Annotated in this window: 39 protein-coding genes (2 of these 39 cut by a window edge); 20 read left to right on the top strand and 19 right to left on the bottom strand. The window is 68.9% G+C overall.

Annotation, left to right across the window (positions count from 1 at the left end; genetic code table 11):
- The 5 genes from G4D86_RS52750 to G4D86_RS10850 all read left to right on the top strand — a co-directional run.
- A protein-coding gene (locus G4D86_RS52750; protein WP_163992419.1) for a S41 family peptidase crosses the window boundary here: on the top strand, window positions 1-1,398 show its 3' portion. The gene continues 411 nt to the left of window position 1, outside the view; the window shows 1,398 of its 1,809 coding nt (coding positions 412-1,809); its start codon lies beyond the left edge, outside the window; the stop codon is at window positions 1,396-1,398.
- 18 nt (window positions 1,399-1,416) lie between these two features.
- Entirely contained in the window at window positions 1,417-2,457 is a 1,041-nt protein-coding gene (locus tag G4D86_RS10865; protein WP_163992417.1) for a hypothetical protein, read from the top strand.
- Window positions 2,458-2,785: 328 nt separating this feature from the next.
- A complete protein-coding gene (locus tag G4D86_RS10860) occupies window positions 2,786-3,523 on the top strand; it encodes an OmpA/MotB family protein (protein WP_163992415.1) in 738 nt (245 codons plus the stop codon).
- A gap of 25 nt (window positions 3,524-3,548) precedes the next feature.
- A complete protein-coding gene (locus G4D86_RS10855; RefSeq protein ID WP_163992413.1) occupies window positions 3,549-4,187 on the top strand; it encodes a hypothetical protein in 639 nt (212 codons plus the stop codon).
- Window positions 4,188-4,375: 188 nt separating this feature from the next.
- Window positions 4,376-5,785: a neprosin family prolyl endopeptidase gene (locus G4D86_RS10850; RefSeq protein WP_163992411.1), complete on the top strand. Its 1,410-nt coding sequence runs from the start codon at window positions 4,376-4,378 to the stop codon at window positions 5,783-5,785.
- Window positions 5,786-5,958: 173 nt separating this feature from the next.
- Here the strand turns inward: G4D86_RS10850 and G4D86_RS10845 are convergent, their stop codons facing one another.
- Window positions 5,959-8,193 (bottom strand): zinc-dependent metalloprotease, encoded by a 2,235-nt coding sequence (locus tag G4D86_RS10845; protein ID WP_163992410.1) that lies wholly within the window; start codon window positions 8,191-8,193, stop codon window positions 5,959-5,961.
- A 182-nt stretch (window positions 8,194-8,375) separates the two neighbouring features.
- Window positions 8,376-8,858 carry a hypothetical protein gene (locus tag G4D86_RS10840; RefSeq protein ID WP_163992408.1) on the bottom strand — a complete coding sequence of 161 codons (483 nt, stop codon included), beginning with the start codon at window positions 8,856-8,858 and terminating at the stop codon, window positions 8,376-8,378.
- Between the two features lie 128 nt (window positions 8,859-8,986).
- Between G4D86_RS10840 and G4D86_RS10835 the strand changes: the two genes are divergently transcribed.
- The 7 genes from G4D86_RS10835 to G4D86_RS10805 all read left to right on the top strand — a co-directional run bounded on the left by G4D86_RS10835 (window position 8,987) and on the right by G4D86_RS10805 (window position 16,318).
- Window positions 8,987-9,613 (top strand): hypothetical protein, encoded by a 627-nt coding sequence (locus tag G4D86_RS10835; RefSeq protein WP_163992406.1) that lies wholly within the window; start codon window positions 8,987-8,989, stop codon window positions 9,611-9,613.
- Window positions 9,610-10,908 carry a sigma 54-interacting transcriptional regulator gene (locus G4D86_RS10830; RefSeq protein ID WP_163992404.1) on the top strand — a complete coding sequence of 433 codons (1,299 nt, stop codon included), beginning with the start codon at window positions 9,610-9,612 and terminating at the stop codon, window positions 10,906-10,908. Before G4D86_RS10835 ends, G4D86_RS10830 begins: the two co-directional genes overlap by 4 nt.
- Before the next feature lie 17 nt (window positions 10,909-10,925).
- Window positions 10,926-11,912: a tetratricopeptide repeat protein gene (locus G4D86_RS10825; RefSeq protein ID WP_163992402.1), complete on the top strand. Its 987-nt coding sequence runs from the start codon at window positions 10,926-10,928 to the stop codon at window positions 11,910-11,912.
- A complete protein-coding gene (locus tag G4D86_RS10820; RefSeq protein ID WP_163992400.1) occupies window positions 11,906-13,429 on the top strand; it encodes a serine/threonine-protein kinase in 1,524 nt (507 codons plus the stop codon). The genes G4D86_RS10825 and G4D86_RS10820 overlap by 7 nt, the downstream gene beginning before the upstream one ends.
- A gap of 222 nt (window positions 13,430-13,651) precedes the next feature.
- Window positions 13,652-13,894: a hypothetical protein gene (locus G4D86_RS10815; protein ID WP_163992399.1), complete on the top strand. Its 243-nt coding sequence runs from the start codon at window positions 13,652-13,654 to the stop codon at window positions 13,892-13,894.
- A gap of 44 nt (window positions 13,895-13,938) precedes the next feature.
- Complete coding sequence (locus G4D86_RS54135) at window positions 13,939-15,330, top strand: M57 family metalloprotease (protein ID WP_163992397.1); 1,392 nt, start codon at window positions 13,939-13,941, stop codon at window positions 15,328-15,330.
- A gap of 349 nt (window positions 15,331-15,679) precedes the next feature.
- On the top strand, window positions 15,680-16,318 hold the full coding sequence (locus tag G4D86_RS10805) for a hypothetical protein (RefSeq protein ID WP_163992395.1): 639 nt from the start codon (window positions 15,680-15,682) through the stop codon (window positions 16,316-16,318).
- A 21-nt stretch (window positions 16,319-16,339) separates the two neighbouring features.
- On the opposite strand, the gene G4D86_RS10800 is transcribed toward G4D86_RS10805, so the two are convergent.
- The 3 genes from G4D86_RS10800 to G4D86_RS10790 all read right to left on the bottom strand — a co-directional run bounded on the left by G4D86_RS10800 (window position 16,340) and on the right by G4D86_RS10790 (window position 19,852).
- Entirely contained in the window at window positions 16,340-16,528 is a 189-nt protein-coding gene (locus G4D86_RS10800; protein WP_205519534.1) for a hypothetical protein, read from the bottom strand.
- A 215-nt stretch (window positions 16,529-16,743) separates the two neighbouring features.
- Window positions 16,744-17,775: an alpha/beta hydrolase gene (locus tag G4D86_RS10795; RefSeq protein ID WP_163992393.1), complete on the bottom strand. Its 1,032-nt coding sequence runs from the start codon at window positions 17,773-17,775 to the stop codon at window positions 16,744-16,746.
- A 229-nt stretch (window positions 17,776-18,004) separates the two neighbouring features.
- On the bottom strand, window positions 18,005-19,852 hold the full coding sequence (locus tag G4D86_RS10790; RefSeq protein ID WP_163992392.1) for an AMP-dependent synthetase/ligase: 1,848 nt from the start codon (window positions 19,850-19,852) through the stop codon (window positions 18,005-18,007).
- Window positions 19,853-19,962: 110 nt separating this feature from the next.
- Here G4D86_RS10790 and G4D86_RS10785 point away from each other — a divergent pair, with 110 nt between their 5' ends.
- Complete coding sequence (locus tag G4D86_RS10785; protein ID WP_163992390.1) at window positions 19,963-20,784, top strand: AraC family transcriptional regulator; 822 nt, start codon at window positions 19,963-19,965, stop codon at window positions 20,782-20,784.
- 72 nt (window positions 20,785-20,856) lie between these two features.
- Here G4D86_RS10785 and G4D86_RS10780 read toward each other — a convergent pair whose 3' ends face one another.
- On the bottom strand, window positions 20,857-21,315 hold the full coding sequence (locus G4D86_RS10780) for a DUF3060 domain-containing protein (RefSeq protein ID WP_163992387.1): 459 nt from the start codon (window positions 21,313-21,315) through the stop codon (window positions 20,857-20,859).
- Window positions 21,316-21,480: 165 nt separating this feature from the next.
- Entirely contained in the window at window positions 21,481-22,299 is an 819-nt protein-coding gene (locus tag G4D86_RS10775; protein ID WP_163992385.1) for a dienelactone hydrolase family protein, read from the bottom strand.
- A gap of 69 nt (window positions 22,300-22,368) precedes the next feature.
- Here G4D86_RS10775 and G4D86_RS10770 point away from each other — a divergent pair, with 69 nt between their 5' ends.
- Window positions 22,369-23,373 carry a GlxA family transcriptional regulator gene (locus G4D86_RS10770; protein ID WP_240360179.1) on the top strand — a complete coding sequence of 335 codons (1,005 nt, stop codon included), beginning with the start codon at window positions 22,369-22,371 and terminating at the stop codon, window positions 23,371-23,373.
- A 139-nt stretch (window positions 23,374-23,512) separates the two neighbouring features.
- Here G4D86_RS10770 and G4D86_RS10765 read toward each other — a convergent pair whose 3' ends face one another.
- From G4D86_RS10765 to G4D86_RS10755, 3 genes are all read right to left on the bottom strand, one after another.
- The gene (locus G4D86_RS10765) at window positions 23,513-28,576 is read right to left on the bottom strand and encodes a PKD domain-containing protein (RefSeq protein WP_163992383.1); all 5,064 of its coding nucleotides are present in this window, start codon (window positions 28,574-28,576) and stop codon (window positions 23,513-23,515) included.
- Between the two features lie 823 nt (window positions 28,577-29,399).
- A complete protein-coding gene (locus G4D86_RS10760; RefSeq protein ID WP_163992381.1) occupies window positions 29,400-31,016 on the bottom strand; it encodes a hypothetical protein in 1,617 nt (538 codons plus the stop codon).
- Window positions 31,017-31,109: 93 nt separating this feature from the next.
- On the bottom strand, window positions 31,110-32,468 hold the full coding sequence (locus G4D86_RS10755; RefSeq protein WP_163992379.1) for a hypothetical protein: 1,359 nt from the start codon (window positions 32,466-32,468) through the stop codon (window positions 31,110-31,112).
- A gap of 337 nt (window positions 32,469-32,805) precedes the next feature.
- Between G4D86_RS10755 and G4D86_RS10750 the strand changes: the two genes are divergently transcribed.
- The gene (locus G4D86_RS10750) at window positions 32,806-35,271 is read left to right on the top strand and encodes a WD40 repeat domain-containing protein (protein WP_163992377.1); all 2,466 of its coding nucleotides are present in this window, start codon (window positions 32,806-32,808) and stop codon (window positions 35,269-35,271) included.
- Window positions 35,272-35,280: 9 nt separating this feature from the next.
- On the opposite strand, the gene G4D86_RS10745 is transcribed toward G4D86_RS10750, so the two are convergent.
- Window positions 35,281-35,700 carry a cupin domain-containing protein gene (locus G4D86_RS10745; RefSeq protein ID WP_205519533.1) on the bottom strand — a complete coding sequence of 140 codons (420 nt, stop codon included), beginning with the start codon at window positions 35,698-35,700 and terminating at the stop codon, window positions 35,281-35,283.
- A 261-nt stretch (window positions 35,701-35,961) separates the two neighbouring features.
- On the opposite strand from G4D86_RS10745, the gene G4D86_RS10740 reads away from it, so the two are divergent.
- The gene (locus G4D86_RS10740) at window positions 35,962-38,076 is read left to right on the top strand and encodes a hypothetical protein (RefSeq protein ID WP_163992373.1); all 2,115 of its coding nucleotides are present in this window, start codon (window positions 35,962-35,964) and stop codon (window positions 38,074-38,076) included.
- A gap of 221 nt (window positions 38,077-38,297) precedes the next feature.
- Here G4D86_RS10740 and G4D86_RS10735 read toward each other — a convergent pair whose 3' ends face one another.
- Window positions 38,298-41,621, bottom strand: a complete 3,324-nt coding sequence (locus G4D86_RS10735) for a CHAT domain-containing tetratricopeptide repeat protein (protein WP_240360178.1) — start codon at window positions 41,619-41,621, stop codon at window positions 38,298-38,300.
- Window positions 41,622-41,660: 39 nt separating this feature from the next.
- Between G4D86_RS10735 and G4D86_RS10730 the strand changes: the two genes are divergently transcribed.
- Window positions 41,661-43,235: a hypothetical protein gene (locus G4D86_RS10730; RefSeq protein ID WP_163992371.1), complete on the top strand. Its 1,575-nt coding sequence runs from the start codon at window positions 41,661-41,663 to the stop codon at window positions 43,233-43,235.
- 175 nt (window positions 43,236-43,410) lie between these two features.
- On the top strand, window positions 43,411-45,624 hold the full coding sequence (locus G4D86_RS10725; RefSeq protein WP_163992369.1) for a M4 family metallopeptidase: 2,214 nt from the start codon (window positions 43,411-43,413) through the stop codon (window positions 45,622-45,624).
- Window positions 45,625-45,839: 215 nt separating this feature from the next.
- On the opposite strand, the gene G4D86_RS10720 is transcribed toward G4D86_RS10725, so the two are convergent.
- The 3 genes from G4D86_RS10720 to G4D86_RS10710 form a co-directional block, all read right to left on the bottom strand.
- Complete coding sequence (locus G4D86_RS10720) at window positions 45,840-47,525, bottom strand: hypothetical protein (protein ID WP_163992366.1); 1,686 nt, start codon at window positions 47,523-47,525, stop codon at window positions 45,840-45,842.
- A gap of 128 nt (window positions 47,526-47,653) precedes the next feature.
- Window positions 47,654-48,076, bottom strand: coding sequence for a hypothetical protein (locus G4D86_RS10715; protein ID WP_163992364.1), 423 nt, complete (start codon window positions 48,074-48,076; stop codon window positions 47,654-47,656).
- Complete coding sequence (locus tag G4D86_RS10710) at window positions 48,076-51,609, bottom strand: annexin (protein ID WP_163992362.1); 3,534 nt, start codon at window positions 51,607-51,609, stop codon at window positions 48,076-48,078. Before G4D86_RS10710 ends, G4D86_RS10715 begins: the two co-directional genes overlap by 1 nt.
- A 445-nt stretch (window positions 51,610-52,054) precedes the next feature.
- Between G4D86_RS10710 and G4D86_RS10705 the strand changes: the two genes are divergently transcribed.
- Window positions 52,055-52,792 carry a hypothetical protein gene (locus G4D86_RS10705; RefSeq protein ID WP_163992360.1) on the top strand — a complete coding sequence of 246 codons (738 nt, stop codon included), beginning with the start codon at window positions 52,055-52,057 and terminating at the stop codon, window positions 52,790-52,792.
- 57 nt (window positions 52,793-52,849) lie between these two features.
- Here the strand turns inward: G4D86_RS10705 and G4D86_RS10700 are convergent, their stop codons facing one another.
- The 3 genes from G4D86_RS10700 to G4D86_RS10690 all read right to left on the bottom strand — a co-directional run bounded on the left by G4D86_RS10700 (window position 52,850) and on the right by G4D86_RS10690 (window position 55,981).
- Window positions 52,850-53,110, bottom strand: a complete 261-nt coding sequence (locus G4D86_RS10700; protein ID WP_163992358.1) for a hypothetical protein — start codon at window positions 53,108-53,110, stop codon at window positions 52,850-52,852.
- 31 nt (window positions 53,111-53,141) lie between these two features.
- Window positions 53,142-53,507 (bottom strand): DUF2752 domain-containing protein, encoded by a 366-nt coding sequence (locus G4D86_RS10695; protein ID WP_163992357.1) that lies wholly within the window; start codon window positions 53,505-53,507, stop codon window positions 53,142-53,144.
- Between the two features lie 263 nt (window positions 53,508-53,770).
- Complete coding sequence (locus G4D86_RS10690; RefSeq protein WP_240360177.1) at window positions 53,771-55,981, bottom strand: M4 family metallopeptidase; 2,211 nt, start codon at window positions 55,979-55,981, stop codon at window positions 53,771-53,773.
- 226 nt (window positions 55,982-56,207) lie between these two features.
- Between G4D86_RS10690 and G4D86_RS10685 the strand changes: the two genes are divergently transcribed.
- Complete coding sequence (locus tag G4D86_RS10685) at window positions 56,208-57,125, top strand: oxygenase MpaB family protein (RefSeq protein WP_240360176.1); 918 nt, start codon at window positions 56,208-56,210, stop codon at window positions 57,123-57,125.
- Between the two features lie 80 nt (window positions 57,126-57,205).
- Here G4D86_RS10685 and G4D86_RS10680 read toward each other — a convergent pair whose 3' ends face one another.
- Window positions 57,206-57,671, bottom strand: the final stretch of a protein-coding gene (locus tag G4D86_RS10680) for a hypothetical protein (protein ID WP_163992351.1). The gene runs 665 nt beyond the window's last position; only the last 466 of its 1,131 coding nucleotides appear in the window; the start codon falls outside the window, past its right edge; the stop codon is at window positions 57,206-57,208.

Raw genomic sequence — 57,671 nt, 5'->3', positions numbered from 1 at the left:
CCTGTGGGCCTCGATGAAGAACTCCCGGCGCGAGTCGACCTGAAGGCCCCCGACGCGGCCTTCGCCCGGGCGCTGGCCCTGTCCAGGCAGAAGTCCAAGCCCAAGGGCACCACTGCCTCCGTCCAGCCCGAAGTCCTGTGGCGCCCGGACAACACATACAAGGAGACCCCGTACCCCTCGCGCGAGCTGCGCCTGCTGGCGGCCGTGCGGCTGTGGAACGTGGTGCAGCTCTTCTTCCCCTATACCCACCTGATGGACGTGGACTGGAGCCAGCAGCTCCCCCTCTTGCTGAAGCGCTTCGAGGCCGCCAGGGACGCGAAGGAGTATGCGCTCGAGGTCGCGAAGGCCTCCACGGACCTGCGCGACGGCCATGTCTCCATCAGTGGTCACCCCGCGTACCAGGAGTTCTGGGGTGGATCCTGGGCTCCCTTCGACGGGCGAGACATCGAGGGGAAGGTGGTCGTCGCCGAGATCTTGGATGCGGAGCTCGCGCAGGGGCTCTCCGTGGGGGACATCATCGAGAAGGTGGACGGCGAGCCGCTGGAGGATCGGCTCCGACGCTTCGCCTCCTTCAAGCAAAACTCCACGGAGGCGTCGACTCGCCTCCTCAACATCAACATGGCGCTCGCGGGCCCCCAGGGCCCCCAGGGCGCCGAGGCGACCTTCACGGTGCGCAACGAGAAGGGGGTGCGCGAGGTGAAGGTGAAGCGGGCCTCCCATGTGTCCCGGGAGGGACGCGCTCACGAGCCCTTCAAGCTGCTGGAGGGCGACATCAGCTACGTGAACCTCGCGCAGCTCGAGCCCGGCGAGGTGGCGGAGGTCATGAAGAAAGCCCAGGGGACCCGGGCCATCGTGTTTGATCTGCGGGGCTACCCGCGGGGGACGACAAGCGTGCTGGCGCCGTACCTCAACGTGAAGGGCGCGAAGACCGAGGCTCGCTTCGAGGTCCCCCTCGTCGCGGGTTCGGCGCTGGTGAATGGCCGTGCGGTGCTGATGCAGGACGTTCCCACCGCGGATGTGCCGGTGTACCGCGGCCGCACCGTGACGCTCATCGATGCGGGTGCCATGAGCGCGGCCGAGACCATGGGATTGATGTTGGAGGCCACCTGTGGGACGACCTTCGTTGGCAGTCCCACCGCCGGAGTGGATGGCAACATGACGTACACCTCGCTGCCCGGCGGCATCTGGATGAGCTTCACGGGCATGGACACCCGTCACGCGGATGGGAGCCAGCTCCAGCGCAAGGGGCTCACGCCCCATGTGGCCGTGCACCCGACGCTCGCGGGCCTGCGCGCGGGCAGGGATGAGGTGCTGGAGCGCGCGCTGCAGCTCCTCGAGGAGCCGGTAAAGCCCGCCGCCACCGCGGGGCCGGCGACCCGCCCGGCGCAACGCCCGTAGCTGATATGGGAGTGGGCCATGGACCTTGCATCCACCATCAAACGTTTCGAGCGCCACGATGCGCCCGCGCCCTCGCGTGACGACGGCGCGGCGCGGGAGGTGGAGCACTCCCTCGCGTACCTCGGCTCGGAGGTGGCGCTCGCCAGCCTCGCGGAGGACCCCTACTGGCCGAAGTGGGACTCGCCGTGGTGGCACCTGCTGCTCCTGCACGAGCGGGGCGCGTCGGGGCGGATTCCGCGTGCAGCCGCCGAGGCGCTCGTCGCCGCGCTCTCCCGCATTCCGCTGAAGATCTTCCCCATCCACCCCGAGGACACGCCCGCCGGGCTGGATCCCGCCCGCGATTCGTTCTGCCATTGTGCCCTGGGGTGCATCGTGCCGGTGCTGCTCGCCTGCGGCGTCGATGTGGACACCCGCCTGCCCTGGGTCCGCGACTGGTTCGCGCGCTACCAGATGGCCGATGGCGGGCTGAGCTGCGACCCGGATGCGTACCTCGTCCAGGGCGAGGTCCCCAGCTCCATGGTCGGCACCGTGGCACCGCTGGAGGCGATGCTGGCCCTGACGGCCGTGCGCACGCGCCCCGAGGACGTGGCGTTCATGGACCGCGCCGCGGGCTTCCTCGTCGGGCGTGCGCTCGTCCAGGGCTCGGACACCGTGCACAACGCGGAGGAGCGGGGGAGCGCGGCCGGGTGGCCGCAGCTGACCTTCCCGCGCTTCTACTTCCATGACGTCCTGCGCGGCCTGGCCGTGCTGGTGGAGTGGGCGCATCGGCTGCAGCGCCCGCTGCCCTGGAGCGCGATCTCGCACGTCGTCGTCGACCTCGAGGCCCGGTTCCCGGATGGGCGGGTCCGCATCGGGCGGCAGGCGTTCGCCGGCAAGACGACGCGGGTTCCGGCGGAGGACGGGAGATGGACGAAGCGCGTGCCCGCCTCCAGCTTCCCGCTGCTCGAGGCCTCGAGCAGCGTGGGCGAGGTGTCGCCCTTCCTGACGCGCTCCTGGCAGACGACGCGCGAGCGGCTCGTCGCGCTCGCGCAGGCGGGGCTGCTCCACGAGACGGCGTGAGCGCGCTCAGGGGCCCAGCCTCGTCGACGATGTTCCGCCGATGGATCTGGGCCGCGTTGCGCTGATGCCGGTGGTGGCGCCGGGTTTCCTGCCGTTCCCCCCGACGACCCGTGCTGCGGCCGGTGCTGGGCCGCGTGCCCCGGACGAAGGGAGCCTCGAGAAGCTCATGAGGTTCACCGTCAGTCCCAGACGGTGAACACGGCTCACAGCCGCGCTGAATGACTGCGCCAGCGTTGCGCCATTCCGTCCATGGCACGCACTCTGGTCCGTTTCGGCCCACACGGCTTCGATGCGAAGAGTTCCGCACTCACTCGCGCACGGAGGGGTCATGGACCTGAACCGGAAGCTGGCGTCGCTGGCCATGTTGGGACTGCTGGCGGGCTGTGGCGTGTCGAAGTCGCAGCTGGAGTCCAAGTCCCTGGAGGCGGAGAACTACCGCCGCCAGTACGGAGACGAGGCGGAGAAGGTGAAGGCGCTGGAGGCGAAGGTGGCGCAGCTCAACGAGGAGCTGGCGTCGCTGCGCAAAGAGCGGACCCGCTCGGACGAGGCGCTCGCGCAGGCCCGTGAGGAGCTGGAGAAGAAGTCCTCGCAGTACGAGCAGCTCGCGCAGAGCCTCAAGGAGGAGATCAAGGCCGGCAAGATAGAGCTGTCGGAGCTCAAGGGCCGCACCGTGGTGAAGATGAAGGACCGCATCCTGTTCTCGTCGGGCAGCGTGGCCATCAACCCCGAGGGGCAGGCGGCGCTCGCCAAGGTGGCCCAGGCGCTCAAGGACGTGCAGGGCAAGCTCGTCCGAGTGGAGGGACACACCGACGACGTGCCCACCGACCCCAAGGGGCCCTTCCCCAGCAACTGGGAGCTGTCCACCTCGCGTGCGCTCGCGGTGGTGCGGCTGCTGCAGGAGCAGGGCGTGTCCGCGGACAAGCTCTCCGCGGCGGGCTTTGGCGAGTACCGCCCCATCGCCTCCAACAAGTCGCCGCAGGGCAAGAGCCTCAACCGCCGCATCGAAATAGTGCTCGCGTCCGAGGACCAGGCGCCCGGCATCAAGAACCGCTCGGCGAGCCGCTAGGCCGGAAGACACACAGGAGACACGCATGAATCCGCGACTGTGCTGCATGGCCGCGCTGGCGGCCCTGACCCTCTCGGCCTGCGCCGCCCGGAGCTCCCGGCTCCCGTCGGTGGAGATGCGCTTCCTCGAGTCCCCCGAGAAGGGAGTGCTCCGGGAGCGGCTTCAGGAGGAGTTCGTTCTCAACACGGCGCTCATCGGCGACGCGACGCTTCGCTACCTCCGCCCCTCCGAGCTGCTCAAGGCGGCGGAGAGCGGCACGGGGCAGGGCGATCCGCAGAAGCTGATGCGTGCCGCCCGCACGCTGGCGCCCGGCGAGGGCGTGGTGCTGCTGGGTACGGTGCGCAGCGAGGCCGCGGGCGGCGGCAGCGCGAAGCTGGCCGTCTACTCGCTCGCGCTGGCGTGCGGGAAGACGGACCTGGACAGGCCGGGAGACCTGCGCGGCTGCAAGGGCTACGTGCTGCGGGTGACGCGCGCGTGGCCCGCGGAGGTGTACGCGCTCCAGGACGTCACCGTGTCGCTCATCCCCGAGGGCGGTACGGCCAAGGGTCGCATCCGCGCTCGCAGCGAGCCCGGCGCCTTCGAGGCCTGGCTGGAGGGTGAATTCTCCGCCAGCGTCGTCGAACTGGCAGGCAGTGGCGCGCAGGCCTCGGGCGCGGGGCGGTAGTCCCCGCTGATTCGTGGGCCACCCCTCCCGAGGCACCGCACCTCCTGTCACATCCGCGCCGAAGCGGGTCTTGGGTGCTGCTGCGCTCCGGACGGCATGTCTGGGACGCAGGCTGAACCTGCCTGGGCGAGATACTTCGGTAGCGCGCCGATGGTGGGTTCCCACCCGTTGTCCGCAGAGGGGAATCCATGAAGAAAGCGAAGCTGACCCGTCATCCCGAGTCAGGATGGCTGTTGCGACTGGGAGTCATCTCCTGCGTGGGCCTGGGGCTCGCGGGGTGTGCGGAAGCCGAGGCCGAGGAGGCGGCGTCCCATCCGGAGACTTCCTCCGCGAGCATCGGCCTGGTGGAGCGCGTCCGCGACGTCAAGGAGCTGGCGAGGATGAAGCGGCACCTGTCGTCGCTCTACGACGCGAAGGACGTGGTGCACCACTTCAGGAGCCGTGGCGGTGACGACATCGACTGCGTCCCGCTGCACCTGCAGCCCGCGCTGCGGCAGCCCGGCATGGAGAACCACCGCATCCAGCTTGCGCCGAGCACCCTGCCGCCGCCGGACCCCGAGGCCAAGGCCGCGGACCTCGCGTCGCCCCGGCGCGAAACGCGGCCCGCGACGCTCGAGGCCGAGGTGTCCGGCCCGGGAGATGTGGACGCCTTCGGCGCGATGCGGCGCTGCCCGGAGGGCACCGTGCCCATCGTCCAGCTCAAGCTGGAGACGCTCAAGCGCTTCGAGACGCTGGACGAGTTCCGCCGCAAGGTGCCCAACCACCTCGCCGGCCGACTTCCCGTGGACACCGGCAAGCCCCGGGGCTTCGAGGGCATCGAGCCGCCGCGCAACGGCCCCACGGCCCAGCACCAGTACGCCCACGCGCACCAGTGGGTGGACAACATGGGCGCCGAGAGCATCTTCAACATCTGGAACCCGTACACCGAGCTGAACAGCGAGTTCAGCCTGTCGCAGATGTGGGTCGTCCGCGGCTCGGGTGCTTCGCTGGAGACGGTGGAGGCCGGCTGGCAGAAGTACCGGGACCTATACGGTGACTACAACTCGCGCCTGTTCATCTACTTCACGCCGGACAACTACGGCAGCGGCGGTTGCTACAACCTGAGCTGCGGCGCGTTCGTCCAGGTCAACAACACCATCCCCATCGGCGGGACCTTCAGCAACTACAGCACGCCCGGCGGCCCTCAGTACGAGTTCAAGCTGCTCTGGTACAAGGACGGCACCTCGGGCAACTGGTGGCTGAGGTACGGCGACGTCTGGGTGGGCTACTACCCGCGCACCCGCTTCGACGCGAATGGCTTGGCGAACAACGCCGGGTCCATCGACTTCGGCGGCGAAATCATCGACAACCGGAACCTCAACCTGCACACGTCCACGGACATGGGCAGCGGCGCCTACCCGGCGTCGTGGTTCGGGTACGCGGCCTACCAGCGCCGCCTGCTCTATGTGAACACGAGCAACTTCTACACGGACCCGTCCGGGCTCACCGCGTACCGCGACGACCCGTACTGCTACGACATCTCGCTGAACAATGACCCGGGGAACTGGGGCCGCTACTTCTTCTTCGGTGGCACTGGCTTCAACGCCAACTGCATGTAGCCGCATCCTCGCGGCGGAGGCGGGTGGGCGCCCAGAGCCCCACCCGCCTCACTTCCGCCGCCCGACACTCCAGCTGGCTCTGGATGTAGTAGGTGCCGCGGACTCGGCCGGGCACGTGCGCCATCGCACTGCGAGCTGCCGTGGCAGCGGTGGGTTGCTCGAGAGCAATCTCCTCAGTTGAAGTACGGGGATGTTGCCTGGACCAGTCGGCTGACCAGGTCCTCTGCGTCCATCCGCGCCTGCCCGGAGAGCCCCGGCAGGGACGCCTCCACGACGTCACGCGCCTCGCGCAGCACGGTGAAGGCCTCGTACGTCTGGAGCTTCTTCAGGATGTCGATGGCCGTGCGGCGCGTGGCCCGGCTGCGCACGCCGTCCACGTTGAGCAGGTTGCCACGCAGTTGCGCCAGCAGCACGGGTGTGAAGAGGGAATCGGGCCGCGGGTCCGCCGACATGAAGAGGCCTCGGGTCCTGGCGTTGTCCAGGTACAGGCGCTGGAGGACTCGCCGGGACTGGGCATCCGCCCTGTCGCCGTAGCCCGGGAACGCCGCCAGGGTCTCCGGAGGAATGGGGGCGAGCAGCCCCTCCGTGGCGATGTTCCAGGCCCGCAGCTTCTCCTGGTTGGAGCGGCCCGAGCGCACGTATTGCAACACGCTATTGAGGAGCGCGTCGGCCGGAGGCGGGGCTCCCGTCTCCAGCGTCACGCGGAGCTGCTCCCGGTACGCCGTGCCATAGAAGAGCTCGAGCGGGTTCGAGGTGGTGTCCGTGCGGTTGCAGTCCACGTCCAGCCAGAGGTCATCATCCGTGCAGAACGCCTCTTCCGGCAGGTGGGAGGACAGCCCGTAGAGGTAGCGGATGGCGGACACGTCATAGGGCCCCACTCCGCCCCCCCGGTAGGCCTGGTCCGGCAGGTAGGTGTATTCCATCACCGAGGAGGAGGGGAACGTCAGGGAGCCCTTGAAGTTGTGTCGCAGGCCCAGCGTGTGGCCAATCTCATGCATCACCACGTCCGTGAAGATGCGCTCCACGCGCTCCTTGGGCGTCAGGGGCGGCAGCGTCTCCGCGAGCCCGGCAACGACGGGGATCGCAGCTCCCGCCAGTGCCTCCGAGACGTCCAGCTCGCACAGCCGCTCGGGCGTCAGGCCGTTCCACGACAGCTCGAGCCGGGGACGGGAAGCGACCCCCGCTTCCGGCATCACGGGCTCCGCCTCTCCCCCCGCCACCGCCACGTCCAGCCAGGCGATGGGGAGGTACACGTTGGCACCGAGAATCTCCCCGGTGTTCGGGTTGGAGCGGAAGTCCGCGCGCGCGGAGGTGTAGCTCGGGTCGGGGTCGAAGAAGATGGAGTTCAGGTCCAGGTCCCCCAGGGACTCGCCCTGCCGCGCCACCCGTACGGAGAGCGCCTGGAAGCCGAAGGCCTCGTTCCAATGCTCCACGCCCCGCTTCACCGCGCCGATGATGTCGTAGTCGCGATAGCGCGGGTCCTGCTGCGTCTTCACCAGCGTGTCTGAGATTACCCACGCGATGGGCTTCATCCCCGGCCGGATGTTCCACTTGATGGGCACCTCCTGGGTGAGCAGGCCACTGTTGGGGATGAGCCGCGGCTCGTTGAGGAAGTAGTGCGTGAGCGGCGGCGCGGGGGGCGTCGTGAAGCCCGCACCTTCCTGGTAGCGCTTCAACTCGAGAGCCAGCGTCGCGGTGACTCGAGGGGGGACGTAGGCCTCCGCGCTGTAGGGCTGCGCATGGCCGGTGACGAGCTTCTCGAAGGCGATGCCGGTGTCCAGCTTCCGGAAGCGCCGCGCGAAGGCCAGCTCAACCTCGAACCCGGCGTCGTAGGTGGATCCCAGGTCGTCCATTCCCATGAGGCGGTCCAGGCCCGCGGCAGGGTCGAAGAGGATGTAGTCCTCCGAGCCTGGCAGCCGGTTGAAGGTGGCATCGTCGGTGATGACGGGCCACGCCTCGATGATCTCGTCCGGCTTGAACAGCTCGCTGCGCACCTTGGTGTCATCCACGTCGAACGCATACAGCTTGCCGTTCTGCACCTGGAAGGACACCACGCGTACGCCCAGCGTCCTGACGACGTTGCCGAAGGCGTCCGCCGGGGTGTCCTGCTTCAGGAAGGCAGACATGAACCAGCGCTGGCCCAGCTCCTTCTTGCGGAGCGCGAGGTAGAACGTCCCGTTCCCCTCCGCGTTGCGCGTCTCCGGCGTCACGCCGAGTCCCAGGCGCAGGCGCTCCCACGACTCGGGGCTCAGCTCGCGAGACACCGCGACGAAGGGCCCTTCGAGCAATGGGCCGGAGCGCTCCACTGAGCGGGTCGGCCCGTCGTCACAGGCACTGGTCATCCACAGGGATAGCGTCCAAAGCATGCACAGCAGGCCGCGTGGCGCGGCCATTCCGGGTCTCGACATGGTGTTTCCCCTTCCGCACCGCGTCTGGAGGCCGTTGCGGTATGGGACGAATGCCCGTCACGCGGAGACATATCGATACAGGTGGAGACGCATGACAAATGCACGGCAGTTTCACACCGTGGCACGCCTGGCGCTCTCGAGGCTTCGCGGCTTGATCCGCCGGGTCGTTGAGGACAGCCTGCTCAGGGCTCGGGGAAGCCCTCGCGCACCCACGCGTTGGCGGCGTCCCTGTTGAACTTGAAGTTCGCGGGCACGCGATGCTTCGCGACGGTCGCGCCCGCGTCGTCGATGGCCGAGAGCAGCGCGTGGGGCTCATACTCATCGGCTACGAGCTCGAGCCGGACCTCGTACCAGCGGCCCTCCCAGGCGATGGAGAGCTTCTTGGTCATGGCCTGGTCGCGCTGTCGCGCGGAGCGGTCGAGGACCTCCGAGGCCGTTTTCACGAAGGTCGCGAACGCCGGCGCATCGAAGGGCTTGGGGTTCTTCTTGTCGCGGCCCATCACCCACGGACTGATGAGGACGGGCTCGGGGATCCCCTGCTTGCGGATTTCCACGGCCCAGCCGTCGTCCTCCTCGTTCTTGATGACCCTGGCCGTCCAGCCGTTCTTCCGCCAGAACGTGGGCTCCATCACTTCGGGCTCGGCAGGCGTGCGCTCGTCGCTCATGGCGTTCCTCATACCTTCCAATGGCCATTTCTCTGCCAGAGAAGTAGCTGTCCCCTGCGCCATTGTCGCGATGTTCTCTGACGGTATGACGCTGGCTCCATGGGGGCCAGGCCGGTAGTGTCGCGCCCGTGCTGGGACGCTTCAGGAAACGCGCCGCGCTGCTCGTGCTCGGTGTCGCCGCCGCGCCAGGCTGTATTCCCGAGCCCGTCGACGTCACCGGCAAGCGCTGTGGCCCGGACCAGTCCTGTGGGCCGGGCCTCCAGTGTCTGGCGGGGCGCTGCTCGGCGGGGGACGAGACGCCGCGGCCGGCCAACCTCGTGTCCAACTCCGGCTTCGAAGAGGGTGCGCAGGGGTGGGAAACCCCCGGCGTGCTGACTTCCGAGGCCCCGGGCTTCACCGGCGGCGTCGCGGCGCGGCTCGTGGCCCGGGAGGAGGGAGCCATCGTGACGCTGACGCCCCGCTCGCCGCCGCTCCTCGACCCGGAGGAGGGCTTCTACTGCGCCTCGGCCTGGATTCGCGGAAGCGAGGGCCGCACCGCCGTGCTCCAGCTCCTGGTGGACTCCGAGCCCGATGAGACAGGGGAGCTGCCGCTGGATGGCACGTGGCGGCAGGTCACCGCCTCCACGTACTTCTTCCCGGACATGGTGGGCTCCGTGCGGCTCGTCCTTCCGGCCGGGGTCCAGACGCCGGTGTGGGTCGATGACGTGAAGCTGTGGCGCTCGGACAGCAGCTCGCCCTGCGAGGACGCGCCATGAGCGCGTCTCCCCCGCGCACCTCGCCCATCACCGAGAAGACGGACCCCGACGGCCCGCCCAGGGTACGGCTGCTCGTCCTGGAGGGGCCGGACCGTGGCCGGTCCGCCCTGGTGGAGGGGGGCACCGTCGTGGTGGGGACGCTGCCGGACTGCCAGCTGGTCCTCACCGATGACACCGTGTCCCGCCAGCACGTGAGCCTCGAGCTGCTCGGGCCCCGCGTGCGTGTCAGGGACCTCAAGAGCCGCAACGGGACGCGCTATCTGGGTGCCCGGGTGGAGGTGGTGGAGGTCCCCCTGGGCGCCATCGTCGCGCTCGGGAAGACCCGGCTCGCCCTGCTCCCGGCGGAGGCCGCGCTCGAGCGCCTCAGCGAACAGACCGAGCTCGCGGGACTGCTCGGCCGCTCGCTCGCGATGCGCCGGCTCTTCGCCGAAGTCGAGCGCGTGGCTCCCGTGGACATCTCCGTCCTCATCCAGGGCGAGACGGGCACGGGCAAGGAGGGCATCGCGAGGGCCCTGCACGCCCTGTCCGGAAAGACGGGCGCGCTGCGCGCCTTCGACTGTGGCGCCGTCCCCGCGTCCCTGCTGCCCGGCATCCTCTTCGGCCATGCGCGCGGCGCCTTCACGGGCGCGGTGGCAGACACCCCGGGCGCCATCGAGGCCGCCCATGAGGGCACCCTCTTCCTCGACGAGGTGGCGGAGTTGCCGCTGGAAGTCCAACCCACCTTCCTGCGTGTCCTGGAGACGGGGCGCTTCTGCCGCCTGGGCGAGACGCGCGAGCGCCACGTCCGCTTTCGGCTCGTCGCCGCCACGCACCGAGACCTCACGGCCGCGATGAAGAAGGGCACCTTCCGGCCGGACCTCTACCACCGGCTGGCGAGCATCGTGCTGCACGCGCCGCCCCTGAGGGAGCGGCTGGACGACATTTCGCTGCTCGCCGAGCACTTCGCCCGGAGCCTCGGGGCCTCACTTCCGCTGTCCCCCGCGAGCCTCGCCACGCTGACCGCCTATCACTGGCCCGGCAACGTGCGGGAGCTGCGCAACGCGGTGGAGCGGACCCTCACCCTGGGCGCCGAGGCCGCGCTGCCCGAGCTCGCGCCCCCTGGCGGAGCGAAGGAGGACTTCCACGCGACACGCGAGCGCGTCCTCGGGGTCTTCGAGCGCAGCTACCTGGAGGCGCAGCTCGCACGGCACCGGGGCTCCGCCTCGGCGGCCGCGCGGGAGGCGGGCCTGGCGCGCTCCTACTTCTACCGGCTCCTCAAGACCCACGGGCTGCTCCCCGGACGCGGCAGGGGCTGAGCTAGGATGCGCGCGACATGTGGCTCGCCGTGACACTGCTGGTGGTGCTGGGACAGGCCGCGCCGGCCAATCCCTATCTGGAGCAGGCACGGGCGCGGTACGAGGCGCTTCACTTCAGCGAAGCGGTGGAGTTGCTCGAGCTCGCCGAGCAGGTGCCCTCCAGCACCCGCGCCCAGCACCTGGACATCCTCGAGCTGCGGGCCCGCTGTGAGCTGGCCGAGGGCCGGCGCCAGGAGGCCGAGGCCACCTATGAGCGGATGCTGATGCTCGACCCGCGCGCCGAGCCTCCGGCGGACCTGTCGCCCAAGATTCTCGAGACGTTCCAGGCCGTGAAGGCCCGGCTCTTTCCAGCCGGCTACGTGGCCCTCAAGCAGCTCCCCGCGGCCGAAGGCTTGGTGCGCGTGGAGGTGGTGGACCCGTGGCGGCGCGTCGACGCCGTGGTGCTGCATTGGCGCGGCTCGCGCGACGCGGACTGGCGGCCGCTGCGCGCCCGGCCCGACGCGCAGTGCTGCGTCTTCCAGCTTCCCGGCGGTGGGCCCGGCCCCGTGCGTTGGTACGTCGAGGCGCAGGGCCCGGAGGGCAACGGGCTGACCCGGCTGGGTGCTCCGGAGGCGCCGCAGGAGTGGACCCGGGGCATGGCTGCCGCGTCTGTGCCGGGCACCGAGGCCCGGGACGGTGTCGTCTCGGAGTCCCTCGTGGCTCCCGTGCCTGCTCCGGGTGCCGGACCCGGGGACGTGCAGGGGGGCGGGGGGGCCTCCACGACGCCCCGCCTCCGCAGGACGCTGGGGTGGGTGTCGCTGGGGGTGGCGGTCGCCGCGGGCGTGGGCGGCACATGGCTGCAGGTCCGGTCCGGCGAGTCGCATGACGCCGCATCGCGCGCGGAGTGGGCCGGTGACTCGCGGCGACACTCCGACCGGGCGCGCACGCAGGCCGGGTGGGCCACGGGCCTCTTCATCGGCGGCGGGGCGGCGGCGCTCGGCGGCGGCTATCTCCTCACATGGTAGCGACCGGGCTCGCCACCCGGGGGCTGCGCGTGGGCCCCTACGAGCTGCTCTCGCGCATCGCGGCGGGGGGCATGGGCGAGGTGTTCATCGCCCGGCGCACGGGCCTGGCCGGCTTCGAGAAGCGCGTGGCACTCAAGCTGCTGCTGCCCCACCTCTCCGAGGAGCCCGCGCTGGTGGAGCGCTTCCTGGAGGAGGCCCGCATCGCCGCGCGGATGGAGCACCCCCACATCATCCCGCTCTTCGACGCGGGCGAGGCGGACGGGCGCTACTACCTGGCGATGGCGCTCGTGGAGGGCGTGAGCCTGTCGCAGTTGCTGCGCGCGTGCCGGCGGGAAGGCCGGCGCCTTTCGCTTCCCGTGGTGCGGGCGGTGGCCACCGGCCTTTGCGAGGCGCTGGACTACGCACACCACCTGCGGGGGCCCGGAGGCGAGGACTTCGGTGTCGTCCACCGCGACGTCAGCCCGTCCAACGTCATGGTGTCCACACGCGGGGCCGTGCTGCTCGGCGACTTCGGCATCGCCCGGGTGCTCTCCCACGTGACGACCCGCGGCGGCCGTCCGTGGGGCAAGTTCGCGTACATGCCTCCGGAGCAGCTGGAGGCGACGGGGCCCGTGGATGCACGGGCGGATGTCTTCGCGGCGGCCGTGACGCTGTACCAGGCGCTCACGTTGAGCTCACCGTTCCAGCGCGAGACGGACCCGGCCACGATGGACGCCATCCGCCACGAGTCGCTGCCGGATGTGACGCACCTCCGGCCGGATGCCAGCGCACGCCTGCGCGACACGCTCCAGCGGGGCGCCGCTCGCGAGCGGGAGCTGCGGCTGCCGTCAGCGCGGGCGCTCCTCGACGGCTTCCTGGAGGGGCCGGTGGCCGGGCCCGCCGAGCTGGGCGCGCTCGTCGAGTCGCTGTGCGCCGCCGAGCTGGCCCTCTTCCGCCAGCCTCCGCCGTCGCGGGACGCTGGCCCTACCCGGACCGGTCCCCCCGCCGGCGAGCCGGAGGAGGTGGCGCGGCAGGGCGGTACACGCCCACCCAGGAGAAGACGGAGCCTCGTCCTGGTGGGAGGCGCGGCCGTGGTGGTTGCGGGGGTCGGGCTCTGGTGGCAGGGCGCGCGGCCAGCGGCTGCCAGCCGCACCGGGGAGGCGTCCGCCGACGGCGCCGGGCAACCAGCGGCTGTCGCTGTCCCGTCTCCGTCCCCCATGGAGCAGCCCGCCCCCGTGGAGGCCCCGAGGCGCCCGTCGTCCTCCTCTGCGCCGGTGAGGCGCGAGCCCGCACGGGCCATGGAGGCGAAGGCCCCTGCCGGTATCGGCTACCTGACCGTGGACGCGCGTCCGTGGGCGGTCATCTCCGTGGACGGGCGCGAGGTGGACCGGACGCCGCTGGCCCGCTACCCGTTGCCCGCGGGACGCCACACCATCGTCTTCCACAACCCCGTGCTGGGACGGACCGAGCAGCGCACCGTCCGAATCGAGCCGGGCGCTGTCGCCACCCTGCGAGTGGATTTCGAGCCGGCCCGCTGAGGGCTGAAGTGTCGTGCCCCCGGACAGCTGTCTCCTGGCAGGGGACAGCCTTCCCGCGCTCCTCCACGGCCTGACGCGCCAACCCCGCGAGATGAGGCGCGAGGAGCGCCGGGAGCGCACCGGCTCCGCTGAGGGCATGGGGCGTGCAACCTCCCCGGCACGCACGCACGGAAGCCGCGTGCCGCAACCCAATCATCCCCACATCCACGGAGCTGTCTCTTCATGAAGACGTTCGTTCTGGTTCTCGCCGCCTCGATGTCGCTCGCCTTCTTCGCCACCGCCTGCGGAGATGATGAATGCACCGCCGAGGAGTCCTCTGCGTGCACGAACAAGCACACCCTGTGCGTCGCCGCGTGCGGCACCGGCGAGGAGCCGGGCTACGGGGCCTGCGTCCAGAGCTGCACTGCGAAGCTCTGCGACTGCCACGAGGCCTGCGGCACCAACTGCGACGCGGACATCGACTAGTCCCCCGCAGGACACATCCCCCACAGTCAGAGAAACGAGCATCCATGTTCAAGCAAGCAGCAGTCCTCGCGGTGACCGGTGTCGCATTGCTGGTTGGCTGCGGCGGTATGGACCCGCAGATGGAGAACGAGGAGATCATCTCCAACCTCATCGAGGCCGGCTATCCGGCCAAGGACATCCACGTCATCAACGAGGCCGTGTTCGTGAGCGGCGACGCGTATGTGACGCTCCAGGCGTCCCGCGAGATGATTCAGGCTCCCGCGGGGAGCGCCGAGCATTACCGCTCGACCAACCTCGTCGGCCCTCAGGTGACGAAGATCTGCATCGACCCCTCGACCGCGTTCAACAGCTACTCCAATATGAGCCAGGGACTCGACCTGGCCATCGGAAACTACAACGCGCTCGGTCTGCGATTCACCTTCGCGCGCGGTCCGACGACCGGCTGCTCCGCGACCATCGCCGCGGGGATCTCCATCATCCGACCCGACGAAAACTGGGCGGAATTCCCTTCGTACGGCCTGCCCGGCGGGTCCATCAACATGATCCCCGCGCTGAACGACCAACCCCTCGACATCAACGAGCACATCATCACTCACGAGCTCGGCCACACCCTCGGCCTGCGCCACACGGACTACTATGATCGCAGCATCAGCTGCGAGCCGCGTTACAGCGGCGTCGAAGGGGCCGAGGACGTGGGCGTCATCCACATTCCGGGAACACCGACCACCGCTGTCTGGAACGGGTCCGTCATGAACGCCTGCCCCCACATCGACAATACCGGCGAGTTCACCAGTGCGGACATCAACGCGCTGAACATCCTCTATGGCCAGAGCGCGACCCAGAGCTGCCCGGACGTCAACGTCGCGGCCTACCAAGGGCAGACGGGGGCGCAGATTCGCTGCACCTGCTCCTCGGGGGGCGGAGGCTCGGTCTGGGGAACGAACCTCTACACCGATGACTCGAACATCTGCACCGCCGCGGTGCACGCGGGGGTGATGACCACCAGCGGCGGGGCGGTGGTCCTCGAGGTCCAGCCGGCCCAGAGCATCTTCATCGGAACCACCCGCAACGGCGTCACCACGAGCTCCTACGGCGCCTGGCCGGGGAGCTTCCGCTTCATCGGTGCGCAGGTGCCGCAGCCGCCGCCGCTCTGCTCCAGTTTCAACATCATGTCCTACCGCGGGCAGAACGGGTCGAGCATCCGGTGCAGCTGCCCGGCGGGGAGCTCCGGAGGGGCTGTGTGGGGGACGGACCTCTATACCGACGACTCGAATGTCTGCGCGGCGGCAGTGCATGCGGGGGTGATTCCCGTCACGGGCGGGCAGTTGTCCGTCACCATCCAGCCGGGACAGGGCAGCTATACCGGCTCCACCCGCAACGGCGTCACCACGTATTCCTACGGTTACTGGGCGGGGAGCTTCTCCATCAGCCCGTAGTCGCCACGGCGGCATCTGGCAGACAGGGCGCGGGGCGGTCGTGGAAGCGCCACCGCGTCCTCGTCGCGGACATGACCCTCCGGGGGCAGCAGCTCCCGGGGGGCCCTCGACTATCGCGCTCTCACGAAGTGCTCGCGTGCCTCTTCATGACGAGCTGCCCACATCGAGAGCGCCTTGACGGCGAACCGGACGCAGGGCGATATCAGCAGACCAGCGAGGTTCGATCGTGGCGACAAAGCTTGGATGGTTTGCTGTACGGACAGACGCAGATCTCATCCCCGTCTTGCAGAAGGTGCGATCGCGAGCCGCGACGGGCGACGTTCCAGAAGGGTTTCGAGTCGCGCGGTGCGTGGCGGCTGAAAAACCGGGTGCGCTCGGAACACTCAAGGGACTCTTCAAGAAGGCTCCACCCGTACCCGTGTTTACGAGCGCGGTGATGCTTGGCTGGGAGTTTCACGCGGTGTCCTCCTGGGCTCAGGCGGTTTCCCAGGAACTGAAGTGCGTGGCCGTGTCGTTCTTCGTGTTCGATGGGACCTGGAACTACTCGATCTTTGACTCCGGAGAAGAACTCGCGGCGATGGCCGTCTACTCGCTGCCCGAGCCCACCCTCTACGGTGACGTCGAGCGGGCCGCTTCGCTGTTCGGAGTCGAACCCGACCTGTTCCGACGTTATGAGACTGCGTTCAAGTCGGCAGTCATCGAGGACGGCGAAGGGGACGACGGTGAAGGGCCACCCCCTTTCCCGGGCGACAAGTATTCACCAGACGACGAGTGGGCTCACATCGACTTCGCGCGACGCCTGGGCGGCATCAGCTATCCAGATCCCGGCGAAGGGACCGAGTTTCGCTGGGACGAGGCAACGGCACCCGTCAACAACACTTCTTGGATGGGTTTGCCAGCGCGGCTTCCGATGCCAGCGGGGCCACCGCGGCCACGTGGCAAGGAGATCGACTTCGACAACTTCCCGTCGGGGGACGATCCCTTCTGATGTCTCAACCGTGTCTCAACCTCACTCGTCGCTGCCGACCTGGCGCAGGGACCTGAACGCCGCGCGGAGCTCGGAGGCGAACAGGTCCGGCACTTCCCAGGCCGCGAAGTGGCCGCCCTTGTCGACCCGGTTGTAGTAGATGAGCTTGTGATAGGCCCGCTCGGTCCAGCTTCGGGGCGCCTGATAGATTTCGCCGGGAAAGACCGTCACGGCAGTCCGCGATGGATGATCTTCGCGACCTCCGCAGGACGAAAGACCGCAGCGGCGTGCGACGTGCCCTTCCATGCCTGATGCCTGGGTGCGTTCACGCGCCCGCATCCGGCTGGACGGAGTCATGGAAGGAGGGACGCCAGGATGCTGGCGACGAGCTCGGCGTCAGTGCTGACGCTACGGATGGGGTTCGGCGCGGCCATCACGAAGTAGCGTCAGTGTTGCATGGGCGCGGTGGCTTCAGCCCCGAGCGCGGTCCGCCTCCCGGCCTGGTCCACTTCGCCGAAGACGCGCCGGAGGGTCTCCGTCGCCAGGCGGATGGCGGCACGGGGCGCCGGTGTGTCCGTGATGGGGTTCAGCATCACGAAGTCATGCATGGTCCCGAGGAACCGCGTGGCCTCCACCCTGACGCCGGCTTCCGCGAGCTTGTGGGCGTACGCCTCGCCCTCGTCTCGCAGCACGTCGTGCTCGCCCACGATGACGAGCGCCGGGGGCAGCCCCTTCAGTTCCTCCAGCGAGGCACGGAGCGGGGAGGCATGGGGCCGTGCCCGCTCCTCCACATTGGGGAGGTAGTTGTCCCAGAACCACCTCATGCCATCACGGGCGAGGAAGTAGCCGGTCGCGAACTCCTGGTAGGTGCCGGTGTCGAAGTTGGCATCGGTCACCGGGTAGAAGAGCACCTGGGAGGCGATGCGCGGCCCGCCGCGCTCCTTCGCCAGGAGGGCCACCACGGCGGCCATGTTGCCGCCCACGCTGTCACCCAGGATGGCCAGGCGCGAGGGGTCCATGCCGAGGGATTCGCCGTTCTCGGCGATCCACTTCGTGGCCGCATAGGCCTGCTCGATCTGCACCGGGAACTGGGCGTCCGGGGCGGGCGTGTAGTCGACGAACACCACGGCCGCCTGGGCGCCGTTCGCGAGCTCCCGCACCAGCCGGTCATGGGTGTCCTTGCCGCCCAGGACCCAGCCGCCGCCGTGGAAGTGCATGATGACGGGCAGGACATCCGTCTGGCCCTTTGGCCGCACGATGCGAATCGAGATGTCCTGGTTACCGGGGCCGCCGGGAATCATGCGGTCCTCGATGTCGGCGGGCAGCTTCTCGACGTCCTTACCTGCTTGGAGGTCCGAGAGCACCTTGCGTGCATCCACGGGGGACAGCTCGTAGATGGGCTTGCCTCCTTGCGCGTTGACCTGCTCGAGGAAGCGCCGCGTCCCGGGCTCGAGGTTGGGGGAAAGCTTGGGGCTCATCCCGGTTCTCCGGTGAAGTGTGCCCCAAACCTTCGGCCCTCCTACGGGTGCCGCAAGCCCGGGACGGACACACGGGCTGGCCCTCGGACTCGCGGCTCCATGCGCCTGCTCGCGCGCTACGCCCAGGCCTTGCGAACGTACAGAGCCGAACTTGAACTCGGACCATCGCGACCTTCGACATCGACGGCGGCCAGCAGCTCGTCGAGGGGTGAGCCGCCCGGACCTACGTTTAGAGCGGCGACTCCGGGGCCCCGTACATCGACTCAATCAACGCCGCGTGCTTCCGAACGACCGCGTGGCGCTTGACCTTCAGCGACGCCGTGAGTTCGCCACCATCCACCGTGAACGGACCGGGCGACACACGAAACGTCTTGATGCGCTCGAAGGACGCCAGGTTCGAATTCGTCTCCGCGACCAGGGTCTGCAGGACGTTGTTGATTCGCGGGTGCGCCGGATCCGCCGGAATACCCTCGCGTCGAGCCACCTCGGCGAGTATCTCTGCGTCGAGCGCAAACAAGGCCGTACAGTAATTCCGCCCCTCACCGATCACGACCGCCTCCTGGACGAGCGGGTGTCGCTTGAGCTGTGCCTCGATCTTCAGCGGCGCCACGTATTTCCCACCACTCGTCTTGAGCAGTTCCTTCTTCCGCCCGGTAATCCGAACGAACCCCTCCGAATCAATGGAGCCAAGATCTCCCGTCCGGAACCATCCGTCGTCATCGAAGGCTTCAGCCGTTGCATCCGGGCGGTTCAAGTAACCCCGGGAGATATTCGGCCCGCGAGCAAGGAGCTCACGATCGGGCCCCACTTTGAGCTCGCATCGCTTGAACGGTCTTCCAACGGTCCCCGGACGCACGTTCTCTTTGCGATTGACGGTCAAGCCAGGGCACGTTTCCGTCAGTCCGTAGGCTTCCAGAACGGTCAGACCCAAGGAGAGAAAGAACATCTGGACATCCACGCGAAGCGCAGCGGCTCCCGAGAGAAGCACGGAAGCGTTGTCCAAGCCCAGCCGTGCGCGCAGCTTCGCCAACACGAGGCGGTCCGCCAACCCACGCTGCGCCTCCAGCCACACCGGCAGCGAATTGCCGGCAGCGCGACGGGACGCGACTTGACGACCCACGCCCAGGGCCCATTCCAGAACCCATCGTCGCAACCCTTGCTCGCTCTCGATGGCGCTCGTGACCTTCGCCATCATCTTCTCGAAGACACGCGGAGCCGCCGGGAAGAACCCCGGGCGCGCAGCGACAAGATCCGCTGCCAGCGTGGGCACCGACGACATGACCAGAGGCGCGCCGAAGAACGGACCCGCGAACTCCACCATTCGTCCGAAGGAGTGCGCAGCGGGTAGGAAAAGAAACAAGCCGTGCCTGAGCGCGTTGTCATCCAACAGTCCCGCGTCGGCGACGTCTTCGAGCATCGCCAACATGTTGTCGTGGGTTTGAATCACCGCTTTCGGTGCTCCGGTGGTTCCCGAGGTATAGGTGAAGGTCGCGACGTGCTCGCGTCGAATCAGCGACGCTCTTCGACGCATCTCATCCTCCAACGCTGCTTGTCGGGCGCGACCCCGGGCCTCGAGGCTCTCCAGGCTTTCCCAATCGTCCGCGGGAGCAAGACCGGCCGGATGGATGACCACCACCTTCGCTCGGGCACCGAGCTCGGCCGGCGAGTAACGCCTTTCGAAGAACGTGAAGCCCTTTCGAAAGGCTCGCACTTTGTCGAGTTGACTCCCGTCGTCCACGACGATGAGCTGCGCCGCGGTGTCCACGTGCATGTAGCCCACCTCTTCCGGCAGGAGGCTCGCGTAGACGGGGACCGTCTTGAGACCGATGCTCAGGGCAGCGAAGTCGACGAGACACGATTCCATCGTGGTGTTGCCGACGATGGTGATGCACGCGCCATCGTCCACTGGACCGGCGCTCAACACCCCCGACGCGATGGCTTCGATGCGCGGGAGCAACTCCGACCAGGGGACGTCGACATAGGCATCGTCTCGTCGCACACGGAATGCGACGCGACGCGGCGACGCGCGTGCCCGGTCGAGAATCATCTGGGAAAGGGACGGGTGTTCATCGGCCATGAGGCCTCCTCTGTTCGAACGAAGCGTCATCGGTACGGGCTGGGTCAGGGGGCAGGGGAGCGGCAGGGTTCAACGCATCAAGCTACGTGCGGCGCCACGTCCACGCTTGTATGATTCTGCAGATGCAGAGCCACTTGTTGCTGGGCGGAGGAAGAGCGCTGTACGTCGGTCGCTTCCACGAGTTGCCCAGGCATCGGTTTGCCGCCAACGCCGTTCTCGTGGGTCTCGATGATGCGTTCGACCTCGTCGACGGCGACGGCCACGTCGAACACCACGAAGCCGCCTTCGTGCGTGGGTGGCAGTGGCATGCGCTCGACTTTCATGGCGGACGAGCCGCAGTGCTGTTCCTGGAGCCTGGCGCAGGACTCAGCCGTCGGGTCGACGCAGGCGCGTTGCGCGCAGCAGTCGAAACCGCCCTGGCTGCGCGAAAGGCCGAACCCTGGACCGAGCTCTTCCAGAACGCTCTGAATCTAGGGCCCTGTCCGCTGACGGTCGACGCACGCATCGCTCGCGTCGCTGCGTTTCTTTCCACACCCGACGACGAACCCTCCGATGCGGTGATGCTGGCGCAACGGGTGGGGGCCTCCACTTCCCTCGTCGAACACCGATTCAGAGAACAGGTCGGTGTCCCGGTGGGCGCATTTCGCGCCTGGCACCGGATGCAAGCGGCCACCGCGCTCGCACTCAGCGGCCGAAGCCTCACCGAAGTTGCGCACGCCGCGGGCTTCTACGATTCGGCCCATTTCTCCCGACTGTTTCGCGGGATGTTCGGCTTGCCGCCCTCGAAGGTCTTCACCCATGGCCTCACGGGCGCCGTCTTCGAAGCACGAGGCTCCGAGGCGAGTCGAGCGAGGGCGGCGGCTGGACCACCGTGCGCAACGGCCACGCTCCGCCGCGGGCGGCCGTCGCCGTCCAGCTCGCGGGCTGGCTGAAGGTGGTCTCGGCCCACCAGCCGCCCTCGGTCGACTGGAAGGACGGGAAACCCGTCGGGCCGCCGAACCGGACTACTTCTCGCGGGTGAGCGAGTTGTTCGTGCCGCGCGTCTCCTGCTTCGGCTCGCCCCGCTTCCACGTCACCTTGTTGCCCACGCCCATGACGGTGATGGCCTTGGCGGTCTCCACCTTCACCTTGTTGTTGTTGCCGGACACCACCACGTCGCCGCATTCGCCCGACAGCTGGAAGTCATGGCTGGTGCCGGCGATGTCCACTCCCTGCCCGGCATTGCAGCTGACGGCCTCCTTCCGCATGGCGCCGCTGATCTGCAGCCGGCCTTCCGCGTTCGTCTGGACCGAGGTCGCGTCCGGTCCCAGCTGGGGGGCCATGGCCTTCGCCGCCGCGTCCTGGGCCGCCGTGCCGCCGTCCTTGCCCGCCTTGTTGCTGCCCTGGGCCCCCGCCACCAGCGGGCTTCCCAGCAGGCACGCCACCAACCCCGACAGCACCAGCGAACGGCTGTTCTTCGACATGGGTGTCTCCTCAGGCTCAGGACCGCGGATGGGCGAGGTGTGCCGCGCTCCACCCGGACGGAACATCCGGTTCCCGTCGCATGTATTCACCCGCCCTGGCTACCCGACCGTTGGGGGAGGGGCCAGCCGGGCCTTCGCTGCCGTGGCTCGAGAAACCAACAGTGACTACGGCAGGAGGCGCCTTCGGAAGAACGCCAGGACCTCGTCTCTCGCGGTGGCGGTGGGCTCGCCCTCCCTGTCGACGAGGTGGACGGTCAGGACGCTGTGTGGCGTTGGGATGAAGCGGAAGAAGTCGTCGGGGCGTTGGGACTTCGGCCCCGCGGCGCTGTCAGGTAGCACGCGCGCGTGGAAGCGCTCGCCGAGCGCTCGCTGGTAGGTGGCGAAGCGTTCCGCCCGGCAGAAGGCATCGCCTTCGAAGCGATAGGCGAGGACGGTCAGGTCTTCGTCCACCAGTCGTTGCCGCACGCGCTCGAGCTCCTCGGCCGTGATGTCCACCCCCGCGGGCTCATTCAGCGGCAGTGACGGCTGCGCCAGCACCGGCGCCAGCACCGCCTTCTCCAGCATCATCGACAGCGCGAAGTTGCCGGTGAAGCACATGCCAATCGCTCCCACGCCCGGGCCGCCGCATTCCGCGTGCGCGTGCGCGGCGAGCGCCCGCAGCCACGTCGCGATGGGGCTCGACTCGTTCGCGGCGAACGCCCGGAACTCCTTGCTGATGCACGCGCGCTCGAAGATGGCTTTTCCCTCCTTCGCGGTGGGCACGGAGCCATCGCGGCCGAAGAGGCTCGGCATCCACGCGGTGAGACCGGCGGCACGCACCCAGCGGGCGAAGCGCGCGACGCGCGGGCTGATTCCAGGCATCTCCGCCATCACGATGACCGCGGGACCGGTTCCGGCCGTGTAGACCTTCCGTGTCTCGCCCAGCAGCGTGACATCGCGGTGCTGAAAGTCCTCGAGTGGGTCGTCTACTTCGAGATTGCGCATGCTCGTGTCCGCTCGGGCCGTCGGGTCCGCCCGGCTCCCTTCTATCCGCACGAGACCATCGGCCCGCCCATGGGCGCCAGTGTCGGAAAAGACTTTATTCAGGCAGATTCGGACACCATGGCCTTCACCCTCATCGTCATGGAAGGCGCCTTCGCGACGGGCGTCACGGCGACGCTCGACATGCTCCGGGCAGCGCGCGCGCTGGGGGCGGAGTCGCTGCGTTTCGAGGTCTGCTCGGTCGACGGCGGCCAGGTCCGGCTCTCCGCGGGCCTGGGCCTCGAGACGTCGCGCCTGCGCGCGCGGGCCCACGATGACCGGACGACCTGGGTCATCCCGGGCCTCGGCACGACCCACGCCGCCGCCGTGCGCGCGCGGCTCGCGCGGCCCGATGCCCTGAAGCTCTCGAAGGCGATTGCCCGTCATGTCTCGCGCGGAGGGCGCGTCGCCGCCTCGTGCACGGCCGTCTTCCTGTTGCAGCAGGCGGGCGTCCTGGCTCACCGCCGGGCCACCACCACCTGGTGGCTCGCGGGTCTGCTCGCCGAGATGGAGCGGCAATGCGCCGTTGATGCGGATGTGATGGTCTGCGCGGATGGGCCCGTCGTCACGGCCGGGGCGGCCTTCGCGCAGACCGACCTCATGCTGCACCTCCTCCGGGAGCATTGCGGCGCGCGGCTGGTGGACCTCCTCGCGCGCACCTTGCTGCTCGATGGCAGGCAGGCGCAGGCGAAGTTCGTCGCGCCGGAGTTGCTCGCGAACGGAGACGCGTTGATTGCGCGCATCACGTCGGAGCTCGAGGCCCGTTTCCCGAATCCCCCGAGTGTCTCCGAGCTCGCCTCGAAGCTCGGCATGACGGAGCGGACCTTGTCGCGCCACGTGCAGCGCGCGACGGGCCGGAGCACCCTCGCGCTCGTCCACAGCGTCAAGGTGCGGCGCGCCCAGGCGCTGCTCCAGGCGACCCACCTGAGCGTCGACGACGTCGCCGCGGAGGTGGGCTACCAGGACGCGGGCACCCTCCGGCGTTTGTTGAAGAAGCTCGGCGGGGGCTCTCCCCGGGCGCTTCGCTCGGCTCGGTGAAGCACGCCGGCTCCGACGCCGGCCACCGGGCCTGGGCGTAGTCGTCCATGGCCTGGACCCAGCGCCGTGGCGTCCGCCGCTCCTATCGATGTGGCGAATTGCAGCACGCTGGCAGGGGCCCGGTCCTTCTCGTGCGCGGTCAGTGGATCTGGATGTTGCCGCCGCTGAGGCCCCCATTCGCCGTCTGCAGGACGCCGTCGATCCAGAGCTTGAACACGTCCCCGGTGAACGGCTCGCCGTTGTCCTCCACGTAGGCGGTGAAGGCGCGTCCATCCCGGCCCACTCCCGCGAACCAGCCCTGCCGCTTGTCGGCGGAGACGCCCAGCGCCGTCAGCTCGTGGGCGTGGAACGAAGTGGTGTCGTTCTGGAACTGCAGCTCGCCTCGAGCCGGGCCGCCCTCCATGCGCGCTACGTTGAAGCCTCCACGCGCCCTGCTCGAGAAGCCCAGGTCGCCTCCGGTGATGCGTCCGTTGGACTCGGTGACGGTGAGCGTGCAGTGGGCCTCGGCCGCGGTGTAGTGCGAGTCACCCGCGAAGGAGACGGTGAACGAATAGCTGCCGGGCATCAGGCTGCCAGGGCTCCGCACGCTGGCCAGGCCCGAGGCGTCCGTGGTGGCGGAGCCGAGAACCGTGGAGCCTCCGAGGCGGAAGCCCAGGCTCCGACCACCGGGCAGTCCACCCGCCAGCCCATCCACGAAGCTCGCGCCCAGGGCCGCCGGGAAGCCGAACACCGCCGTCGTGTCCGAGCAGGTGACGGCGCCCGGCCGCTGCTGGATGCTCACGGTGGTCATGGCGGTGTTGGAGCCGCCGTCCTTGTCCGTCACGCGTAGCCGTGCCGGGTAGGTGCCCGGCGCCGCGTAGGTGTGGGCCGTGGTGAGGCCCGCCGCCATCGTGTCATCTCCCAGCGTCCAGAGCGGGGTGAAGCCCGCCTCGGTGTCCACCGGGCTCGGGTCCGTGGCCGTGCCCACGAGGTTGACGGGGGTGCCCCAGTACGCCGGCGAGTCATTGGACGCCGTCACCGTGGGGGCCACGTTCAGGATGGCCGCCTGCGCCGTGAAGGTGCTCGCGCCGCCATCGTCGTCGGTCAGGGTGACGGTCAGCCTGTAGGTGCCGCTGTCGGCATAGACGTGGGGGGCGTTGAAGGTGTTGGGAGCGCCGGGGTTCGGGAGGAACTGCACGGGGGCGGAGCCATCGCCGAAGTCCACGGTGAAGGTCACCGTGTCCGCGCCCTGCTCGTAGAACTGTCCACGGCCTGTGAACAGGAAGCCCTCGGTGATGTCGCTGTCGCTGAGGAAGGCCACCATCGTCGGCGCGACGTTGCGGACGTGAACGGGCACGGTGACGGTACCGGTTCCACCGTCATCGTCAGTGACGGTGATGGTCACCTGGTAGGTGCCGTCATCCGCGTAGAGGTGGAACGGGATGAAGTTCCGGAGCCAATTGAGGGGGCGGCGCTCCACGGGCGAGCCATCGCCGTAGTCGATCATCGCCACCAGGGTGTCCGAGAAGCTCGGATCGGTAATGAGGGCGCTCATGGAGAGATAGGCGCCCTCATCGGCCGTGCCTCCCGTCGCGGTCACCACGGGCGCCACGTTGACGACCCCTACCTGCGTGCTGCCGATGCCGACTCCCCCACCGTCGAAGACGTAGACAGTCACGGTGTAGGTGCCGCTTTCGCCGTAGATGTGGCTCAGCGAGAACGACCTGCCGTCCAGGGGCAGTTGCTCCCACTCGTAGTTGCCATCGCCGTAGTCCACATACGCCATCCAGCCGAACTCGTCCCCCGGGTCGGTGAAGGAGCCCGAGGCGGTGAACGTCGAGCCCTCGTTCAGCGGCCCACTGCCTGTCACCGTCACGGTGGGGACCACGTTCAGGACGGTGGCATACACGACGCTCCAGCCCTCCGCGCCGTCACTGTCCCGGACAATGATCTCCACCGGGTACATGCCGCTGCTGGCATAGGCGTGCTCCAGGGCGAAGGACTTGCCGTTCAGCGCCAGCGGTTGCCAGCCCGAGCCGTCGCCGTAGTCCACCCTCGCCGTCCAGGTGTCGGCGCCCGGGTCGGTGAAAGAGCCCGAGGAGCTGAACGTGGAGCCCTCGTCCACGCTGCCGCCCGTGGCGCTCACCGTGGGCGGCACGTTGTAGATGGACACCCGGCTCGTGGCGGTGCCCACGCCACCATTATCGTCCATGACGGTGAGCGTCACCGTGAACGTGCCATTGTTCGCGAACTCATGGCCCAGCGTGAGGTACTGGCCGGTGAGCTGCAGCGGCTGGGGACCCGTGCCGTCGCCGAAGTCCACCGTGGCCGTCAATGAGTCCTGTGAGCCCGGATCGCTGACGTAGCCCCAGAGCGACAGGCTGGAGCCCTCGGGGAAGACGTAATAGGGCTCTTCCAGGTACACCTGGGGCGCCACGTTGTTGACCACCACCGTGGCCGTGGCCCGGCCCTCGGCCCCCAGGCCATCCCTGACGGTGACCGTCAGGAGGTACGTGCCGCTGTCCGCGTAGGTGTGGCCGAAATAGAAGCGGTTGTCATAGTAGGGCAAGGGGATGCCCTGCACACCGGTGCCATCGCCGTAGTCCACCGTGATGGTGCAGTTGGCCCAGCAGTCGTCCAGGTCGCTGACGCTCCCGAAGGAAAAGAAGAAGGAGCCCTCGTCGATGGTGCCTCCCTCGACGCTGACGACAGGCGCCAGGTTGCGGACCACCACGGGAATCGTCACCTCGTGCTGGCCGCCATCCCCATCCCAGACCCAGAGCCTGAGTGAGTAGGTGCCAGGCCAATAATAGACATGCTGGAAGGTATGCTCCTGGCTCGAAGTCCACACCCCGTCGGAGTAGCCATCCCCATAGTCCACGGAGAGCGTCCAGGAATCCGCGCCCGGGTCGGTGAAGGTGATGGGCACGACGGCGGCCTGGCCCTCGTCCAGGGTGATGCCAGGCGGATAGGCGGTGATGACCGGTGCGACGTTGAGCACGTGCACCGCCACGTAGACAGTGTCCTCGCCACCGTCGTCGTCCGTGACGGAGATCCGCACGTAGTAGGAGTCAGACCACCAGTCGTCGCGGTCGTCGGGGTACCGGTGGCTCAGGGTGAAGGTGCCATTGTCCAGAACGAGCGGATGGGGGCCGGTGCCGTCGTCGTAGTCCACCGTGGCGGTCCAGGAATCCGCGCCAGGGTCCGTGATGGAGCCAGCGGCGGTGAACACCTGCCCCTCGTCGAGCTGCGCACTCCCCGGGGCAATCACCTGGGGCGCCTCGTTGTAGACGTACACGGTCACCGAGTCACTGTCAGAGGCGCCCAGGCTGTCGGTCACCGTGAGCTGGAAGGTGTAGACCCCGTCATCGGTGGCCATGAAGGACGGGGTGGGCGAGTCAGCGGATGACAGCGTCACCGCCGGGCCCGTGGCGCTCACCAGGGACCAGCTGTAGGTGAGCGGGTTGCCATCCGGGTCGTAGCCGCTGCCGCTCAGCGTCACCGTCTGCCCTTCGAAGCCCCCCTGGTCGGAGCCCGCGTAGGCTTGGGGCGGCCAGTTGGAACGATTCTGGACGGTGATGGTGACGGAACACCCCGCCTGCTGGCCCGTCGAGTCGGTGACCGTGAAGCGCATCGGGTACGTGGCGCCCACGTCCCATGAGCTGGGCGTCCAGAAGAAGGTGGTGCTGATGCCGCTGTATCCCCTCAGGGGGAGGGACGGCAGCAGGAACGCGCCCCAGGGGACGTTGATGGCGTTGAGCGTCAGGAGGTCCCACGTATCCGCATCCTGGGCGCCGAGGGAGAACTCGACCCGCTCCCCCGGCATGACGGTGTAGTCGGTCTGCGACGGCGGCAGGCAGGTGGGGGCCGTGCCGGTATCGCCGGTGGACTTCAGCAGGAAGTCCACCGCGCTCGAGCCGATGCGCGCGCCGTCGCGGTGCTCCTCGATGATGACCTGGACCACCCACTGCTGCCCTCCCACGGTCCCCACCGTGTTCCAGCTCACCACGCCCGTGCTGCTCACGCTCAGCCCCGGAGGGGGATTGACGATGAAGCTCTCGCTGTCGGTGGCCAGACGGAAGGTGAGCTCATCCCCGTCGGCGTCCGTGGCGGGAATCTGGAAGGCGAAGTCCGGCATGTTGGCCGGCGCTTCGATGACGGGCGGCAGGCTGCTCACCGGAGCGCTATTGGCGGGGGTGAAGCCCACCTGGGTCTGCACGCGGTAGCTGGGGCTCCAGGGGCCGGCCAGGTTGTCGAGGCCCTCGATGCGGCAGCAGCCGCTGATGCTGGCCGTGAAGGGACCGTCCCAGCCATAGGTATGGGTGATGGGGCCGGGGGGCGGAATGGCCACCCGCCGGAACTGGACGAACTGCTGGCCGGTGCCCGCGCCGAAGGCCGACGCGGCAACGTAATAGGTGCCCGCGTCCAGGGTGATGGAGATGCGGGAGGCGAGCCCGCCGCCACTGTCATCGTCGGAGGCCAGGTGGACGCCATTCGCGTCGAACAGGTAGAGGTACGAGTCCCGCAGCCCCTGCAGGACGGTACGCACCTCGATGCGGGTCCGCTCGGTGAGGGTGAAGCGGACGTAGTCCCTCTCATAGGGGACGCTGATGTTGCTGGAGTAGTCGTCTCCGAGCTGCAGGGAGTCGGTGGTGTCGATGCCGTTGTTGGGCTCGCTCTCCGTCACCGTGACGCCGGTGCCTGGCAGGACCTGTGGCTCGCTAGGGGCGAAGGCCCGGGCAGTCACCCAGCCTTCCTCCGCGTCGTAGTCGGTGACCTCGTACGTCAGCGCGTAGGTGCAGGTGCCGTCCCCGAAGCACAGGCTGGTGGAGCCGGCGTACTCCTGAAAGGTGTCTCCGGTGACGACCAGGCCGTCCGGCCCGCTGCCCCAGTAGACCCGGCGGAACGCATTGACGACCGAGAACTCCGCCGTCCGCGGCCCCACCGTGCGCCACGTCAGGTGGCCATAGCGGAAGACCGGCTCGTAGTAGAGCGTCTGGGCGACCTCGTCGCCGCTGCTGTCATACAGCCTGGCCTGCTTGTTCCCTGAATGGGCGTCAGGGATGGAGGTGCTCTGCACCTTGCCCAGCGTGTCCGCGGTCAGGGACTCCGAGGTGCTCGTCCCGTCCGGCTGGGTGATGACCAGCGCATACGTCTCCCCGCAGTTCAGGCCCTGGCCTTCGAGCTGCACCGCCGGCCGGGGCGCCTCGTCCGAGGGCGCCACGACGAGCCGGGGCTCCAGTGCGCTGTCGCATGCGCTCTGCGAGCCCGACAATGTCTTGGACCGGGTAGAAGCCTTGAGGACTTTGGGGGGTTGGGGTGGGGCTTCGCCTCCAGGTCCGTCGCACCCAAGAAACACCACGGCCAGCAACGCGGCGCTTCGCGCTACGAAAGTCACCCTTGGCATTTTGAAACTCCCCCTCAAATGGCGACGCTCACTCGGCCCGCGTGTGCTTCACCATTGCCTGGCGCTCTAACACGGCAGCAGGAATGTGTTTGAGCAATCCTGTCTTTACTGTGCGAAACCAACCTTCCAATGGAGGGAGCCATCGAGCGGGAAAATGATGCACGGAATTCGTTGAGATGAGAGGGCGGGATTGGAAGTGACTCAGGGGTCCGAAGGCACCCTGAACCAGAGCGCGAGGTCGCCGGACGCTGCGGGCGTGAGGTTCCCGAGAACAGCCGCTACGTCTGCTGGCATGGCTGTGGCCGGAGCTGTCGGGAACGGAGCTGTGGTTCTGGCTCGTCGGGTCCGCGGGGCTCGCCACGCTGCTGCTCGGCGCGTGGGCGGCGCTGTTCCAGCGCGACCTGAACGACTCCACCATTCAGCGTCGGCGCCGAAGGCGGCCTGTTCGAAGGCTGCATGCTCCAGAAGTGCAACTTCGCCGGCCGGCATCTTGAGTACCCGCACTTCGAGGACTGCGAGTTCGACACCTGCGAGCTTGCGCGAGCGGGCGCTCCGCGCGCGGAGCCGCCCCCTCCGGCAGAGGGGGCAGGGCCCCGACGCGCCCTCCATGCTGGAGACTCCGGAGTCGCTCAGCCCCGCCTCACGGCGTGGTGAAGAGGGAGCTCGCGGCCTGCGCCGAGCCCTGGGGCAGCCCTGAGAGTGATTGGAACGGGCGGTGCTTCGGGTCGTGGTCGGTGATGTCCAGGGCCGTCACCAGCACGAAGTAGATGGAGCCAGGCAGGAGCGTGCCGGGAGGCAGCCGCACCTGCGTGGTCGAGCCGGGCACGCGGAGGGTGGTCTGGTAGCGCGCGAGGTAGTAGCCCCGGTTGTTCTCGAGGCGGTAGAGGGCCACATTGTAGCCGGTGGGCGTGCCCACGTCGGGTGGCAGCCACGCGATGACGGGACTGGCGGCGCCTACCTGCCGCTGCACGTTCGCATCCAGCCCGTCGATGGTCAGCCCGCGGGGTGGAGTGATTCGCGGGACGATGGGCGCCGCCACGAGGTCGTCCAGCCGGTCATGGGTCCTCAGGGCCCGGAAGCTCATGGAGAAAGTCTGGCCGGAGCCATCCGGCACCACGTTCCGGTAGCTCATCGAATAATCCGCGGTCCCTATCCGGGCCCAGGACGAAGGGAACGGATCGCCGTAGGACAGGCGCCGCGTGAAGGTGTACGAGGCACCCGCGGGAAGCTGGAGGTTGACCAGGCCGCTCGAGTAGCTCACCCAGCCGTCCTCGGGTCGGTGCGGGGCTGCATCGACGAAGAGCAGGGGCCTCCCGGAGACCGCGGAAGGGTGCAGCTGTCTGGCGGGGACGAGGAACTCGGAGAGGCGCCACTCGACGGACAGCTCCCGGGTCGGCACCGGCTGCATCACTCCGCCGAGCGGCAGCGGTGTGACGCCATCCGGGGTGAAGTCGAAGGGCGTCAGCTCCAGGCTGCGCACCACGGTGTGGTGGGTCAGTGCGCCACCGTCCGGCAGCGTGCCCGCGTCCACGGCGCCGAGCTGATTCACATACATCGAATCCCCCTTCGCCGCCTCGAAGAGGGGGAAGGTGTCGGCCAGGTTCCAGGCCCAGGCCTGGGTGGTGGACATGCTCGTCTGTCCGTCCACGGGGTCTTCGTCGAAGAAGACCTCACCCATCACGGCGACCTGCCGCGAGAGGAACTCCAGTCTGGAGGGCTGGACCGCCTGGCTTCCGTACGTGACCCAGGGGGCGAGGTTCGACAGGTCGAGCTGCAGGGGCGACATGGTGACGCTGGTGTGGAACACGTCCGAACGGCCAATCTCATCCGAGCCGAGCTCCACGTGCCGTGAGTCCGTGAGGATGTAGTTCGAGCCCGTGCGCAGGTAATACGTGCCCTGGGGCACTCCCGCGTACTGGTAGCTGCCATCGGTGAACGTACCGTCGATGCGGGTGAACGTCCCGGCGTCGGGGATGAGCAGGTAGGGCGGGTTGGCCGACATGCCCGAGGGCTTCTCGGCGATGCCCACCAGCGTGTAGTACCGCGAGTGGCTCGTCACCCGCACCGTGTCGCCGCCGGGCGTGCCCCCATCACCGGGCTCGCACCCCGCGCTGAGCGGCTCGCCCATCCAGGTACCGCCTCCCATCTGGGGCTCCCGCGGGCCCACGGATGACGAGGCGTCGGGCTCACTTCCCGCGCAGCCCAACCACGTGACACAGACCACGGCCCACAGCGGACGAAAACGATGCGGCTTCATGGGACCTCCTCCAGGTGAGCGGCGATGCGACGCGTGGCGGCTGCACCCTGGAGGAGGACTGCCCGGGCCGCTGGGGGCCCGGGCAGGTGCTCATCACCAGTCGTAGCCGTGACTGCCGACCAGCACGACGGCCTTGCCGCTGTTCGGGTAGTACAGGACGGCGTACTCCTTGTAGCTGTGGCAGTTGTTGCAGGGGATCTCCTCCCAGGCGAACCACGCCTGGATGGGGCCACCGCCCGCGAACGCGTCGATGGCGGCCAGCAGCGGGTCGCTGCTCGAGTAGAAGAAGTAGTTGTTGTCCACCAGGCCGGCGCGGTCGGTGACCTCGCCCCAATCGGACGGCGGCACGGACTGCGTCGTCCAGTAGAGCTCGTCCACCACCGCCTGGACGGTCACTGGCGTGGCCGGGCACTCCGGGGTGCTGTACGCGTCGATGCTGCTCAGGTAGTGCGCCTGGCGCGCGGGCTCCAGGGGCGAGGAGTCAATCTCGGTCAGCGACAGCGGCTGGCCCGGGAGCACCTCGCAGGCGCTCGCGTACATGCAGGTCTGCACCTGGCGGTAGGTGCCGCACGCGCCGAAGTCCAGCGTGCCCGCGGGCTGCGCGTGGATGCAGTTGTAGACGGACAGCTGGCAGGCGGGGGACGGCCACGTGGCGTACGGGTCGTCGTTGGTGCTGATGGCCAGCCCGGTGACTCGCACCACCAGGCGCGCCGTCTCGTCCACCACGGTGCCGCTGTTCAGCGCGGCGGTGAAGGTGAGGGGAATCGTGTGCGGGTCCACGGCCTCGTGCACCGCCGGGTAGCGCCAGTCCAGCTGGAAGGTGTCCGCGTCCACGCGGGAGACCGTCGGCACGCCGTCCGGCGCGGTGACGGTGAGCGACGTGGCCGCCGAGTCCACCCGGCCGCGATACATCAGGTTGTCGGTGCCGGCGGCGTTGCGCACGTAGACCGGGTCGACGTTCTCGGAGACGGTGATGGAGGTTGGCCCGCGGAAGTCGAAGAAGCGGGGCGCGAGGATGATCTGCGCGTAGTACCGCGTCGGCGAGCCCGTGAAGGTGTCGATGGCGACCAGCAGCGGCAGCCCGGAGAGCATCGTGTTCAGCTCGTGGCCCTCCTCGAGGACCACCTCGAAGCGCCGCTCGCTGATGACGTTCGCCGTGCCGAAGGCGTCATCCGGCACGAAGCTGAAGACATCCTGGATGTAGCGGTTGGTGGTGCCGCGAATCACGAGCACGCGGCGGTTGTTGCGCGTCTCGAAGGTGCCCAGCGTCTCGAAGCTGAGCTCGTGCGTGCCCGTGGGCTCGTACGCGTAGATGCGGGTGGCCGTCGCCGCGGCGGTGGAGACTCCCGTCTCCTCCACGGGGACTGCCAGCGACTCCTCGGGGGACGTGTTGTCACAGGCGGTGGCGCCAAGGGACAGGATGCAGGCAAGCGCGAAACTACGGAACTTCATGTGGTTCCTCCAGGTGAAGGATTCCGGGGATACCACATGCTCCCGACGCAAGCCTGACGCGGCATGTCTCAGACGTGTGATGACACGCGTGCGACCCGCTGGCGCGGGGCGGTGGGCACCAGGAGGAAGTCCTCCCGGGCACCGCGCCAGCAATCCATTGCGAGACATGCCCCATGCAACTCCTCCTGATGTCGCGCGGAGGATACGGGGCGCTCGCGAAGGGGCTGTACCACCAAAGTGGTATGCCCCCGGCTTCCCGGGTGCCCCGCCCATTGAACCCGCGAGAGGGTCGCAGCGAGAATGCGCCCCCCTCGCGCCTCGCGGCGAAAGACGCTCCATGCCCCACGACCTCGCATCCCTCACCGAGCTCTCCACCCTCGAACACCTCGTGAGCACCCAGGGCGTGGAGGCACTGCTCGACGCCCTGGACTCGGCGCTCGCCCAGACGTCCGAGGAGGCCCGCGTGGTGCGCGAGGACGGCCCCACGGTGGGCCCGAAGACGCTGCGCGTCTTGCGCAAGGCTGTCGCGCTCGACGCCGACTTCCTGCGGGCGCACCCCGAGGCCCTCTTCCAGTGTCTCTACAACCGGCTGCGCTGGTACGACGCGCCCGACGCCGCAGCGCACTACTCCGGCGACGGCGCGAAGCCCTGGAGCGACCCGGAGGCGCACCTGTACGCGCTGGCGGCGCAGTGGCGCCGGCAGCGCGAAGCGGCGGGTGGTGCGCCGTGGGTGGAGTCCCTGCTGCCGCTGCGCGGCGCCCTCGAAGGCGTGGACGAGGTCCTCTGGCACGACGCCCAGGTGCTGTGCGCGGCGTTCGACCCGTCAGGGACGCGGCTGGCCACCGGCTCGTGGTCGGATGGCGACAACGTGCGCGTCTGGGACGTGGCCACCGCCCGGAGCCTCCAGGTGATGGCGGGCCACGAGGGCGAGGTGCGCGGGATTGCCTGGAGCGCGGACGGCAAGCGCCTGGCGTCGGGCTCGAGGGACCACGACGCGCGCATCTGGGACGCGGAGACGGGGGCGCAGCTGCATGCCTTCACCGGCCAGGAGGGCCAGGTGACGTCGGTGGCCTTCAGCCCGGAGGGGACGCTGCTCGCGGTGGGCAACCTCGGCTGGAGAATCCACCTCTACGACGTGGCCTCGGGCAGGAAGGTCCGCACGCTCCAGGGGCACCAGCAGTCGGTGCTGAGCGTGGCCTTCCATCCCTCGGGGCGCTGGCTGGCCTCGGGCGCCTCGGACGACACGGTGCGCGTCTGGGACGTGGAGACGGGGGCGCAGGTGGCGCGGCTGGACTCCGACACGTCCGTCGGCACGGTGGCCTTCAGCCCGGATGGCGAGTGGCTGGCCTGGGCGGCCCTGGACGGCGTCGCCGTGGCACAGACGCGGAGCTGGAAGCGGATGGAGGGCTTGAAAGGGGCGGGGCGCTACGCCCAGGTGAGCTGGCTGGGGACGTCGCGCCTGGGGCTGCTCCGGTATGACCGGCTGGAGGTGCTGGAGCCAGGCGACGGCGTCACGCTGTGGACGCGCCCCTATGCCTCGGATGGCCACGAGCGCGGCGCGGCCTTCTCGCCGGACCTGAAGCACTTCGCGCTGACGGCAGCGGACGGGGGCGTGCTCCTGAGCGAGCTCCACGCGCCCGCGCCGCCCACCCTGCTCGCCGAGCAGCACCGCGTGCGCAGCCTCTGGGGTCAGGCGGAGGGGAACATCGCCATTGCGACGCGGTTCGACGCGGCCTTCGCCATCGATGCCCGGGGCCACATGCGGGAGCTGCCCCCCGACGCAAACGAGTCCGGCCTGCAGCCTTGGCGCTTCAGTCCGGACGGCACCCTGGCCGCCTACCCCGTCCTGCGCTTCCACGAGGAGCCTCGCAGGCGGGGCGTCCAGCTGGTCGACGTGGAGCGCCTCGCGCCGGTGCGGGAGCTGTCCGCGCCACCGCTGGAGGGGCGCGATGCATCGAAGAAGCTGACGCTGGAGCTGCCCATGGCCTTCTCACCGGACGGGCAGTGGCTGGCCGCAGTCATCGAAATCGGCGTGGTGCGGGTGTGGCGCGTCGCGGACGGGAAGCTGCGGCATACCCTGCGGGGGCCGGCGACGCCCGTCTCGCTGGTGGAGTTCACGCCCGATGGGGCCTACGTCGTCTCGGGCTACGCTGAGGCCTCGCGGCTCATGCTGCACGACCTGGGCACGGGGGCGCTGGTGCTCGACACCCAGGCAATGCTGAAGCCCGCGCCCGCGTACGCGGCGGCGGCCCGCGCGCCTCGCATCGCCGTGGGCCGGGCCTCCGGCGAGCTGGAGCTCTTCGACCTGCCCGCGGGCTTCCGGCGCGTCCTCCAGCTCTCCGAGGAGCCCGTCATCGCGGTGCGGCTGTCCGACGATGGCAGCCGGGTGGCAGCGTGCAGCCTGGACGAGCGCGTGCGCCTCTTCGACGCCGGGACGGGAAGTCTCCTGTACGAAGTGCCGCATCCGGCGCTGCCGTTCTCGGTGGCCATGGAGGGGAATTGGCTGGTCACCCGCTCCGATGACCAGACCACGCGCTTCTTCGACCTCGCCACGGGGGCGCCTCGCGCCGTGATTCAGGGCAACGCGGAGCTCGAGGAGGTGACGCGTCGCAAGTACTGGGAGGTGCTGGGGGAGGGCCCCGTCGCCTTCCATCGCCGGATGGCCCCCGTGCCCATGGCGCACTTCCCGGACGTCCTGGAGGAGGACCTCATCCTGCGCGACGGGCTCGTCGTGGCCCGGGGCCGCACCCTGCGGGACTTCCTGTACGTGTTGCGGCTTCACGACGCCCCGGGCGGGGCGTAAGTCCCGGGGTCAGGGCTGCTTCTGCATCCTCGCGCCACCCGTGGCGGTATTGCGCGGATCATCCTCCGGGTTGACGTAGGTGATAGCCCACGGCCCCACCGCATGGATCTGAACCATCGTCGGCTCGCGGGTGAACACGAAGTGGCGCATGGTGGCCGGCATCACGGAGAAGCTGCCGGAGGGGAGCGCCTGGGCGTTGGACGTGTCGAACTTCTCGCCCATCCCCATGAGGAGCTCGCCGGAGATGACGGTGATGTGCTCGTCCGCCGGATGGAAGTGCGGCGGGATGCGGTAGCCGGCCGGGAACTTCACCCGGAGGGTGAATAGCTTCCCCGCAGCCGAGGGGGCACCCTCGATGACCGCCACCTGCGCGCCCGGCGGGAGTCCGGCCGGCGGCGGCCCCCAGCGCACATCCTTCGGCTTCACCATGATGTGCTGGGATACCGCACGGGGATCAGGCGAAGCGGCGTGGGCCAGGGTGGAGCCTCCCACCCCCAGCAGCAAGGCTGCGGCAAGGGCCGGTCTCATTCTTCGTACATGGGTCGGACTTCTCATTGCGCACCTCCCATGGTGGGTAGTTACTGGGAAGCCCCCACGGCACGCAGCAGGCGCGAGAACGTTCGGTGCCCAGGGACGCCAGGACGCAGCCCATGCGTCCTGACTCCCTAAAAAGGGGATGATGGCGCCCCCATGGCCGACGCTCTCCGTCCTCACATCGCGACCGCTGCTGCTGCCATCGCCGACGTCGCCGCGTTTGGCGACGGCTACGCGCTGCTGACGAGCGAAGGCATCGAGCTCCTCGACGGTGTGCTCGCGAAGCGCGGAGTGATCGCCGGCAAGAGCGACCACGTGCTCCGCGTGCTTCCCGACGAGCGCTTCCTTGTGCACGGTTCGCGAGGTTCGTGGCTGTACGAGGGCAAGGTCGGCGGAGCGCTCGAGAAGGTCGACTTCGACGGGCTCGTGTACTCCGTCGCGTTCACGGAGGGCGGGTATCTCGCGCTCGGAACGAAGGCGATCCTCGTCGATCGCGCGGGCGTGCGAACCGTCGTGCCGTTCGAGGAGCGGCTGGATCACGGTGGTGTCGCATGGAAGGGCGGTGTGGCGATTGCGGGATACGGCGGGCTCGCGATCCTCGACGCAGAGGCCGCGGTGATCGCGCAGTCGGTCGACGAGCGACTGTGGAAGGCACCGGTCGCGCTCGCCGATGCGATCGCAGTTCCGGCACACGACGATGTCGTGCTGTTCGATGGCGAGGCGCGCGTGATCGGCCGGATTCCGCGCAAGGTCTCCGACGACGGACTGGTCGCGTGCGGAGACGGCGTGCTCGTGCGCGTCTACGACGACGACACGCGGCGGACCGAGGTCAGCTACTGGGAGCGCTGCGAGGAGCGGTGGAGCCGTACGTTCGCAGAGCACATGCAACCGCCGGTCGTCGTCGGTTCGTGGGTCGTGATCGCGTCCTACGAGACCGGCGCGTGGATCTTCAACAGCGCAGGGCAGGAGCTCGCGCAGCTCGAGACCTCGCGGTTCGTGCAAGAGGTCGCGGCGTTCGGCGGCGGGATCGCGCTGACCGTGCGCGACGATGCGGACGCGCTGTGGTGGCGGCCCGATACCGAGCTCGTGCGGCTCGGCCACGACGTGTGGCCGCATCCGATGCGCGGCGTGCCGGCGGGGCTCGCCACCGTCGAGAACAACATTCTCTATGTCTGGCGCACGGACGTGCAGGGTCCGGAGAGCACGGCCGTCGAGTCGGATCTTCCGATGAACGTGCCGATCGTCATCAACGGCACGCCGGTGCGGATCGTGGCAGCCGGACGGTTCGCGCTGCGCGGCGAGACATTGCGCGGCAAGCAGGCGTGGCGCATCGCGCGCGGCAGCGCGTGGCGGCCGCTGACGACACGCGAGGAGGCGCTGCGGATCGTCGAGTGTCTCGTGCAACGCACCTTCGATGGACCGCTGCCCGCGACCGACGAGCTTGCGCAGCTGCCGCTTGCACAGACGGTGGACTTGCACGGGCGCGCCCTGTTCGCCGCATCGACGCTCGATCCCGACGTGCGTGCGAAATCCGCGTGGTCGCGCGGCGCGTTCTTCGACGAGCTCGGCGCTGCGCTCGGCACGTCTGGCCGTGCAGTGCTCGCCGCCGTCAAAGCACGCAAGGTCGCGCTCGTGCCGCCACGCCCGGTGCCCGACTACGAGTACCTCGGCACGTTCGCGGCGTCGGGCGAGCTGACGATCAGCGACCCCTGCTACGTCGGTCGCAAGGAGTCATCGAGATTCCCGATGTCGCTCAAGGTCGTCGGGCACGAAGGCATCTGGCACGTGTTCATCCGCAGCGAGGGCGATCGCACCGCGGAGCTCGTCACGATCCACGACGACGGCTTCGACACGTTCGCGACCGAGCCCGCCGGTGTGTTCAGCGTCGACTCCGGCACGGCCGGCGTGTTCGACAAGAAGTGTCCCAAGCGCGACAGCGACGCGCCGCTCGAAGAGGGCACGTTCGCCGCGCTCGGCGCGATCTCGTCGACGGGCTGGGGCGACGGCATGTATCCGGCCTACGTCGGAAGCCTCGAGGGCCGCGTCGCGAAGATCCGCCTGTACTTCGTCGGCGACGAGCCCGAGGTCGATCGCTCGGTGCCGAAGAAGGCAGCTGGCGCCGCGAAGCCGTACAGCGCGTCGGCGAAGTTCGCGCTCGGCGACACGATCGAGCACGTGAAGTTCGGCACTGGCTCGGTGATTCGCGTCGGCGACAGCAAGATCGACGTGCGGTTCAGCGACGCAACGCGGACGCTGGTCCACGCCAGGTAATGAAGCGCCGGCTCCGAGCCCTCGAGACCGAGCTCGCGCTCCACCACGCCCCCGGGCTCCTCGGGCAGTAGACTTTTGCGGTCCTTCCACCGTGCTGCTACTCGCGCGCGGGCGCGGGTAGCAGCACGGTGCCCGCGGCAGAAGTGAAGTCCGCCCAAGCGTGCGGTACCCGCTGTTCCGCACTGGCGCCGGAGCGGGCGCCAGCCTTCCGCCGGCGGCTCCTAGGGTCCGGTGGGAGTGATGGCGTGCAGGGGAGCGTCGCTTCCCAGGGCGATGAAGGGCGCCCAGTGGTGGGGATGGGGCCGGGACGCCCGCAGCGAGCGCATGGCCCCGCGCAGTGCCGAGGCGCGCCCCTGGCCGGCCAGCAGGTTGCGGTAGTAGGTCTCCATCAGCAGGCGGGTGGAGTCGTCGTTCACCTTCCACAAGCTCATGACGACCGTCTCGGCGCCGGCCACGACCAGGGAGCGGCGCAGGCCGGAGACTCCCTGGCCCAGCTGGATATCGCCGCGACCGGTGTCGCAGGCCGAGAGGACGACGAGCTGGGTCCCCCAGAGGTTGAGACCGGCCAGCTCCAGCGCGGTGACCAGTGTGGCGTCGGGTGGGGGCCCGGCCTCCCGGGAGGCGTCAGGCGCCGACGCGCGTGCGCCCGCGAGCGCGAGCCCCGAGCGCAGCAGGGGATCTGGTGGGCGCAGGGCCGCGGAGTCGTCGCCGAGTGCTCCGAAGGAAACCACGGCGCGTGTGCCCTCGAGAGCGGGGGCGTCCTCGAGGAAGAACCCATGCGTGGCGAGGTGGAGGATGCCAGGAGTGGGCAGCTGGAGCAGTCGCTCCTTGGTCGCCTCGGAGCCGAGGAAGAGCTGGGCCTGGGGCAGCAGGCGTTGAATGCTCTCCGCCTCCTGGCGCGTCCCTGGCAGTGGAGCCCAGTCGCTGGCGACGGGCTCCGCGCGCAGGGTGGAGAAGAAGCGCTCGAGGGAGGCGGACCGCCGGGTCGTCATGGAGGCGTTGCCGGAAGCGGAGGGCACGGCTCGCGGCGTGGCACTGAAGTCCGGGTCGGCGAGGACGAAGACGGAGGCGGTGGGAGGGAGGTCCTGGGGCCGGGGCAGCAGCTCCCTCCCGGAGGTGAGGTAGGTGAAGTCGACGGAGTCGAGCAGGAAGTGGCGGCCGTCGTGGAGCGCGGCGAAGGGGACGAGGCCCAGCTGACCATCGGGTGAAATCAGGAGGCGCTGGGGGGGGCCCAGCAGGGGGCTCAGGGGCTGGAAGACGAGCCGGTAGAGCTCCCGGGCCGCGGCCTGGAAGGCGACATCGCGATTGGCCAGCGCATCGCGCAGGCGCGTGGCGGCGAGGTCGATGGGGGCCGCGGGGCCGAGGTCCAGGGCCTGAGTGGAAGCATCCGGGAAGAGCACCAGCGCCAGGTAGCGGAGCCGGCCAGGCGCCTTCGCGCGTGGCGCGCCAGGCTTGGAGACGAGGCGCCTGTCCTGGTAGGCGACGAGCTCGACGAGGGCGCCGTCCCTGGGAAGGGAGGCGGCGACCCGGTCGACGATGTCGGCGGGGGAGGGCAGGGCGGTGCGCGCGCGGAGGGGCGCGGAGCGCTTGGCGAGGTCCGCTTCGAGCGCATCACCCTGGCTGGACAGCGTCTTGAGGCGCTGTTGGTAGTCTGCCGGGGACAGCAAGCCGGGGCCCGCGAGCGAGAGGGCGGCCAGCTGGGTGCGCAGGCTCCGCAGCTTCTCGAAGGCTTCGCGGTCCTCGGCCCCCAGGCTCCGGTAGACGGTGCGGGAGATGTCACCCGTCTCTTCAACGGAGCGGCCCTTGCGCAGGAGCACGGCGCTGAGGGCCAGGCGTTGCACGCGGGTATTTTTCGGGTGCGCACGCAGCAGGGCGTAGAGCGCCTGCTCGTCCTCGCGCAGATGTTTGAGGAAGCCGGACAGGCGCGACTCGGAGAAGTCGAGCGCCTCATGGCGAAGGCGCCCCTCGGAGATGGCGAAGGCGCGCGTGAAGAGCGGCAGGGCGACGGCGAGGCCCTGGCGGTTCAAGCGGAGCAGCGCGAGGGAATTGAGCGTTTCAGCGACGACTGGGTGGTCCTTGCCGAGCACCGCCTCCTGGATGGAGAGCGCGCGCAGGAGGAGGGGCTCGGCCCGGTCGTGCATCCCCTGGTCCATGTAGACAGTCGCGAGGTTGGCGAGCGAGTTGGAGACGACGGGGTGGTCCTTGCCGAGCACCGCCTCCTGGATGGAGAGCGCGCGCTGAAGGAGGGGCGTGGCCCGGCCATACAGCCCTTGCTCGATATAGACGAGGGCGAGGTTGTTGAGCGACCTGGCGAGGTCGGGGTGGTCCTTGCCGAGCGCCACCTCCTGGACGGAGATCGCACGCAGGAAGAGTGGCTCGGCCCGCGCGTAGGCCTTCTGGACCATATATAGGAGGGCGAGGTTGGCGAGTGCGCTCGCGACCTCGGGGTGGTCCTTGCCGAGGGCCGCTTCCATCAGGGCGAGCGAGCGCTGGTAGAGCGGCTCGGCCCGGTCATAAAACCCCTGCTCCATATAAAGGATGGCGAGGTTGTGGAGCGGCCTCGCGACGTCGGGGTGGTCCTTGCCGAGGGTCGCCTCCCACATGGCGAGCGCGCGCTGGTAGAGCGGCTCGGCCCGGCCGTACAACCCCTGGTCCGCGTAGAGGCTGGCGAGGTTGTTGAGCGTCTGGGCGATGTCGGGGTGCTCCTTGCCGAGCGCCGCCTCCCTCAAGGCGAGCGAGCGTTGATAGAGCGGCTCGGCCCGGTCATAAAACCCCTGCTCCACGGAGATGACGGCGAGATTGTCGATCAGGCTGGCGACGTCGGGGTGCTCCTTGCCGAGAGCCACTTCCAGGATGGCAAGCGCGCGCTGATAGAGCGGCTCGGCCCGGGCGTACAACCCCTGGTCCACGTAGAGGTTGGCGATGTTGCTGAGCGACCTGGCGACGTCAGGGTGGTTTTTTCCGAGCGCCACTTCCCGGATGGCGAGCGCGCGTTGGTGGAGCGGCTCGGCCCGGGCGTACAACCCCTGGTCCACGTAGAGGTTGGCAAGGTTGTTGAGCGTTTGGGCGACGTCGGGATGCTCCTTGCCGAGCGCCACTTCCCGGATGGCGAGCGCGCGCAGGAAGAGTGGCTCGGCCCGGGCGTACAGCCGCTGGTTCAGGTAGAGGGTGGCGAGCCGGTGGAGCGAGCGGGCGAGGTCGGGGTGGTGCTTGTCGAGGGCTGCTTCCCGAATGGTGAGCGCACGCTGGTAGAGTGACTCGGCGTCGGCCAGATTGCCTTGTCGCACCTGAAGCTCCCCCACCAGTTCCAGGCAACTGGCGACATCCGGATGCGTGCCGCCGAGGGCGGCCTCCCTCAGCGCGAGCGCCTGCCGGGCCCGGGTCAGGGCCTCCTCATACCCGCCCGCGTCTCTGAGCTTTGTCGCCTCGCCGAAGGCCTTCTGGGCCTCTACCAGCCGCGCATCCGGCGGCTCCTCGCTGGCCCTGCCTTCTGTCGCACCGCAGAGAACCACCACCATCAGCCATCCGAAAATCCATCGCATCATTCCCCCTCGGGATTCGCACGGCTATAGCCTGACAGTGGAATGCCGACGACCCTCGAATTCTCTCGAGCGATGAAGCTCATCCTCCAGGCGGCCCCGCGCACCGCGACCCATTTCGTTCCCTCATCCCAGAAGAGCCAGGAGGAGAAAGACGGACTCTCCGCGGAGCTGACATGCATCCGCTTGACGGCGGAGACCACCAGCATCCTCATGTCCCGGTGCTTCCTTCCCACGAAGGGGCTCACGTTGGAGCGCTGGCAGGCCTACTGGAGCGGCTTCGCGGACGCGGCCCCCATCTTCGTGGCGAACGCGGACAAGAGATTCGGCGGCGCTTTGCTGGAACCTCGTGAGCTCTTCAAGGTACACACCCAGCTCCTCCTGGATGAGCGCTGTCAGTCCCGGGAGCAGTTCGCGGAGAGAACAAGAGACCCCGCCCTGTTCGACATCCTCGACGCGCGCTACATGAAGTTCCTCGAGGAAGTGCGTCCAGAGACTCCGGAGGAGCTCCAGCTCCGCCGCGAGCGCGCCTGTGACGAAGCGATGCAGCGCTTCCCCCAGGTGGCCGAGCACGTGCTGCGGACGCACGGGCTCAAGCTGCCCAGGCACATCGCCCTGGGCTGGGCCCTGATGCGCAGCCTGGCGCCTGGAGAGAGGAAGGTCTTCGACGCGGCGCTGGGAGAGCAGGGCATGTCCGCCGTCACACTGGCCGGCATGAGGGGCATCTTCCCGCTCTTCGAAGAGGGTGGACTGGAACGTCCGACGAAACCGGGGATGGACGTGCGCCTCCATCTTCGACGCAGCTACACGCCTCCCGAGCTGCTGCCACTCTTCTTCAGCGACTTCCTGCGCACCGAGGTCCAGCACGGGTTGTTCTACGACGACCCCGCGTTCCTCCCTTCCGGCATCGCCAAGGTGGGCTGCACCGTCCCCGAGATGGACATCCATCGAGGCAGTCGTCGGCTCGACTGGGTGGCGGAGACCTTCTTCGACTTCCTCCGACGCTGCCTCTACATCGACCTCACTGGCGTCACCCAGGGCGAGGATGACGACTACCCCCAGGACCAGGACCAGCCCGAGGAAGAGCGGGTGCGACGCAAGCAGCACCGCCATCTTCGAGAACACCGGTACCGACTCATTCGAGACGCCATCACCGGCTTCGCGGAGCACGAGGCCCGCATCCGGGAGGAGGACCGTGCGCAGATGCGGTGGTCGTTCGCGGAGCGAAGCAGGATGGCACCCATCGCGTCCGGAGAAGTGGGCATCGCCACAGACCTGGGAGACGCCTCGGACCTGCCGTATCTGAACAGGTTGAGAGACCTCAACGACGTGTGGATGAGCCCGACGAAACGACTCCGCAAGTGGATTAGCGACGCGGAGGTGGCCTTGAAGGCGGGAGACCCGCGCCATGCGTTGGCCCTGGGGCGAGACCTGTACGTGGCCGGGGAGCGAGGCCGCATCCAGGGCGAGGACGCGTGGTTCGAGGCCGGCATGGCGCGTCCGCGGGCCGTGAGCCTGCTCACGGCCGCCTATCGAGCACTGGGCCGCGAAGCCCTCGCGCGCATCGCGGAACTGCCCGGGCCCGCGGAGGGGGACACCGTGGACATCTACCCGGCGTAGACCTCCACCATTTCGCCGACGACCGATGCATGGCTGGCCTTGCCTGACCTTCCCGCCGCCGCGTCGTGTCAATTTCTGATGGTTGGAAATGTATATAGAAAAGGCGGCACGTCCTTGTAATTAAGATGCTGGTGCATCCAGCATACGCGGTCACGCCTTCATGCAAGGAGGATGCATGGTCGAGAAGCGATTGCGTGGTGCCCTGGGCGTCTCGTTGCTGTCTTTGATTGCGGGTGCATGCACCGAGGCAACGCCCTCGGGCAAACCCCCGGACGCGGTGGTGGAGAAGGCGCCCTCGGCCCTGGAGGGCCTCCAGGTGGTGGCCGTCGACGAGGCCGCGGTTCCTACCTTCGTCACCGGGCCCCTGGGCGCCGTGCCGACAGGGGCCGAAGCCGTCCACTCCGTCCAGCCGGCCCGGCTGTTGCCCGTGCTGGAGCGCGTGGCGCCGCTGTTCCGGCTGAACCCCGGCGACCTCTACCTGAAGAAGGCCTATGTCGGCTTCGATGGGGACGCGCACTACCGCTACGGCGTGAGGCGCAACGGCATCGAGGTGTATGGCGGGGAGCTGCGCCTGCACGCCCGTGATGGCGCTGTCTTCGCGGCGAACACCAACGCGCGCGGAGACCTGCTGGCGCCGGACAAGGCCTCCGTCTCTCCCGAGGCCGCCATCGCCGTGGCGAAGGAGGACCGCGAGTCACCCGCGGGCGTCACCGTGAGCGGCGAGCCCCGGCTCGTCTACTGGCGCGAGGGTGAGCAGCTCGTGCTGGCGTACGACGTGCGCGTGAAGGGCACGAAGGAGGATGGCACGCCGCTGCATGACTCCGTGCTCATCAATGCGCGCAGTGGGGACGCGTTCCTGCGCATCTCGCACATCCACTCCGCGCGGTTCCGCCGGGTTTACGACGGCAAGAATCAGACGCCGCTGCCGGGCGTCCCGGCACGCTCCGAGGGGGACCCGCCGGTGGCGGACCCCATCGTCAACAGCGCCTATGACAACCTGGGCTCCGTGTACGAGTGCTTCAGCAACCTCTTCGGCCGCGACTCGTATGACAACGCGGGGGCCCAGCTGATCAGCACGGTGCACTACCGCAACAACTACGTGAATGCCTACTGGGATGGCACGCAGCTGGTGTTCGGCGATGGCGACGGCACGACGGCGAGCAATCTTGCCCGCGCGGTGGACGTGACGGCACACGAGCTGACCCACGCCGTGACGGACGCCTCGTCGGGCCTCATCTACTCCGGAGAGTCCGGGGGCCTGAACGAGTCCATTTCCGACATCTTCGGCGCCGTCTGCGAGTGGAACAGCAAGGGCAGGGTGGTGGACGCCAACACGTGGCTCTTCGCCGAGGAGGTCTGGACGCCCGACATTCCCGGGGACGCACTGCGCTACATGCACAACCCCACGCTGGACGGAAGCTCGCTGGACCACTACGCGGACTATGAGTCGGGCGTGGACGTGCACTACAGCTCGGGCATTTCCAACCTGGCCTTCTACCTGCTGTCCGAGGGCGGCCTGCATCCGCGCTTCCCCGGGCAGAGTCCGGTGCAGGGCATCGGCATCGAGAAGGCCGCGCGCATCGTCTACAAGATGAACGAGGACCTGCTGCTGCCGTCCTCCCACTTCGAGTCCGCGAAGACGGCCGCGGAGCAGGCCTCGGTGCAGCTCGGCTACGACGCCGCGACGACGGGCTCGGTCACCGCTGCCTGGAAGGCCGTGGGCGTCGACGAGATCATCACTCATCCCCCGCCGCCGGTACTGGAGAAGGACGTCCCGATCACGAACCTCTCGGGTGCGCGGGGCGCGAAGTGGTACTTCCATGTGACTGTGCCCGAGGGCGCCAGGGACCTGACCTTCACCCTCTCTGGCGGCACGGGCGACGCGGACCTCTACGTGCGCCGGGGCCAGGCCCCGACGACCACCCTCTATGACTGCCGTCCCTTCAGGAGCGGCAACAACGAGGTGTGCACCTTCGCGGAACCCGGCGACGGCCCCTGGTACGTGATGCTCAACGGCTTCACCGCCTACAGCGGGGTGTCGCTGGTGGTGACGTGGAAGGGTGGCTACGTGGTGGTCGAGCCCGGGGTCACGGTCACCGGCCTGTCCGGCGTCGCGGGCTCCTCCCAGGTGTTCACCGTCCAGATTCCCGAGCGCGCGAACGGCGGCACCCGCAACGTGCACGTCCGGTTGCAAGGCACGGGCAACGCGGACCTCTATGTCCAGCGCGCCTCGGCGCCCTCGTTCTTCTCCTACGACTGCCGTGGCGTGAACGAGCACAGCACGGAGACCTGCAACCTGAACGGCTTCGAGCCGGGCAAGTACTACATCCAGGTCTACGGCGCGAAGGGCGGCTTCACGAGCGGCTCGCTCATCGCAACGTTCAACTGAGTGGACCGCGCGCCCGTCCTGCCCCTGCTTTCAGGGAAGGGGAGGGCGGGCCCGCGGGTCCGTCAGGGCGCCGGAGATGGTGGCGGTTGCAGGCGAGCCCCTGCGCTCTCATGGCGGGCCAGGGGGAGGTGCGTGCGGCAATCGGCTCAGAGGGGCAGTGCGAGACTGGGAGCACCGCCATGGAGAACTCTCCGGCCGCACAGCCTCCGGTCTCCTCAGCGCTTGTCGTCACCCAGTCGCACGTAGCCGGGCGCGTGCGGCAGCGTCGCCTGGCAGGGCACGTCCATGGTGAGGCCGCCCTCGAGCGTCAGGCGCACCGGGGCGCCCCTCGCGCACAGGGCGGCGATGGTCTGGTGGACCGCGGTGCCCCGGTCCCAGCCCAGCTCACCCACGCGCACCACCTTGGCCCCAGGCGGCAGCGTGCGGCACCCGCTGCCACCGACGTAGGCCCCGCTGCTGGCCGCGCGGGCATCGCCGTTGGCCTCGCAGTCCTGCTGCGCGAGCCGCCGCAGCGCCCCTGTGCTGATGGCCAGGCGCACCTCCTCCGGCATCGCGGCGTCGTCGCGCACCGTCTCCAGCCCCACCGTGCGCAGCGCCTCGCGCCAGCGCTGCTCCACGTCGGGTCCACCCGCCTCGACGAGCGAGCGCACCGTCGCGGCGGCCTCGGGCCCGCCCAGCTCCTGCAGCGTCGTGAGGTACAGCGCCGAGTCGTAGCGGCGCTCCTTCGCGCGCTCGAACAGCGTGCCCCAGAACGAGAGCAGGTCCGCCTTCGGGTCCTTGCGGCGCACGGCGGCCTCGGTGAGCAGCGCCAGCGTTTCGCCGCACTCGTAGTGGTTGCGCCAGGCCCCGGCGCGCGACGAGTCACGCAGCGCCCCGTCGCCCAGGCCGGCGAGGCACAGCGAGAGCGCGACCGAGTAGGACTCGCGCGTCTGCTCCGCCGTCGCCGCGCCCACCTGCTGCAGGCCGCGCAGCGCGAACGCGTCCGCGCCTCCCTCGAAGAGCCACTCCGCGCCGGACTCCTCGCTGGTGAAGAGATCGCTGTTCCACAGGTGCGCGCCCTCGTGCGCGGCGAGCCACAGCGCCTGCTGCAGCACCACGGGACTGCGGCCCGTGCGGTAGCTCGCTCCCAGCCGGACGTCGAGCTGGACGATGCCCGGCAGCACCCCGCCGCCGAAGCTGCGTGAGCCCGCGCTCTTCGGCTCCTCCGTGTAGCTCATGAAGATCACCGGCCGTGTAGGCAGCGGCTGGCGGGTGCCCTGCGCGTAGAAGGCGAGGAAGGCCGGCAGCGCGCGCTCCAGCTCCTCGCGCAGCCACGCGGGCATCGCGCCGTCGATCACCGCGAGCCCCGCATCCGTCACGCGCGGCTCCGTCTTCCCGAAGTACGCGTAGGTTCCGTTCTGGACCCAGTCGGTGCGCAGCGGCTGGCCGGAGCGCTGCCCCCGCGCGACCACGTGCTCGCCCGCGCGCGGGACGAAGGTGAAGAAGACGTCGTTGGGGATGTCGAGGTCGATGTAGCCCGTGTAGAAGAGGCGGCCGCCGTCGCCGTAGGGGATGACGGGCTGGTAGTTCTTCTCCGGCTTCTCGAAGTCGTCCTCGAGCCCCATCACCAGCGCGTCGATGGGCGCGCCTCCTGCGCGGCGCACGATGCCGCGCTCGCCATCGGCGACCAGCGTCGCGTCCGCGGGCTCGAGCACCTTCCAGCGCTCGCGGATGGACCGCCCGTCGCGGCCGAAGACGACCTGGGGCTCCGCGGCGGGGAAGGCATAGCGCACGCGCCACGCGTCGCGGTCCGTCAGGTGCTCGATCGTCACCTCCACGGGCGCCGGCTTCGGCGCTGCGGTGGGAGGCGAGTGGGCACAGCCAACGACCAGGAGGAGCAGGAAGAGAGGGGGTTGGCGCACGTGCGCGCTTCTACCACCACGGCGCCCGCGGGGCTGCACTGCGCGGGTGCGGGCCGCGGCTGGCCGGGCAGCCGCTCGACGAAGGCTCCGCAAGCCCGCCGGAGCGCATGAGCGCGGGCTGTGCCCACTCAGTGCGAGGGGAGCGTCAGGTCCACGACTGGAAGAAGCCCCTGCTGCCGGAGGAGGGCGAACAGCTCCAGCATGCCCGGGACTCCTCCCCGGTGCTGGATGCCGTGTTGCTGTGCCAGCAGGGCGAGTGAGTTCATCTCCTGCGGTCGTGGAACCGCCTTCAACTGGACCGGAGTCACCTGTCCCAGCGAGGCCCGCTCCGAGGCGAGAGCGTGCGCGGCCAGCCAGCGCACCTCGCCGAACAGGTAGGGCAGGGACACCACGCAGGGCGTGTCGTCCTTCAGCAGCGCTTCGAGCTGGGGAAGGAGCCTCGTGTCCCGGGTGGGGCCCTCGATGATGGACCGCAGCGCGTAGACACGCTCCTGGGGCTGACCCTCCTTCAGGCCGGAGGAAAGACTCTCGAAATCGTCTTGGGAAAGCATCACTGCAGCTCCTTGAGGGGACGGCTCTTCAGGTGCGCCACGAGACTGGAGAGCGTCATCAACCGATTGTTGCCCAGGTTCACCATCTGGGTGCCGCGGGCTTTCCATTCGGGGAAGGCGCGGTGGTCCTGGAGTGGGATGCCGCTCACCAGCATCTTCTGGCGACCCTCGGGCCACGTATCGTCCACCGCGGCGAACACGGTGCGTGAGATGTTCACCCTTCCGTTGGTGAACTTCGAGAGCTGTTGGACCAGGAAGTCGTACTCGACCTCGAGTGCACGGGCGTGGGTCTGTCCGTAGTAGCGGTCGAAGTCTCGCTGCCAGTGAATCTGCTGCTGTCGGTTCATGTTGTCCCAGCCATGCCCCATGAAGTCGAAGCCCGTTTCCTGGCGGACCTTGTCCAACAGGCGGAGCTCCATCTGTTCATGGACGATGAAGCGGGCATCGAAGACGGTGCCCCTCCCGGAGGCCAGCCTGTTCCAGGCTTCGTAGTTCTGGGGGGTGAAGTTGATCCCCCTGCTATCGAAGAGGTAGTTCTTGATGGACTGGAGCTCGCTCGGGTCAATCTCCACACCCGCCAGCTTGAGCTGGTTCTGGATGGTGCCGAGATTGCCCTGCCGTAGCAGCTTCTGACGAAGCTCTTCGATCTGCTTCGGCGTGATGGCCCGACCCTTCGCATCCCTCCAGGGCGTCATGTCGACGCCTCGGCGTCCGCCCTCGTTCACCTTGGGCGTGCCGCCAGGGGTGTCTCCGGTCCGCGCGGCCGGTCCCGCTCCTCCGGTGGAATCCGCGGCGCTCGGAGAGGTCGTGCGGGAGGCTTGCGGGTTCTTCCCGCGCAGGACCTGTGCTCCCTTGGTCATTCCCGCCCCGGTGAGGCCTCCCGCCACCGCGCCGATGGTGCCATCCAGGACCGCGCGGGTGGCCATGTCGCCCAGGCCATTCAGCACGCCGTTGTCCCAGGTCTCGCTGCGGGTGGCCGCATCCGCGGCTCCGCCCGCCGCGCCACCCGCGGCGCCCTCCTTGACGCCCTGCCATGCGGCCTTCTTGACGGACGCTCCCGCCGTCTCCTTCGCGACCGTGGTGCCCGCCGCCTTCGCGCCGGTGGTCACCGTCTGCTTCGCGGCCGTGGTGCCCGCCGTCTTCGCCCCGGCCGTCAGTGCGCCCGCGCCCTTCACGGGGATGACGGCCGTCGCGCCCTCCACCGCCCCGATGGCTCCCTGGCGCGCCAGTTCCTGCGCGCCGGCCGAGTCTCCCTGGATGGCCGCGTACGTCGCAGCCCGCGTGGTCGCGCCCAGCGCCGCGTACCCCGCGAGCGCCAGAGGCGTGGCCGCGCCTCCGGTGGCCACCACCGCCGCGGTGGTGACGACGACGACCGCCGCCGTCGCCGCGCCTTCCGCCAGCGAGTCCTTGCTGGCCTGCAGCGACTTCACGTCCTCCGTCGCATAGCCGGTCAGCGTGTTGGCCCGCTCCGTGTCTCCGCTCGAGATGGCCTTGTCCGCCCGGTCCAGATTGCGGTCGAGCCGGTCATTGTCCGACTCGCCCTTGAAGGTCCGCTGTGTCTGGTCGAGCACCCAGGTGCCGAAGCTCTTCTCCTGCGACTGCTGTTCGCGCAGGCGGCGCACGCGCTCCTGGTTCGCGTTCGGGTCGTTGGGGTCCACCGCCCCCAGGTCATACATCTGGTCGAGGATTTCGAGCTGGTCTCGCCCATCCAGCTCCGAGTCCAGCTCCTTGCGCAGGTCCTTCCCGTACTTCTCCTTGTAGGCGGAGGTGATGGCGTCGATCTCCGCCTTGGACTTGTTGCCCAGCTCGTTGCGGAGCGCGTCCTCGTCCGTGCCAGCGCCGTCGATGGCCAGGTGGATGCGCTCGGCGGAGGCCTCGGCCTGGGCCTTCGTGTCGCCCTCCTTCGGCGGGTTGAGCAGCCGCAGCGTCACGTCCTTGTCGGCGCCGTCCCAGCCGCGAATCTCGCGCTCCAGGGACTTGCCCGTCTGCTTCTGGTACTCGGCCTTGATGGCTTCGACCTGCTCGGGCGTCTTGCCCTCCAGCACGCCGCGCACGGCGTCCTCGTCCGCGCCGAAGAGGCCGTCCAGGGCGCCCCGGATGCGCGCGGCGTCCGCCTGGGCGCTGTTGCCCTGCAGCAGGCCCATTGCCCGCGCGTAGTCCTCCTTCGACAGGTCGTCCTTCAGTCCCTTCAGCAGCTTCGGGTCCTGCAGGAGGATGGCGCGCTGCTCGGGCGTGGCCTTCTCCAGCCGCTGGAAGATGCGGTCCTCGTCGGTGCCCGCGCCTCGGATGTCCTCGCGCAGGCCGTCCTTGATGGCCTGGGCCTCCAGCTTCGCGGCCTCCTCGGGCGTCTTCGCCTGGGCGACGCCGAGCATGTTTCGCGCTCGCGCCATCTGGTCCTTGTCCAGCTCCTTCTCCAGCCTGGACAGCATGAAGTCCTCGGGCGACTGGCCCGCCGGAGCGCCGCCATTCAGCTCCGCGTACTTCTGGGCGATGGCGTGCCGCTGCTCGGGAGACTTCTTCTCCAGCGTCTTGAGGATCTCCTCGTCCGAGCCGAAGACGCCGTCCATCTCCGCCTGGATGGCCACCGCGTCGCTCTTCGCGCCGTCGCCCTTGAGCAGCGCCTCGGCCTTCTTCTTGTCGTTGCCGCTCAGCTCCCCGCGGATGACCTTGTCCAGGTCCTTGCGGTACTGGTCCTTGTACGTCTTGCGGATGAGGTCGAGCTGCTCGGGCGACTTGCCCTCCAGCGTCTTGAAGATCTTGTCCTCATCGGTGCCGGCGCCGAAGACGCCCCCCTCCGTCGCGTTGTACAGGGCGGCCGCGTCCTTCGTGGCCTGCTCCTGCGTGTACGACGGCTGCTGCTGCGCGGGCGGGGCCAGCGTCGTGCCGCCGGCCGGGGGCTGCGCGGAGTCGGCCACCATCATCCGCTGCAGCTCGGGCGACACCTTGTCCCGCGCGAGCGCATCGGCGCGGGCCTGGCTCCCGGGAGGCGTGTCGAAGATGCGCTTCGCCGCACTGGCCTTGAGGGTGCCCGCCTGCTGGTAGTGCGGCTGCTCCTTCAGGTACGCCTCCATCGACGCGTAGCTCTTCTTGGAGGCAGGGTCATAGACGCTCGCACCCTGGCGGATGACCACATGGCCTGACTGGCCCTCCGCGCCGGGGCGCTGGTCCGCCAGGAAGACCATCTCCGAGCGCGCGCGAATCTCCGGCGAGGCCAGGTCCAGCCAGTCCGCCGCCTGGTCCAGGCAGTTCGCCTTCCCGTCCCGCGTGTCCTCCGTGAGCAGCGAGCTCGCGGGCCCGGTGGGGTCCGCCGACAGCTGGGGCCCGCGCGGCTTCACCTCGGACTGGAACTCCGAGCGGGAGGACGGCGTGGCCCGCTGGGCTTTTTGCATCGCCTGTTCCAGCTGCTTCGCGAGGGCCTCCGCTGCCCGTCTGGCGGCCTCGGCGGCCTGCCGGGCGGCGGCCTCGGCGGCTTCGCGCGCCTGGCGCTGGAGTTCTGCGGCGGAGGTGGACGAACCCGACTTGACGGACGTCATGGTGAATCCTCGGTAGCGGAGGGGCGGTGTCGTGAAATGCCGCCCCGGGCTGCTCTGTAATGGTGGAGTGCCGCATTCCGGCCGCGTCCCAGAAATGTCTGCGTCCCTCCTACGGCGCGCGCCGCGCAAGGGTTGGCACCGGGCAGCCCAGCAACCCTGGTACGCTTGTTACGGTATGGCGATGTGCCCGGCCGAGACGATGCTGAGTGACCTGCTGGCGGTTGCAGGGGAGCACTCGGGGACGGTCGTCTCCTGGGACGGCCATGCGCAGGAGGGGAGCGGCACCTCTGCTTCCTGGCCAGGGACCTGGCTTCCGTCCTCGCCGCGCCGCTCGCCGATGAGCCATTGCCGCGGCCCCTGAGCCACACCCTCATGTGAAGCCGCGTGATTCCAGCCGGTTATGCGGCTGCCGGCTCCTGGTTCATGGGTTGCAATGAAGGGGAGCATGAGCCCACTTCCCACGCTTCGACAGCTCCCCGTCGCCACGCTGGTCGCGCTCCTGTTACTGACCGCGTCCTCCGCGCGCGCGGACATGGCGACCGAGGTCCTCTACGTAACCCGCGCGGAGATTTCCGACGAAGCCCTCCGCGGCGTCATCGGCATCGCCTTCATCCACACGGACCTCGGTGCGGACGGCCGTCCCTCGGGAGAGGTTCCGCGCTACCGGCCGAGCGGTGATGGCTTCGAGCCGGCCGGCACGCTCGCCGTGAAGGAACTCGGCGCGCTGAGCGGCTGGGACTACGAAACGGCGCTCCGCAAGTTCCCCGTCGTCGAGCAGCGGTGGCCCTACCTCCACGTCGTCATCGACGTGCGCACGAACGAGCGCGCCTGGCTTCGCGCCTTCGGAGGCTCTCACGACGCGCTGAGGGTTGCCTACCGGGCGCTCGACTCGCAGGAGCTGCAGTGGAGCGGCATCGACTCCCTCGCGCTGGTGCCCGACTCACAGTCGCGCCTGTACATGGCTCCGAGGGAAGACGCCCGCTCCCATCCCCTGTCGCTGGACCAGCCGGCCCGCCTGAACGGCAAGGTCGTCGAGCTGCGAATCATCGGCACGAAGGGGAACTTCATCCAGGTCGGCGTCATGGTGGACTGGGACAGCCCCCTGGTGCCACTGGGCTGGCTGCGCATCACCGACGAGAACGGCCTGCTGCGCATCTGGCCCATGATGGCCTCGATGTGCTGAGCGCGGGACGGGCCCGAGAGGCCCGTCCCGATGCAACCGGGTACCGACTCGCGACGACTACGAGCCCGACATCATGCTGCCGAGGATGTTGAACACGATGCCGGCCACGATGGTGCCCGTCCACGCGAGCATGATGTTCTTGTTCTGGTTCTGGTCCACGTTCATCCAGCCCCAGATGAAGGTGTAGATGCCACAGAAGATGCCCAGGATGCCGTGCAGCGGGCCCTTGGCCTGGAACAGCTTGATGAGGACCATGATGAAGCAAATCAGGTTGCCGATGCCGCAGAGCGCGCCGAGCAGGCCGAGGATCATTCCCATTGTGTGTCTCCTGAGGTGGTGTGGTGGGGGTTCAGCTGAGGGTTGAGTCGATGAAGGTGCCGCGAAAGACGAGCAGTCGGACGAGCCAGTAGGCCATCAGGGCCAGCAGCAGCAGGGCCGTCACCCGGGTGCGCCGCTCGAAGCGGGCGACCGCGTCGATGCCCCGGCGCCGGGCCGCTTCCGGGAGGAACGCCATCCCCGTGATGAGCACCAGCGCCGCCAGCAGGAACGGGGCGAAGGCGTGCCAGGTCAGCGCGCTCCGCCATTCGCCGTGAAGCAGGGCCGTCACTGCCCGGGACAGTCCGCAGCCAGGGCAGGGGACTCCCAGCGCGCTCAGGAGGGGGCACGGCCACGCGGGCAGGCCGAAGTGCAGAAGGCCCAGCTGGACGGCGGCCATGGCTCCCACCACCCAGCCGGTGGTCCGACGTTCCAGGACCTGGGCCATGACGGGCGTGGAGAGCAGTGGAGTGTGACGCGCGGATGAGGCCGGGACTGGATTCATTCCCCGCCCCCCCTCGGAAGCAGGTCTGCTTCGCGTCCTACTAGCACGACCTGTGTTGGGCGTCGAACAGAAGACGTGTCAGGGCCTGGATTCCCGAGCCTTGAGACCCGGTGCTCCGCTCACTTCCCGGCGCTCGGCGGGCGCTCGCGCCGGGGGCCTCAGTAGGTGCCCTTCATCGTGACGTTCGTATACGCGGTGTAGCCGTATGAGCAGGCATACCAGCCGCCCGCGGACGGGTTGCTGATGGTACATGTCTCGGTGCTGCCCGGCTGGTAGGGACGGCAGTTGTAGGAACCGGTCGTCGGCGCCGCGCCGAAGCGGACGTACAGGTCCGCGTCCCCCGTCGTGCCAGAGGCCCCCACCTGGTTGAACACCAGAGAGCTCCTGCCCGAGGGCACGGTGAGTATCCAGCAGGTCCATGCATTCTTGGCCCCGCTGTATGGCGCCGTGGTCGAGCCGTTGCTCAGAAAGTTATCGATGACAACACCGCTGAATGTGCCCGTGAGCGACACGCCCGAGTAGGTGGCATAGGCATTCAGCATCACATACCAGTCGCCCGCGGCGGGGTTGGTGATGTTGCACGTCTCGGTGTTGCCGGACTGGTAGGGCCGGCAGTCATAGCTGCTGGGGGTCGGAGCCGAACCGAACTTCACGTAGAGGTCCACGTCACCCGTGCCACCGCTGGTGGTGAAGACGAGGTGGGTCTGGCCGGGCGGAACGGTGAGCTTGTAGTACGCGGCGGTGCCCGTGCTCCCAGCCAGCCCCGTCTTCGGCACGCCGCTGGTCAGCGGAGTGGTGGTCGGCGGCGGGATGATCACCCCTACACCCACGGCCTGCCACGCCGCGCTCACCGCATTGACGGTGGCCTGGTCATAGCCGAGCTGCAGGGCTGCCTGCTCCGTGTACGTCTTCGCCTGCGCGAAGTTCGTGGAGGCGGTCCAGATGTCGACGTTCGCCTTGTAGAAGATGCGCGCCGTCTTCTCGACGCCGATGCCTGGCACCACCACGCTCGTCCTGCCACGCGGGTGCGTGCCACCCGTGGACAGCAGCGAGAACGCCAGGTTGGAGATGCCAGAGCTGTAGTGCACGTCCGTGTTCGCGTTGTAGTTCGGGTAGTAGTCGAGCGACGCGCCATCCAGGGCCGGATCATTCATGTAGCGAATCGCATCGCCCGCGGTGCCGGGCGTCCAGACGTCCTCGCCGATCTTCCAGACCTCCGCGTCCGGTAGCACGAAGCCTCGAGTCCAGCTCTCGCACGTGGCGGCAATGGCATCCGAGAAGCTCTCGTTGAGGCCGCCAGACTCGCCCGAGTAGGTGAGGTTGGACTCGGCAATGGTCACCGCGTGGGCGAGCTCGTGCGCGACCACGTCCAGGTCATTGCACAGCGCGGTGGAGTTCACGCCGTCGCCATCGCCGCACACCATCTGGGTGCCGTTCCAGAACGCGGCGACATAGTTGGTGCTGTAGTGGGTCGAGCACAGCAGCGCCGCGCCAGCGCCATCGTAGGAGTCGCGGCCGAAGAGCGTGGACAAGCAACTGTGGACGGTACCCAGCACGTCATAGCAGGCGTTCACGACGGGGTCGCTGACGGACGCCTGTCCCTCGGAGCGCTTGAGCGTGCCCGGAATGCTGGTGCCATTGTTGGAGCTGTACACCTTGCGGTTCAGCGCGTTGAAGATCCGCGGAGCCCTCCGCACCACCTCGCCGTCACTGGCCTTCACGTACACCAGATCATTCACCGGGGTGCCCGCGGCCAGCAGGCCTGTCACCCGCACCTCGTGAGCCAGGACGAGCTGGTCGTTGGCGTCGCGCACGTACACCCGGCGCTCGGTCCTGGCATCCCGGGTGAGCGCGGCAGTCGCGTCGAGCGCGACCCTGGCAGCGGCCTCCGCGGAGATCCGCGGCTGGACGGGCGCGAGGCTCGGGTTTCGAGTGTCACGCGCGGAGCCGTTGGCCGCGTAGACGACACCCGCCCGGTCCACGTGAAGGATGAGCTCACCGTCGACGACGGGCAGCCCCTCCTTCAACTGGCCGAAGCGCAGGTGCTGGTGCCCGTTCTCATCCACGGACATCCGCCTGAAGACCAGCTCCTCCGCGCGGAGGCCGTAGACCGGAGCAATGCTCCCCAGCGCGGCCCGCACGGTGGCCTTCGCGTCCGCCGCCGACAGCCCCCGCGCCGACCCCGCGGCCTTGCCCAGAGTGCCCTTGATGAAGTCAGGAGTCCCATCCCGCTGGCTGGACAGGACGGAGACCCCGTTCATCGCGCTCAGCGCCTGCTGGATGTCCGCGCCGTCCTTCTCACTCGCGAGCGTCAGCGAGTCCTTGGACTCCGCCTGCTCTTCGGTGGAGCTGCAAGCGGTGAAAACCAACGCCAGACACGCCGCACGAAGCGACCTCAGAAGTGGATGGCTCAAGTTCATGTCCCCCCAGCATACTCTACTCTGGGTGAAGAGCACTGGGACGCCGATACGATGTTGCATGTGTAGCTGGGGGGCAGATGGTGCGGCCAGGAGGAAGGCATGGCCGACACTGCCGCACCCAGCGGCAGCGCTTCCCGGGTTAGACTCCCGGGCCGCCTTCGATGGGGGAATCCGGATGAACCGCTACGCACTTCGCGACCACACCGACCGTCTCGACGCGCAGACGCAGTACGAGGAGATTGTCCGCATCCTCTCCACCCAGGAGTTCCCCTGGGACATCGAGCAGGCGCTCAGCTTCGCGCTGTTCCGCACCTACGCGGTGCCGAGCATCGGCGTGCTGCTGCACGAGACGGGCGAGTTCAACCAGCGCACCCAGAAGCGCTACGACGACACCGTGCTCATCCTCGATGCGATTCTCGAGCACGGCATGGCCAGCCAGGCTGGCAGGAATGCCTTCCGGCGCATGAACCAGATGCACGGCGCCTACGACATCTCCAATGACGACATGCGCTACGTGCTCTCCACCTTCGTGGTGACGCCCGTGCGCTGGCTCGCGGAGTTCGGCTGGCGGCCGTTCACCCCGCACGAGGTGGAGGCGTGGACGCGCTACTACCACGCCGTCGGCCGCCACATGGGCATCCAGGACATTCCGGAGACGTTCGACGCGTTCGCCGCGCTGATGGATGGCTACGAGGCCAGGCACTTCGCCTTCGACGCGCGCAGCAGGGCCGTCGCCGACGCCACCCTCGAGCTGCTCGCGACGTTTTCGCCGTCCCACCTCGCGCCGAAGAACCTGGTGAACCTGTTCGCTCGGACGCTCATGGACGATGCGCTGCTCGACGCGTTCCACTATGCACGCCCCTCCGCTCTCAGCCGGACGGCGTTCCGCCTGGCGCTCAAGGCGCGGGGGAAGTTCGTGCGCTACGCGCTGTCACCGCGAAGCGAGCCGCTCTTCGGCCGCGGCCGACCCAACATCCGCAGCTACCCCAACGGCTACGCCGTCGAGCAGCTTGGCACCTTCCCGAAGGGCTGCCCCGTGAATCATGGCGCCCCCGCGGCGGACGCGAGCAGCGGTGCTCGTCAGCGACAGTGACCTGGCAGGAGCAGGGGCTGAAGCCCACGCGCAGCCCCTCTTGGCCTGAGCGCCACTTCCACGACAGCTTCAGGGCGTGGCTACTTCGACCAGTAGACCTGGGTCGCCACCAGGGGTTTGCAGCCGCAGCGCTCGGTGCCGGTGACGTAGAACCAGACCGCCATCACATCCGCGGCGTTGCCGCCGCCGGTCAGCACCACATCCTTGATGGTGTTGCACAGTCGCCGGTTCTCCTCGGCCTGGGTGTCGATGGCGGCGGTGCGCGCCGCGATGTGGTTGGCATTGGCCGCGCCGGTGCAGAAGCCGCCGCCGGCGCAGGGATAGGCGCAGGCCCAGTCCTTGTCCTTGTTGAGGCCGTGAATCTGTGCGGCGCCCGCCGGCAGGCCCGCGGTCACCCCGTCGTGGAGGTAGATGGCCGCGCCCCCGTGGAGCCCGGGGACGGTGACGGTGAAGGGCGGGGCACCTCCCGCCACCGCGCCTCCCTGTCCCGCGACGGTGAACGTGTTGTAGACGCCCGGCTTGGGTCTTCCCGAACTCCAGCGGTGG

The organism is Pyxidicoccus caerfyrddinensis (genome assembly GCF_010894405.1).
GTDB classification, from domain to species: Bacteria; Myxococcota; Myxococcia; order Myxococcales; family Myxococcaceae; genus Myxococcus; species Myxococcus caerfyrddinensis.
This window is presented reverse-complemented; position numbering and strand designations above follow the sequence as displayed.

Coding starts and splice junctions, on each gene's coding strand:
- G4D86_RS10710 (WP_163992362.1), bottom strand. CDS start 51,609: ATGACGTCCGTCAAGTCGGGTTCGTCCACCTCCGCCGCAGAACTCCAG.
- G4D86_RS10740 (WP_163992373.1), top strand. CDS start 35,962: ATGGCCGACGCTCTCCGTCCTCACATCGCGACCGCTGCTGCTGCCATC.
- G4D86_RS10735 (WP_240360178.1), bottom strand. CDS start 41,621: ATGATGCGATGGATTTTCGGATGGCTGATGGTGGTGGTTCTCTGCGGT.
- G4D86_RS10700 (WP_163992358.1), bottom strand. CDS start 53,110: ATGGGAATGATCCTCGGCCTGCTCGGCGCGCTCTGCGGCATCGGCAAC.
- G4D86_RS54135 (WP_163992397.1), top strand. CDS start 13,939: ATGTTCAAGCAAGCAGCAGTCCTCGCGGTGACCGGTGTCGCATTGCTG.
- G4D86_RS10780 (WP_163992387.1), bottom strand. CDS start 21,315: ATGTCGAAGAACAGCCGTTCGCTGGTGCTGTCGGGGTTGGTGGCGTGC.
- G4D86_RS10840 (WP_163992408.1), bottom strand. CDS start 8,858: ATGAGCGACGAGCGCACGCCTGCCGAGCCCGAAGTGATGGAGCCCACG.
- G4D86_RS10845 (WP_163992410.1), bottom strand. CDS start 8,193: ATGTCGAGACCCGGAATGGCCGCGCCACGCGGCCTGCTGTGCATGCTT.
- G4D86_RS10725 (WP_163992369.1), top strand. CDS start 43,411: ATGGTCGAGAAGCGATTGCGTGGTGCCCTGGGCGTCTCGTTGCTGTCT.
- G4D86_RS10755 (WP_163992379.1), bottom strand. CDS start 32,468: ATGAAGTTCCGTAGTTTCGCGCTTGCCTGCATCCTGTCCCTTGGCGCC.
- G4D86_RS10715 (WP_163992364.1), bottom strand. CDS start 48,076: ATGCTTTCCCAAGACGATTTCGAGAGTCTTTCCTCCGGCCTGAAGGAG.
- G4D86_RS10850 (WP_163992411.1), top strand. CDS start 4,376: ATGAAGAAAGCGAAGCTGACCCGTCATCCCGAGTCAGGATGGCTGTTG.
- G4D86_RS10855 (WP_163992413.1), top strand. CDS start 3,549: ATGAATCCGCGACTGTGCTGCATGGCCGCGCTGGCGGCCCTGACCCTC.
- G4D86_RS10705 (WP_163992360.1), top strand. CDS start 52,055: ATGAGCCCACTTCCCACGCTTCGACAGCTCCCCGTCGCCACGCTGGTC.
- G4D86_RS10825 (WP_163992402.1), top strand. CDS start 10,926: ATGTGGCTCGCCGTGACACTGCTGGTGGTGCTGGGACAGGCCGCGCCG.
- G4D86_RS10695 (WP_163992357.1), bottom strand. CDS start 53,507: ATGGCCGCCGTCCAGCTGGGCCTTCTGCACTTCGGCCTGCCCGCGTGG.
- G4D86_RS10795 (WP_163992393.1), bottom strand. CDS start 17,775: ATGAGCCCCAAGCTTTCCCCCAACCTCGAGCCCGGGACGCGGCGCTTC.
- G4D86_RS10760 (WP_163992381.1), bottom strand. CDS start 31,016: ATGAAGCCGCATCGTTTTCGTCCGCTGTGGGCCGTGGTCTGTGTCACG.
- G4D86_RS10775 (WP_163992385.1), bottom strand. CDS start 22,299: ATGCGCAATCTCGAAGTAGACGACCCACTCGAGGACTTTCAGCACCGC.
- G4D86_RS10770 (WP_240360179.1), top strand. CDS start 22,369: ATGGGCGCCAGTGTCGGAAAAGACTTTATTCAGGCAGATTCGGACACC.
- G4D86_RS10830 (WP_163992404.1), top strand. CDS start 9,610: ATGAGCGCGTCTCCCCCGCGCACCTCGCCCATCACCGAGAAGACGGAC.
- G4D86_RS10865 (WP_163992417.1), top strand. CDS start 1,417: ATGGACCTTGCATCCACCATCAAACGTTTCGAGCGCCACGATGCGCCC.
- G4D86_RS10790 (WP_163992392.1), bottom strand. CDS start 19,852: ATGGCCGATGAACACCCGTCCCTTTCCCAGATGATTCTCGACCGGGCA.
- G4D86_RS10685 (WP_240360176.1), top strand. CDS start 56,208: ATGAACCGCTACGCACTTCGCGACCACACCGACCGTCTCGACGCGCAG.
- G4D86_RS10785 (WP_163992390.1), top strand. CDS start 19,963: ATGATTCTGCAGATGCAGAGCCACTTGTTGCTGGGCGGAGGAAGAGCG.
- G4D86_RS10745 (WP_205519533.1), bottom strand. CDS start 35,700: ATGGTGAAGCCGAAGGATGTGCGCTGGGGGCCGCCGCCGGCCGGACTC.
- G4D86_RS10750 (WP_163992377.1), top strand. CDS start 32,806: ATGCCCCACGACCTCGCATCCCTCACCGAGCTCTCCACCCTCGAACAC.
- G4D86_RS10820 (WP_163992400.1), top strand. CDS start 11,906: ATGGTAGCGACCGGGCTCGCCACCCGGGGGCTGCGCGTGGGCCCCTAC.
- G4D86_RS10860 (WP_163992415.1), top strand. CDS start 2,786: ATGGACCTGAACCGGAAGCTGGCGTCGCTGGCCATGTTGGGACTGCTG.
- G4D86_RS10730 (WP_163992371.1), top strand. CDS start 41,661: ATGCCGACGACCCTCGAATTCTCTCGAGCGATGAAGCTCATCCTCCAG.
- G4D86_RS10815 (WP_163992399.1), top strand. CDS start 13,652: ATGAAGACGTTCGTTCTGGTTCTCGCCGCCTCGATGTCGCTCGCCTTC.